Origin of the sequence: Hylemonella gracilis ATCC 19624, assembly GCF_000211835.1 — a bacterium.
Lineage (GTDB): Bacteria > Pseudomonadota > Gammaproteobacteria > Burkholderiales > Burkholderiaceae_C > Hylemonella > Hylemonella gracilis.
The window spans coordinates 1-54225 of sequence record NZ_AEGR01000056.1; the positions used below are offsets into that span (position 1 = coordinate 1).

Annotated in this window: 62 protein-coding genes, 1 tRNA gene and 1 pseudogene (1 of these 64 only partly in view); 26 read left to right on the forward strand and 38 right to left on the reverse strand. The window is 64.1% G+C overall.

Going from position 1 to position 54225, the window contains the following annotated elements; genetic code table 11:
- The 4 genes and pseudogenes from HGR_RS08330 to HGR_RS08345 all read right to left on the reverse strand — a co-directional run.
- Nucleotides 1-279, reverse strand: a pseudogene (locus tag HGR_RS08330) (hypothetical protein); the annotation flags it as partial.
- A gap of 49 nt (nt 280-328) precedes the next feature.
- Nucleotides 329-1060, reverse strand: a complete 732-nt coding sequence (gene ubiE, locus HGR_RS08335) for a bifunctional demethylmenaquinone methyltransferase/2-methoxy-6-polyprenyl-1,4-benzoquinol methylase UbiE (RefSeq protein ID WP_006297762.1) — start codon at nt 1058-1060, stop codon at nt 329-331.
- Between the two features lie 13 nt (nt 1061-1073).
- Nucleotides 1074-1505, reverse strand: a complete 432-nt coding sequence (locus HGR_RS08340; protein WP_006297763.1) for a gamma-butyrobetaine hydroxylase-like domain-containing protein — start codon at nt 1503-1505, stop codon at nt 1074-1076.
- 28 nt (nt 1506-1533) lie between these two features.
- Nucleotides 1534-5472 (reverse strand): DUF3683 domain-containing protein, encoded by a 3939-nt coding sequence (locus HGR_RS08345; RefSeq protein WP_006297764.1) that lies wholly within the window; start codon nt 5470-5472, stop codon nt 1534-1536.
- A 248-nt stretch (nt 5473-5720) separates the two neighbouring features.
- Here HGR_RS08345 and ugpB point away from each other — a divergent pair, with 248 nt between their 5' ends.
- The 6 genes from ugpB to ugpQ all read left to right on the forward strand — a co-directional run bounded on the left by ugpB (nt 5721) and on the right by ugpQ (nt 12303).
- Complete coding sequence (gene ugpB / locus HGR_RS08350) at nt 5721-7073, forward strand: sn-glycerol-3-phosphate ABC transporter substrate-binding protein UgpB (protein WP_006297765.1); 1353 nt, start codon at nt 5721-5723, stop codon at nt 7071-7073.
- A gap of 73 nt (nt 7074-7146) precedes the next feature.
- Nucleotides 7147-8652 (forward strand): deoxyribodipyrimidine photo-lyase, encoded by a 1506-nt coding sequence (phrB, locus tag HGR_RS08355; protein WP_006297766.1) that lies wholly within the window; start codon nt 7147-7149, stop codon nt 8650-8652.
- 51 nt (nt 8653-8703) lie between these two features.
- Nucleotides 8704-9585 (forward strand): sn-glycerol-3-phosphate ABC transporter permease UgpA, encoded by an 882-nt coding sequence (gene ugpA, locus HGR_RS08360; protein WP_006297767.1) that lies wholly within the window; start codon nt 8704-8706, stop codon nt 9583-9585.
- Between the two features lies 1 nt (nt 9586).
- On the forward strand, nt 9587-10438 hold the full coding sequence (gene ugpE / locus HGR_RS08365; protein WP_006297768.1) for a sn-glycerol-3-phosphate ABC transporter permease UgpE: 852 nt from the start codon (nt 9587-9589) through the stop codon (nt 10436-10438).
- Nucleotides 10439-10440: 2 nt separating this feature from the next.
- A complete protein-coding gene (locus HGR_RS08370; RefSeq protein WP_006297769.1) occupies nt 10441-11469 on the forward strand; it encodes a sn-glycerol-3-phosphate import ATP-binding protein UgpC in 1029 nt (342 codons plus the stop codon).
- Nucleotides 11470-11499: 30 nt separating this feature from the next.
- Entirely contained in the window at nt 11500-12303 is an 804-nt protein-coding gene (gene ugpQ, locus HGR_RS08375) for a glycerophosphodiester phosphodiesterase (protein ID WP_006297770.1), read from the forward strand.
- A 70-nt stretch (nt 12304-12373) separates the two neighbouring features.
- Here the strand turns inward: ugpQ and HGR_RS08380 are convergent, their stop codons facing one another.
- From HGR_RS08380 to HGR_RS08405, 6 genes are all read right to left on the reverse strand, one after another.
- Entirely contained in the window at nt 12374-13675 is a 1302-nt protein-coding gene (locus HGR_RS08380) for an RNA polymerase sigma factor (protein ID WP_006297771.1), read from the reverse strand.
- A gap of 4 nt (nt 13676-13679) precedes the next feature.
- Nucleotides 13680-14096, reverse strand: coding sequence for a VOC family protein (locus tag HGR_RS08385; protein ID WP_006297772.1), 417 nt, complete (start codon nt 14094-14096; stop codon nt 13680-13682).
- A 23-nt stretch (nt 14097-14119) separates the two neighbouring features.
- Complete coding sequence (locus HGR_RS08390) at nt 14120-14542, reverse strand: YciI family protein (RefSeq protein ID WP_006297773.1); 423 nt, start codon at nt 14540-14542, stop codon at nt 14120-14122.
- 103 nt (nt 14543-14645) lie between these two features.
- Nucleotides 14646-15200 (reverse strand): SRPBCC family protein, encoded by a 555-nt coding sequence (locus HGR_RS08395; RefSeq protein WP_006297774.1) that lies wholly within the window; start codon nt 15198-15200, stop codon nt 14646-14648.
- Nucleotides 15201-15304: 104 nt separating this feature from the next.
- The gene (locus HGR_RS08400) at nt 15305-15664 is read right to left on the reverse strand and encodes a YciI family protein (RefSeq protein WP_006297775.1); all 360 of its coding nucleotides are present in this window, start codon (nt 15662-15664) and stop codon (nt 15305-15307) included.
- 32 nt (nt 15665-15696) lie between these two features.
- Nucleotides 15697-15990 (reverse strand): hypothetical protein, encoded by a 294-nt coding sequence (locus HGR_RS08405; RefSeq protein ID WP_006297776.1) that lies wholly within the window; start codon nt 15988-15990, stop codon nt 15697-15699.
- Nucleotides 15991-16068: 78 nt separating this feature from the next.
- Between HGR_RS08405 and hemA the strand changes: the two genes are divergently transcribed.
- The 5 genes from hemA to bfr (HGR_RS08430) all read left to right on the forward strand — a co-directional run bounded on the left by hemA (nt 16069) and on the right by bfr (HGR_RS08430) (nt 20603).
- Nucleotides 16069-17355 (forward strand): glutamyl-tRNA reductase, encoded by a 1287-nt coding sequence (hemA, locus tag HGR_RS08410; RefSeq protein ID WP_006297777.1) that lies wholly within the window; start codon nt 16069-16071, stop codon nt 17353-17355.
- Between the two features lie 3 nt (nt 17356-17358).
- Nucleotides 17359-18468, forward strand: a complete 1110-nt coding sequence (prfA, locus tag HGR_RS08415; protein WP_006297778.1) for a peptide chain release factor 1 — start codon at nt 17359-17361, stop codon at nt 18466-18468.
- 100 nt (nt 18469-18568) lie between these two features.
- The gene (gene prmC, locus HGR_RS08420; protein WP_006297779.1) at nt 18569-19420 is read left to right on the forward strand and encodes a peptide chain release factor N(5)-glutamine methyltransferase; all 852 of its coding nucleotides are present in this window, start codon (nt 18569-18571) and stop codon (nt 19418-19420) included.
- Nucleotides 19421-19611: 191 nt separating this feature from the next.
- On the forward strand, nt 19612-20109 hold the full coding sequence (bfr, locus tag HGR_RS08425; protein WP_006297780.1) for a bacterioferritin: 498 nt from the start codon (nt 19612-19614) through the stop codon (nt 20107-20109).
- An 11-nt stretch (nt 20110-20120) separates the two neighbouring features.
- A complete protein-coding gene (bfr, locus tag HGR_RS08430; protein ID WP_039853015.1) occupies nt 20121-20603 on the forward strand; it encodes a bacterioferritin in 483 nt (160 codons plus the stop codon).
- A gap of 106 nt (nt 20604-20709) precedes the next feature.
- Here bfr (HGR_RS08430) and HGR_RS08435 read toward each other — a convergent pair whose 3' ends face one another.
- A complete protein-coding gene (locus HGR_RS08435) occupies nt 20710-20949 on the reverse strand; it encodes a (2Fe-2S)-binding protein (protein WP_006297782.1) in 240 nt (79 codons plus the stop codon).
- Between the two features lie 234 nt (nt 20950-21183).
- Here HGR_RS08435 and rpoH point away from each other — a divergent pair, with 234 nt between their 5' ends.
- A complete protein-coding gene (rpoH, locus tag HGR_RS08440) occupies nt 21184-22164 on the forward strand; it encodes an RNA polymerase sigma factor RpoH (protein ID WP_006297783.1) in 981 nt (326 codons plus the stop codon).
- A 231-nt stretch (nt 22165-22395) separates the two neighbouring features.
- Here rpoH and HGR_RS08445 read toward each other — a convergent pair whose 3' ends face one another.
- From HGR_RS08445 to HGR_RS08465, 5 genes are read right to left on the reverse strand one after another with little or no spacing between them, the layout of a single operon-like run.
- Nucleotides 22396-22989: an SCO family protein gene (locus tag HGR_RS08445; RefSeq protein WP_006297784.1), complete on the reverse strand. Its 594-nt coding sequence runs from the start codon at nt 22987-22989 to the stop codon at nt 22396-22398.
- A gap of 8 nt (nt 22990-22997) precedes the next feature.
- On the reverse strand, nt 22998-23897 hold the full coding sequence (gene cyoE, locus HGR_RS08450) for a heme o synthase (RefSeq protein WP_006297785.1): 900 nt from the start codon (nt 23895-23897) through the stop codon (nt 22998-23000).
- Entirely contained in the window at nt 23894-25111 is a 1218-nt protein-coding gene (locus tag HGR_RS08455; RefSeq protein WP_006297787.1) for a COX15/CtaA family protein, read from the reverse strand. Before HGR_RS08455 ends, cyoE begins: the two co-directional genes overlap by 4 nt.
- Nucleotides 25112-25124: 13 nt before the next feature.
- Nucleotides 25125-25913, reverse strand: a complete 789-nt coding sequence (locus HGR_RS08460) for a hypothetical protein (protein ID WP_081463488.1) — start codon at nt 25911-25913, stop codon at nt 25125-25127.
- A complete protein-coding gene (locus HGR_RS08465; RefSeq protein ID WP_406564769.1) occupies nt 25834-26628 on the reverse strand; it encodes an SURF1 family protein in 795 nt (264 codons plus the stop codon). The genes HGR_RS08460 and HGR_RS08465 overlap by 80 nt, the downstream gene beginning before the upstream one ends.
- A gap of 15 nt (nt 26629-26643) precedes the next feature.
- Here HGR_RS08465 and HGR_RS08470 point away from each other — a divergent pair, with 15 nt between their 5' ends.
- Nucleotides 26644-26865: a twin transmembrane helix small protein gene (locus HGR_RS08470; RefSeq protein WP_006297790.1), complete on the forward strand. Its 222-nt coding sequence runs from the start codon at nt 26644-26646 to the stop codon at nt 26863-26865.
- 75 nt (nt 26866-26940) lie between these two features.
- On the opposite strand, the gene HGR_RS08475 is transcribed toward HGR_RS08470, so the two are convergent.
- The 7 genes from HGR_RS08475 to HGR_RS08500 form a co-directional block, all read right to left on the reverse strand.
- Nucleotides 26941-27825 carry a cytochrome c oxidase subunit 3 gene (locus tag HGR_RS08475; protein WP_006297791.1) on the reverse strand — a complete coding sequence of 295 codons (885 nt, stop codon included), beginning with the start codon at nt 27823-27825 and terminating at the stop codon, nt 26941-26943.
- Between the two features lie 58 nt (nt 27826-27883).
- Entirely contained in the window at nt 27884-28108 is a 225-nt protein-coding gene (locus HGR_RS08480) for a DUF2970 domain-containing protein (RefSeq protein ID WP_050797421.1), read from the reverse strand.
- Complete coding sequence (locus tag HGR_RS08485) at nt 28105-28692, reverse strand: cytochrome c oxidase assembly protein (protein WP_006297793.1); 588 nt, start codon at nt 28690-28692, stop codon at nt 28105-28107. The genes HGR_RS08480 and HGR_RS08485 overlap by 4 nt, the downstream gene beginning before the upstream one ends.
- A gap of 20 nt (nt 28693-28712) precedes the next feature.
- Entirely contained in the window at nt 28713-28829 is a 117-nt protein-coding gene (locus HGR_RS17785) for a cytochrome oxidase small assembly protein (protein WP_006297794.1), read from the reverse strand.
- Between the two features lie 32 nt (nt 28830-28861).
- Entirely contained in the window at nt 28862-30493 is a 1632-nt protein-coding gene (gene ctaD / locus HGR_RS08490) for a cytochrome c oxidase subunit I (protein WP_039853021.1), read from the reverse strand.
- A gap of 40 nt (nt 30494-30533) precedes the next feature.
- A complete protein-coding gene (gene coxB, locus HGR_RS08495) occupies nt 30534-31718 on the reverse strand; it encodes a cytochrome c oxidase subunit II (RefSeq protein ID WP_006297796.1) in 1185 nt (394 codons plus the stop codon).
- A gap of 142 nt (nt 31719-31860) precedes the next feature.
- On the reverse strand, nt 31861-32778 hold the full coding sequence (locus HGR_RS08500; RefSeq protein ID WP_006297797.1) for a hypothetical protein: 918 nt from the start codon (nt 32776-32778) through the stop codon (nt 31861-31863).
- Between the two features lie 63 nt (nt 32779-32841).
- On the opposite strand from HGR_RS08500, the gene HGR_RS08505 reads away from it, so the two are divergent.
- Both HGR_RS08505 and HGR_RS08510 read left to right on the forward strand, forming a co-directional pair.
- Entirely contained in the window at nt 32842-33591 is a 750-nt protein-coding gene (locus HGR_RS08505; protein WP_006297798.1) for a ComF family protein, read from the forward strand.
- 34 nt (nt 33592-33625) lie between these two features.
- Entirely contained in the window at nt 33626-34090 is a 465-nt protein-coding gene (locus HGR_RS08510) for a tRNA (cytidine(34)-2'-O)-methyltransferase (protein ID WP_006297799.1), read from the forward strand.
- 61 nt (nt 34091-34151) lie between these two features.
- Here HGR_RS08510 and HGR_RS08515 read toward each other — a convergent pair whose 3' ends face one another.
- The 11 genes from HGR_RS08515 to HGR_RS08565 all read right to left on the reverse strand — a co-directional run bounded on the left by HGR_RS08515 (nt 34152) and on the right by HGR_RS08565 (nt 43371).
- Nucleotides 34152-34619, reverse strand: coding sequence for a MaoC family dehydratase (locus tag HGR_RS08515; RefSeq protein WP_006297800.1), 468 nt, complete (start codon nt 34617-34619; stop codon nt 34152-34154).
- 69 nt (nt 34620-34688) lie between these two features.
- Complete coding sequence (locus HGR_RS08520) at nt 34689-35318, reverse strand: ParA family protein (RefSeq protein ID WP_006297801.1); 630 nt, start codon at nt 35316-35318, stop codon at nt 34689-34691.
- A gap of 96 nt (nt 35319-35414) precedes the next feature.
- Entirely contained in the window at nt 35415-37331 is a 1917-nt protein-coding gene (locus HGR_RS08525; RefSeq protein ID WP_006297802.1) for a monovalent cation:proton antiporter-2 (CPA2) family protein, read from the reverse strand.
- Complete coding sequence (gene kefF, locus HGR_RS08530; RefSeq protein WP_006297803.1) at nt 37328-37876, reverse strand: glutathione-regulated potassium-efflux system oxidoreductase KefF; 549 nt, start codon at nt 37874-37876, stop codon at nt 37328-37330. Before kefF ends, HGR_RS08525 begins: the two co-directional genes overlap by 4 nt.
- Before the next feature lie 106 nt (nt 37877-37982).
- Entirely contained in the window at nt 37983-38573 is a 591-nt protein-coding gene (locus tag HGR_RS08535) for a malonic semialdehyde reductase (RefSeq protein WP_006297804.1), read from the reverse strand.
- A gap of 73 nt (nt 38574-38646) precedes the next feature.
- Nucleotides 38647-39075 carry an organic hydroperoxide resistance protein gene (locus tag HGR_RS08540; protein ID WP_006297805.1) on the reverse strand — a complete coding sequence of 143 codons (429 nt, stop codon included), beginning with the start codon at nt 39073-39075 and terminating at the stop codon, nt 38647-38649.
- Between the two features lie 37 nt (nt 39076-39112).
- On the reverse strand, nt 39113-39577 hold the full coding sequence (locus HGR_RS08545) for a MarR family winged helix-turn-helix transcriptional regulator (protein WP_006297806.1): 465 nt from the start codon (nt 39575-39577) through the stop codon (nt 39113-39115).
- Between the two features lie 144 nt (nt 39578-39721).
- Complete coding sequence (locus HGR_RS08550) at nt 39722-40729, reverse strand: Bug family tripartite tricarboxylate transporter substrate binding protein (protein ID WP_006297807.1); 1008 nt, start codon at nt 40727-40729, stop codon at nt 39722-39724.
- 23 nt (nt 40730-40752) lie between these two features.
- Nucleotides 40753-41958 (reverse strand): 3-oxoadipyl-CoA thiolase, encoded by a 1206-nt coding sequence (gene pcaF / locus HGR_RS08555; protein WP_006297808.1) that lies wholly within the window; start codon nt 41956-41958, stop codon nt 40753-40755.
- Nucleotides 41959-42008: 50 nt separating this feature from the next.
- The gene (locus HGR_RS08560; protein ID WP_006297809.1) at nt 42009-42653 is read right to left on the reverse strand and encodes a 3-oxoacid CoA-transferase subunit B; all 645 of its coding nucleotides are present in this window, start codon (nt 42651-42653) and stop codon (nt 42009-42011) included.
- A gap of 16 nt (nt 42654-42669) precedes the next feature.
- Nucleotides 42670-43371, reverse strand: coding sequence for a 3-oxoacid CoA-transferase subunit A (locus HGR_RS08565; RefSeq protein ID WP_006297811.1), 702 nt, complete (start codon nt 43369-43371; stop codon nt 42670-42672).
- A gap of 113 nt (nt 43372-43484) precedes the next feature.
- On the opposite strand from HGR_RS08565, the gene HGR_RS08570 reads away from it, so the two are divergent.
- Nucleotides 43485-44294: an IclR family transcriptional regulator domain-containing protein gene (locus HGR_RS08570; protein ID WP_039853000.1), complete on the forward strand. Its 810-nt coding sequence runs from the start codon at nt 43485-43487 to the stop codon at nt 44292-44294.
- 7 nt (nt 44295-44301) lie between these two features.
- Nucleotides 44302-44763 carry a DUF1841 family protein gene (locus HGR_RS08575; protein WP_006297813.1) on the forward strand — a complete coding sequence of 154 codons (462 nt, stop codon included), beginning with the start codon at nt 44302-44304 and terminating at the stop codon, nt 44761-44763.
- Nucleotides 44764-44871: 108 nt separating this feature from the next.
- On the opposite strand, the gene HGR_RS08580 is transcribed toward HGR_RS08575, so the two are convergent.
- A complete protein-coding gene (locus tag HGR_RS08580; protein ID WP_006297814.1) occupies nt 44872-45552 on the reverse strand; it encodes a c-type cytochrome in 681 nt (226 codons plus the stop codon).
- 142 nt (nt 45553-45694) lie between these two features.
- On the opposite strand from HGR_RS08580, the gene HGR_RS08585 reads away from it, so the two are divergent.
- From HGR_RS08585 to HGR_RS08625, 9 genes are all read left to right on the forward strand, one after another.
- Nucleotides 45695-46537, forward strand: coding sequence for an AAA family ATPase (locus tag HGR_RS08585; RefSeq protein WP_006297815.1), 843 nt, complete (start codon nt 45695-45697; stop codon nt 46535-46537).
- 99 nt (nt 46538-46636) lie between these two features.
- Complete coding sequence (locus HGR_RS08590) at nt 46637-46858, forward strand: hypothetical protein (RefSeq protein WP_006297816.1); 222 nt, start codon at nt 46637-46639, stop codon at nt 46856-46858.
- A 35-nt stretch (nt 46859-46893) separates the two neighbouring features.
- Nucleotides 46894-47523 carry a GNAT family N-acetyltransferase gene (locus HGR_RS08595; protein WP_006297817.1) on the forward strand — a complete coding sequence of 210 codons (630 nt, stop codon included), beginning with the start codon at nt 46894-46896 and terminating at the stop codon, nt 47521-47523.
- 36 nt (nt 47524-47559) lie between these two features.
- Nucleotides 47560-48762, forward strand: a complete 1203-nt coding sequence (locus tag HGR_RS08600; protein ID WP_006297818.1) for a vWA domain-containing protein — start codon at nt 47560-47562, stop codon at nt 48760-48762.
- 105 nt (nt 48763-48867) lie between these two features.
- Nucleotides 48868-48942 (forward strand) — tRNA-Arg (locus tag HGR_RS08605).
- Between the two features lie 28 nt (nt 48943-48970).
- Nucleotides 48971-49210, forward strand: a complete 240-nt coding sequence (locus HGR_RS17560; protein WP_006297819.1) for an AbrB/MazE/SpoVT family DNA-binding domain-containing protein — start codon at nt 48971-48973, stop codon at nt 49208-49210.
- A gap of 43 nt (nt 49211-49253) precedes the next feature.
- Nucleotides 49254-49682, forward strand: a complete 429-nt coding sequence (locus tag HGR_RS08615) for a type II toxin-antitoxin system VapC family toxin (protein ID WP_006297820.1) — start codon at nt 49254-49256, stop codon at nt 49680-49682.
- 321 nt (nt 49683-50003) lie between these two features.
- Complete coding sequence (locus HGR_RS08620) at nt 50004-50327, forward strand: metal-sensitive transcriptional regulator (RefSeq protein WP_006297821.1); 324 nt, start codon at nt 50004-50006, stop codon at nt 50325-50327.
- Nucleotides 50328-50422: 95 nt separating this feature from the next.
- A complete protein-coding gene (locus HGR_RS08625) occupies nt 50423-51319 on the forward strand; it encodes a 5'-nucleotidase (protein WP_006297822.1) in 897 nt (298 codons plus the stop codon).
- Nucleotides 51320-51328: 9 nt separating this feature from the next.
- On the opposite strand, the gene queC is transcribed toward HGR_RS08625, so the two are convergent.
- The 3 genes from queC to glmS all read right to left on the reverse strand — a co-directional run.
- Nucleotides 51329-52033: a 7-cyano-7-deazaguanine synthase QueC gene (gene queC / locus HGR_RS08630; protein ID WP_006297823.1), complete on the reverse strand. Its 705-nt coding sequence runs from the start codon at nt 52031-52033 to the stop codon at nt 51329-51331.
- Between the two features lie 37 nt (nt 52034-52070).
- Nucleotides 52071-52622 carry a hypothetical protein gene (locus HGR_RS16825; RefSeq protein ID WP_138922452.1) on the reverse strand — a complete coding sequence of 184 codons (552 nt, stop codon included), beginning with the start codon at nt 52620-52622 and terminating at the stop codon, nt 52071-52073.
- A gap of 342 nt (nt 52623-52964) precedes the next feature.
- Nucleotides 52965-54225, reverse strand: partial view of a glutamine--fructose-6-phosphate transaminase (isomerizing) gene (glmS, locus tag HGR_RS08640; protein WP_006297825.1) — the 3' portion only. 605 nt of this gene lie beyond the right edge of the window; 1261 of the gene's 1866 nt are visible here — the last part of the coding sequence; its start codon lies beyond the right edge, outside the window — the gene reads right to left on this strand; it ends in the stop codon at nt 52965-52967.

Sequence of the window (54225 nt, forward strand, 5' to 3'; positions counted from 1 at the left end):
CTGGGAAGCCGCGGGCGCCGCCGCATTGGCGGGCGTCGCGGGGCTGCCAGCGGCAGCCGGGGCATTCTGCGCGGACGAAGGTGAAGCAGCGGGGGTCGAAGCCGGTGGCTGGGCCGGCGCATCGCGCCGCATCACATTGCCAGACTGCTTGCCAACGGAAGACCCGCCAGCCAGACGGCGCGCCTCGGCCTCGGTCGAACCCAGCACCAGCACCAGTCCCAATGCCGCAGAGAGGACAAGGGCCCCGCCTTGCTTCAGCCCATACAACCCGCGCTTCATGCACCCACCCCCAAACAAAACGAACGTGAACTACGAATGTCGAAACGTATCAGGTCTTGATTCCAACATGCAAGGCGACCACACCACCCGTCAGGTTATGGAAGTCCACATGACCGAATCCGGCTTTGTGCATCAAGGCCTTCAGTTCCTCCTGACCCGGGTGCATGCGGATGGACTCGGCCAGATACCGGTAGCTGTCCGCGTCGCCCGCGACGAACTTGCCCAGCAGCGGCAGCACCTTGAACGAGTACCAGTCGTAGGCCCGCTCCAGGGGAGGCGCGACCTTGGAAAACTCCAGCACCAGCAAGCGGCCACCGGGCTTGAGCACCCGGCGCATCTCGGCCAGGGCGATGTCCTTGTGGGTCATGTTGCGCAGACCGAAGGCCACGCTGACGAGGTCGAAATGCCCGTCGGGGAAAGGCAACTTTTCCGCGTCACAGACCACCGTGGGCAATACCACGCCCGCGTCCAGCAGGCGGTCGCGACCCACGCGCAGCATGGCTTGGTTGATGTCGGTGTGCACCACTTGCCCGGTCTTACCCACCTCGCGCGCGAAGGCCAGCGCGAGGTCCCCGGTCCCCCCCGCGATGTCCAGCACCCGCTGGCCTTCCTTGAGGTTGGCCACCATGACGGTGTAACGCTTCCAGAGCCGGTGCAAGCCACCGGACATCAGGTCGTTCATCACGTCGTACTTGGAAGCGACGGAGTCGAACACGCCACGCACGCGCCGTGCTTTTTCGGTCTCATCGACCGTTTCGAAACCAAAGTGGGTCTGACTCATGAATGGCCCTGTCTCAATGGTGATGGCCGCAGGCATGCCCGCCATGGCCGTGGCCCGCGCTGCTGGGCATCGGCGCGTCGCGGTTCAGGCCCGCGGCCTGCAACTTGGCCTCGTACTCGGCCCACAGACGCGCCTCTTGCGAGCCCAGCAAATACAGATAGTCCCAGGTGTAGAGGCCGCTGCTGTGGCCATCGCTGAAAGCCGGCTGCACGGCGTAGTTGCCCACCGGGTCCAGCCCCACCAGTTCCACCTCGCGCTTGCCGGTCTGCAGGACTTCCTGGCCCGGACCATGCCCTTGCACCTCGGCCGAGGGGGAATAGACGCGCATCAGCTCGAAGGGGATGCGAAAAATCTTGCCGTCGGTGAATGCCACTTCGAGCACGCGCGATTTGCCGTGCACCGTCATGTTCAGCGGCTTGGGCGAGCCCGCTTTCAAACCAGCCATTTGTGGGTCTCCTCCAAATGTGCGCGCGTCAGACCAACACGCGCTCGATGCCGCCAGCATTGGCTGCGGCGACGTACTTCGGCATCCAATCCTCGCCCAGGATCTTGCGTGCCATCTCGACCACGATGTAGTCGGCTTCCAGCAGGCCGTTGTCCAGGTCGTTGCCGTAGCGGTTCAGGCCTTGCAGGCAGCTCGGGCAGCTGGTCAGAATCTTCAGGTCGTCCTTGCCGCCCACCAAGCCCGTCTCGCGCAGCGCGGCCTCGCCTTTCTTCAGCTCTTCTTCCTTGCGGAAGCGCACCTGGGTCGAAATGTCAGGCCGGGTCACGCCGAAGGTGCCGCTTTCGCCGCAGCAACGCTCGCTCTTGACCACGTTCGCGCCCACCAGCGCCTTCACGGTCTTCATGGGCTCCTGCAGCTTGAGCGGCGTGTGGCAGGGGTCGTGGTACAGATAGGCGCCATCGCCCTCGAGCTTCAGGCCTTTTTCGAGCAGGAACTCGTGGATGTCGATGATGCGGCAGCCGGGGAAGATGTCCTCGAACTTGTAGCCCTGAAGCTGGTCGTAGCAGGTGCCGCAGCTCACCACCACGGTCTTGATGTCCAGGTAGTTCAGGGTGTTGGCCACGCGGTGGAAGAGCACCCGGTTGTCCGTGATCATCTTCTCCGCCTTGTCGAACTGCCCGCTGCCGCGTTGCGGGTAGCCGCAGCAGAGGTAGCCCGGCGGCAACACGGTCTGCACACCCGCGTGCCAGAGCATGGCCTGGGTGGCCAAGCCCACCTGACTGAACAAGCGTTCCGAGCCGCAGCCCGGGAAATAGAACACGGCCTCGGTCTCCGCCGTCGTGCGCGCCGCGTCGCGGATGATGGGCACGTAGTTCTTGTCTTCGATGTCCAGCAGCGCGCGCGCGGTCTTCTTGGGCAGGCCACCCGGCAACTTCTTGTTGATGAAGTGGATCACCTGTTCCTTGACTGGCGGCGCGCCCACCGTGGCGGCGGGCTTGGCGGTTTGGGCACGGGTCAGTCGGCGCAACAGGTCGTTGGCGAGGCGCTGGGCCTTGAATCCCACGCCGACCATGGCGCCGCGCATCAGCTTGATGGTGTCCGGATTGGTCGCGTTCAGGAAGAACATGGCCGCCGCGTTGCCGGGGCGGAAACTCTTCTTGCCCATCTTGCGCAACAGGTTGCGCATGTTCATGGTCACGTCGCCGAAGTCGATCTTGACCGGACAGGGCGACTCGCACTTGTGGCAGACCGTGCAGTGGTCGGCCACGTCCTCGAACTCCTGCCAGTGCTTGATGCTGACGCCGCGGCGGGTCTGCTCCTCGTAGAGGAAGGCCTCGACCAACAACGAGGTGGCGAGGATCTTGTTGCGCGGCGAATAGAGCAGGTTGGCGCGCGGCACATGGGTCGCGCAGACCGGCTTGCACTTGCCGCAGCGCAGGCAGTCCTTGATGCTGTCGCTGATGGCGCCGATGTCGCTCTGCTGCATGATCAGCGATTCATGCCCCATCAGGCCAAAGCTGGGCGTGTAGGCCTGACTCAGATCGGCGGCGTGCATGTCCTCGTCGTCCTGCGCGACTGGCAGATGCCGCAGCAGCTTGCCTTTGTTGAAACGGCCCTGCGGATCGACCCGGGCCTTGTAGTCGGCAAAGGGCTGCAGTTCGTCGTCGGTTAGGAACTCGAGCTTGGTGATGCCGATGCCGTGCTCACCCGAGATGACGCCGTCGAGCGAACGCGCCAGCTTCATGATGCGGGCCACCGCCTCGTGGGCGGTCTGCAGCATCTCGTAGTCGTCGCTGTTGACGGGAATGTTGGTGTGCACATTGCCGTCGCCGGCGTGCATGTGCAGCGCCACCCAGACCCGGCCTTTGAGCACGCGCTTGTGGATGGCATTGCATTCATCCAGCAGGGGCTGGAAAGCCCCGCCGGTGAAGACAGCCTGCAGAGGCTGGCGGATCTGGGTCTTCCAGCTGGCGCGCAGCTCATGGTTCTGCAACTGGGGGAACAGCACGTCGACGCGCTGGAGCCAGTCCTGCCATTGCGCTCGCACCGCGCGCACCAAGGTCAAGGCCTGACTCGCGCGCTCGGGCAAGAGCTCCGCCGCCGACACCTCGCTGCCATCGTCCGCCGCCTGCTTGCCGGCCTTGAGCAAGGTCGCCAGGTCGGGGCGCTGAAAGAAGGCGTCCAACTCGTCAGCCAGCTTGAGCTTGTTGCGCAGGCTCAGCTCGATGTTGATGCGCTCGATGCCGTCGGTGTACTCGGCCATGCGCGGCAGCGGGATCACCACGTCTTCGTTGATCTTGAAGGCGTTGGTGTGCTTGCTGATCGCCGCGGTGCGCTTGCGGTCGGCCCAGAACTTCTTGCGGGCCTCGGGGCTGATGGCGGTGAAGCCCTCGCCGCTGCGGGAGTTCGCCATGCGCACGACCTCGCTGGCGGCGCGCGCCACCTGGTCCGGGTCGTCGCCCACGATGTCGCCAATCAGCACCATCTTGGGCAGGCCGCCGCGCTTGCTCTTGGTGGCGTAGCCCACGGCCTTCAGGTAGCGGTCATCCAGATGCTCCAGACCGGCGAGCAAGGTGCCGCTGCGCTTTTGCTCGGCGAACATGAAGTCCTTGATCTCCACGATGCTGGGCACCGCGTCCTTGGCGTGGCCGAAGAATTCCAGGCAGACCGTGCGGGTGTGCTCGGGCATGCGATGCACCACCCAGCGCGCGCTGGTGATCAGGCCGTCGCAGCCTTCCTTCTGCACGCCGGGCAGACCACTGAGGAACTTGTCCGTCACATCCTTGCCCAGGCCTTCCTTGCGGAAACGCGGGCCTGGGATGTCCAGCCGCTCGGTGCGGCGCAGCTTCTTGCCCGAGGCGTCGAAGTACTTCAGCTCGAAGCTGGCGACGTCGGCGTCATGGATCTTGCCAAGGTTGTGGCGGATGCGCGTCACCTCCAGCCACTCGGCGTCGGGCGTGACCATGCGCCAGCTCGCCAGGTTGTCGAGCGCCGTGCCCCAGAGCACGGCTTTCTTGCCACCCGCGTTCATGGCGATGTTGCCGCCCACGCACGAGGCCTCGGCACTGGTCGGGTCCACGGCAAAGACGAAGCCCGCGCGCTCGGCCGCGTCGGCCACGCGCTGGGTGACGACGCCGGCCTCGGTCCAGACCGTCGGGACCGGCTTGTCCAGCCCCGGCAGCAAGACCATTTCGACCTCGGTCATGGCCTCCAGCTTCTCGGTATTGATGACCGCGCTTTTCCAGGTCAGCGGGATGGCGCCCCCGGTATACCCGGTGCCGCCGCCGCGCGGCACGATGGTCAGGCCCAGCTCAATACAGCCGCGCACCAGGCCGGCCATCTCTTCCTCGCTGTCGGGGGTGAGCACAACAAAGGGATACTCCACGCGCCAGTCGGTGGCGTCGGTCACGTGCGAAACGCGCGACAGGCCGTCGAACTTGACGTTGTCGCGGGCCGTCAGGCGGCACAGCACGCGCTGGGCCTTGCGGCGCAGGCTCTCGACCTCGCGGAAATTCTGATCAAAGGCTTCCACCGCGGCGCGCGCGGCATTCAGCAGCTCGCCGACAAGAGCATCCCGTTTGGCGTCGAAGGCGGGCGCGGTTGCGTCTTGGGTGGCTGTGGCGGGCACGGGCCGGCGGCGCTTTTCCACCTCGCCCAGTCGATGGTGCAAGGCTTCGACCAACTGAGCACGCCGCTTGGCGTTGTCCAGCAAGTCATCCTGCAAATAAGGATTGCGCTGCACCACCCAGATGTCACCCAGCACCTCGTACAGCATGCGGGCGGAGCGGCCCGTGCGGCGTTCCTCACGCAACTGGTTCAACACCTCCCAGGCCCGCTCGCCGAGCAGTCGCTGGACGATCTCGCGGTCGGAGTAGGAGGTGTAGTTGTACGGAATTTCGCGGATGCGCTCGTGATCGTGCGCGCGGACGGCGTCCGCTACGGCGTTTGGCAAGGTCGGTGCGTTCATGGAAACCTGAAATTTCAGCCCGAAGTTTGCCTGGGAGCAGGTACCAACACGTAAGGCCAACACCGGCTGAAACTGGATGTTACCCCAGCGCCCCGCAGCGGGCCTGTGGCTGGGCCGAACGACCCTGGGCGCGTCCATCCTATGGAAATCCCGGAGCGCGAGGGTGCCGTCATCCGGGCTTAATCCGTTTGTCACAATTGCGTTCTACGCTGCGCGACTTACGCAACCCTTCCTAGGATTGATCCCACATGAAAACAAACTCGTTTGCCCACACCTTGGCCCGCCGCCCGCTCAGCACGCTGGCGCTGACGGTCGTCTCCGCGCTCTCGGCCCTGAGCTTCGCTCCTGCGGCCAAGGCCCAGACCGAAATCCAGTGGTGGCACTCGATGACGGCCGTGAACAACGAATGGGTCAATGACCTGGCCAAGCAGTTCAACGAAAGCCAGAAAGAGTACAAGATCACGCCGGTCTTCAAGGGCACGTATGACGAATCCATGACCGCCGCCATCGCCGCCTTCCGCGCTGGCAACGCCCCGCACATCCTGCAGGTGTTCGAAGTGGGCACCGCGACCATGATGGCCAGCAAGGGCGCCGTGGTGCCCGTGGGCAAGGTGATGGCCGACGCGGGCTTCAAGTTCGACCCCAGCGCCTACGTGCCCGCCGTCGCCGGGTACTACACGGCCCCCAATGGCCAGATGCTGAGCTTCCCCTTCAACAGCTCGACGACCATCTTTTATTACAACAAGGACGCCTTCAAGGCCGCCGGCCTGAACCCGGACAAGGCCCCGACCACCTGGCCCGAAGTCGTGGCCGCGGCCACCAAGCTCAAGGACAGCGGCCACAAGTGCGCGTTCACGCCCGCATGGCAGGGCTGGACCCAGCTCGAGAGCTTCTCGGCTTGGCACAACGTGGAATTCGCGACCGAGCAGAACGGCCTTGGCGGCCTGGACGCGCGCATGAAGATCAACTCGCCGCTGCACGTGCGGCACATCGAAACCCTGGCCAAGATGGCCAAGGACGGCAGCATGGCCTACAAGGGCCGCGGCAACAAGGCCGAAGCCAGCTTCGTGTCGGGTGAGTGCGCGATGATCACCACGTCCTCGGGCTTCTACGGCAATGTCTCCAAGAATGCCAAGTTCGCCTACGGCCTAAGCACCCTGCCCTACTACCCGGATGTCCAGGGCGCACCGCAAAACACCGTGATTGGCGGCGCCAGCCTGTGGGTGATGAGCGGCAAGAAGGCCGAGGAATACAAGGGTGTGGCCACCTTCTTCAACTTCATCTCCACGCCTGAAGTGCAGTCCGCAAGCCACAAGCGCACCGGCTACCTGCCCGTCACCACCGCCGCCTACAAGCTGACCGAGGCCTCGGGCTTCTACAAGCAAAACCCGGGCACCGACGTGGCCGTGACGCAGATGATCCGCAAGGTGACCGACAAGAGCCGTGGCATCCGTCTGGGCAACTATGTGCAAATCCGCACCATCGAGGACGAAGAACTCGAGCAGGTCTGGGCTGGCACGAAGTCCGCCAAGGATGCGCTGGACAGCATCGTGAGCCGCGGCAACGAACTGCTGGAGCGCTTCGAGAAGGCGAACAAGTAAACCTCGCCCTCCATCCACGATCACCGCCATCCCGCCTTGGGATGGCGGTTTTTCTTTACAGGTCCTCCCCACCATGACGGCTCTGGTCTGGCTGCGCAACGATCTGCGCCTGCACGACAACCCGGCCCTGCACGCCGCCGCCGAGTTGCGGCAAGGTGTGATCGCGGTCTATGTGCATTGCGACGCCTATGTCACGCGCTTCCCCATCGCGCCGTCGCGGCTGGATTTCGCGCGCCGCCACCTGCACCTGCTGACGACGGAACTGGCACGCCATCACATTGCACTGCAGGTGTTGCGCGTGGCGCAGGTGAGCGAGATCGCGCCGGCCCTGGCCCGTCTGGCGCGGGACCACGGCATCAGCCATTGCTTCTTCAACGCCGAGTACCCGCTCGATGAGCTGAACCGCGACCAGCAGGTCAACCAGTTGCTGCGCGCGCAAGGCGTGACGGTGAAGCGCTGCCACGACCGGGTGGTCATCCCCCCGGGCAAGGTGCGCAACGAGGCGGGCACCCCCTACAAGGTCTTCACGCCCTACAAACGCAAATGGCTGCAGTTGGCCAGCCTGCTGCCCCTGCGCCCCGTGGAGGCCCCCGCGCACCAGGCGGCACTACCCTGTCCATCCGCCAGCGCGCAGGACATTGACCACTTGTTCGAGGGCCAGGAACTGCGCGACCTGAGCACGCCCTGGCCGGCCGGCGAAGCCGTGGCGCGGGCACGGCTACAACGCTTCGTGGCGCAAGACCTCGACCACTACCAGACCCAACGCGACCTGCCGGCCGTGGCCGGAACCTCCGGCTTGTCGCCCTACCTGGCCATCGGCGCGCTGTCGCCACGGCAAGCCCTCGCGGCGGTGCTGTCTCGCACCGGCGGAGATTGGAACGCCAACGCGGGCGTGAGCACATGGATCAGCGAACTGATCTGGCGTGAGTTCTACCAGCACCTGGTGGTGGACTATCCCCAGGTCTGCATGCACCGCGCCATGCAGGTCCACACCGAGGCTTTCCCCTGGCGCCAGGCTCCCGAGGATTTCGCGCTCTGGCGCCAGGGCCGCACCGGCATCCCCATCATCGATGCCGCCATGCGCCAGTTGAACGCCACCGGCTGGATGCACAACCGCCTGCGCATGCTGGTGGCCATGTTCCTCACCAAAAACCTGCAGATCGACTGGCGCTGGGGCGAGCGTTATTTCATGGAGCAACTGATCGACGGGGACTTCGCGGCCAACAACGGCGGCTGGCAATGGAGCGCGTCCACGGGCACCGATGCCGCACCTTATTTCCGTATCTTCAACCCCATCACCCAGTCGCAGCGCTTTGACCCGCGCGGCCAGTTCATCCGCCTGTGGGTTCCTGAGCTGGCGGGCTTGAGCGACAAGGCGATCCATGCGCCCCACCTCGCGCCCTCCGGGCCGCCCCCCGGCTACCCGGCGCCCATGGTGGACCTGGGCGCCAGCCGCAAGGCCACCATCGCCCTGTTCGCCAGCCTGGGGCAGGCCCCGGCAGGCGGGTCGGACGCCGCGGACGACATCCCAGCGGCCCCCGGGACAGGCGCAGGGCCTGGCCCTCACCATCCCGGTTAGACTCCTGCCCCTATTCCCGCCGCCCACCGCGGCGGCTACACAGATCCACGCATGGAAAAACGCGTCCTCTTCCGCTCCCGCTGGTTGCCCTGGGCCCTGCTGCTGCCGCAGTTGCTCATCATCAGCGTGTTCTTCTTCTGGCCCGCGGCCCAGGCCTTGTTGCAATCCTTCCAGCAACAGGACACCTTCGGCATCTCCACCGAATGGGTCGGACTCGAAAACTTCGAACGCCTGTTCGGCGACCCAGGCTACCTGGCCTCGTTCAAGACCACGGCCTACTTCTCGGTGCTGGTGGCGGTGATTGGCTTGTCCCTGGCGCTGCTGATGGCCGTCTTCGCCGACCGGATCACGCGCGGCGTGATGGTCTACCGCACCTTGCTCATCATGCCTTACGCGGTCGCGCCAGCGGTGGCGGCGGTGATGTGGGTCTTCATGTTCTCGCCCTCGATCGGGCCCGTGGCCTGGGCGCTGGAGCGGATGGGCATCCCCTGGAACCACCTGCTCAAGGGCGAGCATGCCATGGCGCTGATCGTGGCCGCGGCGATCTGGAAGCAGTTTTCCTACAACTTCCTCTTCTTCGTGGCCGGGCTGCAAAGCATTCCGAAATCGCTGATCGAAGCCGCCGCCATCGACGGCGCCGGCCCCTGGCGGCGTTTCTGGACCATCCAGTTCCCGCTGCTGTCGCCGACCACCTTCTTCCTGCTGGTGATGAACGTGGTCTACGCCTTCTTCGACACCTTCGCCATCGTCGACGCCGCCACCAGCGGCGGCCCGGGCAAGGAAACCTCCATCCTGGTCTACAAGGTCTACTACGACGGCTTCAAGGCCATGGACCTGGGCAGCTCCGCCGCGCAGTCGGTGGTGCTCATGGGCATCGTGATCGCGCTCACGGTGATCCAGTTCCGTTATGTCGAGCGCAAGGTGAACTATTGATATGGTTGAACGCCGTCTCACCCTGGGCATCCTGGCGCACGTGGTGCTGTGCCTGGGCGTCATCCTGATCGTCTTCCCGGTCTACCTGGCCTTCGTGGCCTCGACTCACACCTCGCAAGAGATCGTGCAGGCGCCCATGCCCATCCTGCCCGGCGACAACATCTGGGCCAGCTACAAGGGCGCCCTGCTGGGCGAAGGCGCCGGCGGCGGCTCGCAGGCGGCGGTCGGCCGCATGATGTGGGTCAGCTTGGTCAGCGCCCTGATCATCACCATCGGCAAGATCGCGATCTCGCTGCTGTCGGCCTTCGCCATCGTGTACTTCCGCTTCCCGTTCAAGATGGCCTGCTTCTGGGCCATCTTCATCACGCTGATGTTGCCGGTGGAAGTGCGCATCGGTCCGACCTACCAGGTGGTGGCCGACCTGAACATGCTCAACGGTTACGCGGGGCTCACGGTGCCGCTCATCGCCTCGGCCACCGCCACCTTCCTGTTCCGGCAGTTTTTCCTGACCGTGCCCGATGAACTGGTGGAAGCCGCGCGCATGGACGGCGCGGGGCCCATGCGATTCTTCAAAGACGTGCTGGTGCCGCTGTCGGCCACCAGCATCGCGGCCCTGTTCGTGATCCAGTTCATCTACGGCTGGAACCAGTACCTCTGGCCGCTGCTGGTCACAACCAAGGAAGACATGTACCCAGTGGTCATCGGCATCAAGCGCATGCTCGCGGGCGGCGACGCGGCCAATGACTGGAATGTGGTCATGGCCACGGCCATCCTGGCCATGCTGCCGCCGGTGCTGGTGGTCATATTGATGCAGAAATGGTTCGTCAAGGGCCTTGTGGATACGGAGAAATGAACATGGCGGCCATCTCGCTGCGCAACCTCGTCAAACGCTACCCTTCCACCGTGAAGGGCCAGAAAGGCAATCAAGTCATCCACGGCGTCAATGCCGAGATCGCCGATGGTGAATTCATCGTGATCGTGGGTCCCTCGGGCTGCGGCAAGTCCACGCTGCTGCGCATGGTCGCGGGCCTGGAGGAAATCTCCGACGGCACGATCTCCATCGGTGATCGCGTGGTCAACAACCTGGAGCCCGCCGAACGCGACATCGCCATGGTGTTCCAGAACTACGCGCTCTACCCGCACATGAGCGTGTTCGACAACATGGCCTACGGCCTGAAGATCGCCAAGGTGCCCAAGGACGAGATCAAGGTCCGCGTGGACAAGGCCGCGGCCATCCTCGAACTGGGCCATCTGCTGGACCGCAAGCCGCGCCAGCTTTCGGGTGGCCAGCGCCAGCGCGTGGCCATGGGCCGCGCCATCGTACGCCAGCCCCAGGTCTTCCTGTTCGACGAGCCGCTGTCCAACCTGGACGCCAAGCTGCGCGCCCAGACCCGCCTGGAAATCCAGAAACTGCACCGCGAACTCGGCATCACCAGCCTCTTCGTCACGCACGATCAGGTCGAGGCCATGACGCTGGCCCAGCGCATGATCGTGATGAACGCGGGCGTGATGGAACAGTTCGGCACGCCGCAGGAGGTCTACCACCGCCCGGCCTCGACCTTCGTCGCCAGCTTCATCGGCTCGCCGCCGATGAACCTGCTGAAGCACGCACCGGGTGTGAAGCCCGGCGCCATCCTGGGCGTCCGCCCCGAGCATCTGCGCATTGCCAGCAGCGGTGAAGGTTGGTCGGCAAGGTTGGAAACCCAGGAACTGCTCGGCGCGGAACGCCTGCTCTACACCCGCGTGGGTGAGGAGCAGGTCATCGTGCGCGTCGACGAAAGCCAGGTCACCCCCACGCCGTACACCAACGGCGCCAACGTGCACCTGACTTTCGCATCGGAACACGTCCACCAGTTCGACGCGGCCAGCGGCAAGCGCCTGTAATCGACTTCGAACTCACCCTCGACAACACCCATGTCCGCCTCCTCTGGCAACACCCCAGCCTGGCCCTACCCCCGTTGGATCGCCCACCGCGGCGCCGGCAAGCTGGCGCCTGAGAACACCCTGGCCGCCTTCCGGCTGGGCGCTTCGCATGGCTACCGCATGTTCGAATGCGACGTGAAGCTCTCGGCCGATGGCGTGCCCTTCCTGATGCACGACGCGACCCTGGAGCGCACGACCGACGGACCGGTCAAGCTGCGCGCCAACGCGGACGGTCAACCCGGCGACAGCGTCAGCATGGTGGGGGGCGAACACCCCTGGAGCGCGCTGTCGCGTTTGGATGCCGGCCGCTGGCACAGTCCGGCCTACGCGGGCGAACCGCTGCCCAGCTTCGAAGCCATCGCCAGCTACTGCTTGACCAACCAGTTCTTCCTGAACATCGAGATCAAACCCACGCCGGACACCGAGGAAGAAACCGGCCGGGTCGTGGCCGAGCACGCCGCGCGCCTGTGGCAGGGCCAGCCTGTGCCGCCGTTCCTGACGTCCTTCCGCCCCGAGGCCTTGGCCGCCGCCAAGGCTGCGCGACCCGAGCTGCCGCGCGGCCTGCTGATCGACACGCTGTGGGACGGTTGGCTCGCCACCGCCCAGGCCCTGGGCTGCGTGGCCGTGGTCTGCAACCACAAGCTGGCCGACGCGGCCTACATGGCCCAGTTGCGGCAAGCCGGCCTGCGCGCCCTGTGCTACACGGTCAACGACGAAGCCAATGTGCAACGCCTGCTCGCCCTGGGTGTGGACGGCATCATCACGGACCGGGTCGATCTGTTCAAGCCGATTTGAACGTCTGCGGGCACGAACGCTAACGCACGCGGACTGAGCGGCTCGCGCCGGGCGCGCAGCAACGGCGCGATCAGGGTGCCTCGACCGGCAAGGCCGCCACCCGTTCCAGCAACAGCTCGCGTTCGCGGGCGTTAGAGGTCAGGGCCACGGCCCGCATCAGCTCGGCACGCGCCTCGGCATACCGGCCCAGCTTCATCAGCAGATCGGCGCGCACGCTGGGCAGCCACTGGTAATTGCGCAGCGCAGGCGCGTCCCGCAAGGCATCCACGATGTCCAAGCCCGCTTGCGGCCCCCAGGCCATGCCCACGGCCACCGCGCGGTTGAGCTCCACGACCGGTGAGGGTCGGATCTGGGCCAGAACGGCGTACAGCTCGGCGATGCGAGCCCAATCGGTGGCCTGCGGGGTGGCCGCGCGGGCATGACAGGCCGCGATCGCCGCTTGCAAGACGTAGGGGCCGGGCACCGCACCTTCCTCGGTCGAACCGCCGTGCAGAGTTTCGGCCCGCGCCAAGGCCGCCAGCCCACGGCGGATCAGCAAGTGATCCCAGCGCGCGCGGTCCTGGTCCTGCAAAAGGATGGGGCGTCCCTCGCGGTCGGTGCGCGCCGCCAGCCGGGATGACTGCAGTTCCAGCAGGGCCACGAGTCCCTGCGCCTCGGGTTCCCGCGGCGCCAGCTCGGCCAGCATGCGCGCCAGCCGCAAAGCCTCCTGGGTCAGCGCGGGCCGCATCCAGTCCTCGCCCGCCGTGGCGGTATAGCCCTCGTTGAACACGAGGTAAATCACCTCCAGCACCGAGGCCAGCCGGGGCGCCAACTCCGCGCCGCGAGGCACTTCATAAGGCACCTGGGCCTCCGCCAGCGTGCGCTTGGCGCGCACGATCCGCTGGGCGATGGTGGGCTCGCTCGCCAGGAAGGCCCGGGCGATTTCGTGGGTGCTCAAGCCCCCCAGCAGCCGCAGCGTGAGCGCAACCCGCGCCTCGGCCGACAGGACCGGGTGGCAGGCGGTGAAGATCAGGCGCAGCAGGTCGTCGCCGATGTCATCCTGCCGCGCTGCGTCCAGAGCGTCCACGAAATCGGGCACGACCAGCGCTTCCTGGGCCTCCAGGTCGGCACCCAGCTGCTGCAGCTTGTCGTCGCGCATCTTGCCGTGGCGCAGGTGGTCGAGTGCACGACGCTTGGCCGTCGTGGTCAGCCAGGCGCCAGGCTTGTCCGGAATGCCCTCGCGCGGCCAATGCTCCAGCGCCGCCACCAGCGCGTCCTGCGCCAGTTCCTCGGCCACCCCGAGGTCGCGCACCATACGCGCGACCACCGCGACGATGCGGGCCGACTCGATGCGCCAGACTGCGGCGATCGCCTGATGGGTGGCCGAATGCATGCGTTCAGTTGGGCGGCGTGTCCATCGCCGCCGGATCCATCCACACGGGCTCCCAAATGTGGCCGTCCGGGTCGCAGAAGGCATGTGCGTACATGAAGCCGTGATCTTCCGCGTCACGCGCGCTGCGGCCACCGTGGGCGAGGGCCTTGCGCACCAGTTCGTCCACTTCGGCCCGGCTGTCGCAGGACAAAGCCACCAGCACCTCGGTGGTCTGACGCGCGTCGGCGATGGTGGTGCCGCGCAGAAAGCTCTGGAAGAAGGGCTTGACCAGCAGCATCACGAAGATGTCCTCGGACACCACCATGCAGGCGCCCTGCTCGTTGGTGAATTGCGGGTTGAAGTCGAAACCCAGGGCACGGAAGAAGGCCTGGGAGCGGGCCATGTCCTCGATGGGCAGGTTGACAAAGATTTTGCGGGTCATGCTGGCTCTCCTCGTGGTTCCTGTCACAGGTCGATCTTGCGGAAGCGCTCGGCCGTGGACTCCGACAGCAGGCCATCAAAGTCTTCCATCTCGAAGAGCTGGCGCACCTCGACATGGCAGGGCACACCCTCGTTGATGGGGTTCGGAAAGCGGCGGGTCCATTCCAGCGCCTCCTCGCGGCTGCGCGTCTGGATCAAGGTGTAGCCTGCGATCAGTTCCTTGCTCTCGGTGAAGGGGCCGTCGACCACGGTCCGCTTGCCGTCGGCGCCATAGTGCACGCGCCAGCCCTTGCTGCTGGGCTGCAGGCCGGAACCATCGAGCAGGACACCCGCCTGGGCCAGCTCCTCGTGATAGGCCGCCATCGCGGCGAACACAGGTTCAGGATTGTCGGGAAAGCGGCCAGCCTCGGTATCGGCGGTGGCCTTGACGATGATCATGAAGCGCATGAGCAGATCCTTTCTTGGCGTTTCATTCCCACGACGAAAGACGTGGAAGGAAATCGACGGGGCGTGCAAAAAATTGCGTGCGAGCGTGCAGGCGTGCAGGGGTTCAGGTGCGCTCGGCCAGCGCCTTCAGACCGGCCAGCCCCGCCTCGAAATCGGTGCCGACCATGCGATCCATGTCGAAAAAGACATGCATGACCTTGGCCATCAAAGGCAGCGGCCCCACGCCCTCCATGGCCCAAGTGACTTCGGTGACGCCGCTGCCCCGCGGCGTCAGGGTGAAAGTGACCCGATTGTGGGCTTCGAAGGGCGACAGCATGTCCAGGGTCATCCCCACGCGTTCGGGGGCCGTGGATTCGACAATCGCGATGCTGCCCCGTCCCACGGTGCGTTCGTCACCTTCGAAATCGAACCCCGCGCCTGGACCGGCCGCCGGTCCGCGATAGCGGGTGATCATGCCTGGATCCTTCTTCATGTAAGGGTTCCAGACATTGAACTGGCGCAAGTCGTTGATCAACGGATGAATCCGCTCGGCACCCGCCTGGATGCGCACACTGCGCTGAACTTGGAAACTGTCAGGTTGGCGCGACGCGTAAAGCAACAAGGCGGCCACGGCGAGCGCGAGCACGGCGGCGATGGCCAGCAAAGATTTGATGATCATGAAGCGACTCCTGGAAACGGGCCGGACATCGGCCCTGATCCCACGACGAAGCAGCGCACCTCAGATCGACACGGGTCACCAAAAAAATGGGCTCTCGCCCACTTTCAAAGAAAACAGGGACCGAATTCGCGCACTTCGACAGTGGCCCACTCGGCCGCTGGACAAGCCCGGGCAATTTCCACCGCCTGCTCACGGGTCGCACAGTCAAGCAAGAAATAGCCGCCCACCATTTCCTTGGCTTCGGCAAAGGGCCCGTCCAGCACCTGGACCGCGCCATTGACGCTGGCACGACCAACGCGGGTGGCCGTGCGCTGTGAAGCCAGAGACTCCGCGCCGCTGAGCAGCCCGTGGGCTTGCAACTCGCGCGCATAACGTTGCATGCGTTCGTATAGCACCCGGCCTTCGGCCTCGCTTCGGGCTTCTCGTTGCCCGACGGGCTCCAGGATCAACAGCATGTAAGGCATGAGGTGCGCCAGTTCAGGTGAAGGAATAATGTTCAGGCTGTGCGCCAGCCACGCAAAAGCACCCATTGCAAGGTGCCCGCGCCCACGACCAACGCCGCATACGAGGCCATTTGACCGTCGTGCCCGAATTGCCAGAAGCACGCCGCCAGCACGGTCAGGCCCATGAGCCACTGGGCCAGCATCTGCCCCCACCAGGGCAACAAGGCCGCGCGCCGCCCCAGCAAGAGGCGCCCCAGCAGCGGCAGCAAAAGCGCCAATACAGCCGCTGGCGCGGCGAAATTGAGCCCATGCCAGAGCAGGAGAGAGGTGGAATCGGAGGGGTTCATGGTGGACGACGGTCAGGTGCTTGCGCAAATTTTATAATTCAGCCCTCTCGCGACTTGCATTTGCATAAGAACTCTTCCATGGCCGTCTGGGCTCTCGGCATCAACCACACGACCGCGCCGCTGGATCTGCGCGGTCGATTTGCTTTTGCGCCCGAGCAACTGCCCCCGACCCTGGACAATCTGCGCGAGGCCCTGCGCACCGCGCCGCAGGGTCGCCTGGCCGAGGCGGCCATCCTGTCCACCTGCAACCGGACCGAGATTTATTGCGCCAGCGAGGCGGCTGACATCGCGCCCACCTTGCAATGGCTGGCGCACAGCGGCGGCATTTCTCCCGAGGAGCTGCGCAGCCACACCTACATGCTGCAAGGGGATGAAGCAGCGCGCCACGCCTTCCGGGTGGCCAGCGGGCTGGATTCCATGGTCCTGGGCGAGGCCCAAATTCTGGGCCAGATGAAGGACGCCGTGCGTGCCGCCGAGGAGGCGGGTGCGTTGGGCCAGACCCTGAATCAGCTGTTCCAGCGCAGCTTCGCCGTGGCCAAGGAAGTGCGCAGTTCCACCGAGATTGGCGCGCACAGCATCAGCATGGCCGCCGCCGCCGTTCGGCTGGCCGGCAATCTGTTCGAGGACCTGCGCCAGATTCGCATCCTGTTCGTCGGCGCCGGCGAGATGATCGAGCTCGCCGCCACCCATTTCGCGGCCAAGAACCCCTTGTCCGTCGCCATCGCCAACCGCACCCTGGAACGCGGTGAAGCCCTGGCCACGCGCTTCGGCGGCGAGGCCATGCGCCTGGCCGACCTGCCAACGCGCCTGCATGAATTCGACGCCGTCATCTCCTGCACCGCCAGTACCCTGCCCTTGATCGGCCTGGGCGCGGTCGAGCGAGCGCTCAAGCAGCGCAAGCACCGCCCCATGTTCATGGTGGATCTGGCCGTGCCGCGTGACATCGAACCCGAAGTGGGCCAGCTGGGCGATGTCTACCTCTACACCGTGGACGATCTCGCCACCGTGGTGCAAGCGGGTCAGGCCCAACGTCAGGCCGCCGTGGCTCAGGCCGAGGCCATCATCGACACCGGTGTGCGCAACTTCATGCACTGGATGGATCAGCGCGATCCGGCCAATGGCGTGGTCTCTCTCATCCAGCAACTCAACACCCAGGCTGAACATTGGCGCGCCGCCGAACTGGCCCGCGCGCGCAAGCTCATGGCCAAGGGCGAAAGCACGGAGGCCGTGCTCGAAGCGCTGGCCCGAGGCCTGACGCAGAAGATGCTTCACGGCGCCCTGGCCGAACTGAACACGGGCGACGGCGCCGCGCGCGAGCGCGCGGCGCAAGCCATTCAGCGCATCTTCCTGCGCAAAGAGCGTTAACCATTGAAAGACTTCCTGCGTCAGCAGCTGGAGCGGTATGCCCAGCGCCTCGATGAACTGAACTTCCTGCTCAGCCGCGAGGACATCATGGGCGACATGAAGCAGTTCCTCGCCCTGTCACGCGAGCACAACGAGGTCACCGCGATCGCCGGGCGCTATGCCCAGTACCGCCAGCGTGAAACGGACCTCTCCAGCGCGCGGGAGATGCTGGCCGAGCCGGACATGACGGACATCGCCCAGGAAGAGATCACCGCGGCCATGGCCGACTTGGTCCGGCTGGAAGACGAATTGCAGCGCCTGCTGCTGCCCAAGGACCCCGACGACGCGCGCAACGCCTTCCTGGAGATCCGCGCCGGCACCGGCGGGGACGAATCGGCCCTGTTCGCGGCCGACCTGCTGCGCATGTACACGCGCTATGCCGATCAGCGCGGCTGGAAGACGGAAATCATGAGCGAGTCGCCGAGCGAGCTGGGCGGCTACAAGGAAGTCGTGCTGCGCATCGACGGCGGCAACGCCGAATCTCCCTCGGGCCTTGGCGTCTATGGTGAACTGCGTTTTGAATCCGGCGGGCACCGCGTGCAGCGCGTGCCCGCCACGGAGACACAAGGACGCATCCACACCAGTGCCTGCACGGTGGCCGTGCTGCCCGAACCCGATGAACAGGAGGCGGTGCAGATCAATCCAGCCGAACTGCGCATCGACACCTTTCGCGCCAGCGGAGCCGGCGGGCAGCACATCAACAAGACCGACTCGGCCGTGCGCATCACGCACCTTCCGACCGGCATCGTCGCCGAATGCCAGGACGATCGCAGTCAGCACCGCAACAAGGCCAAGGCCTTGCAGGTGCTTGCCGCGCGCATCCAGGAAAAAGAGCGTAGCGAGCGCGCCGCCAAGGATGCGGCGACTCGCCGTGGATTGATTGGCAGCGGCGACCGCAGCGACCGCATCCGGACCTACAACTTTCCCCAAGGCCGCCTGACCGACCACCGCATCAACCTGACGCTCTACAAGCTCAGCCAGGTGATGGAAGGCGCGCTGGACGACGTGGTGCAGGCCTTGCGGCATGCGCGCGAAGCCGAGCTACTGGCCGAACTCGAAGTCGCTCAGCACTGAATCAACACCCACGTGCCATGCCTGGGGGCGTACGAACTGGGTACAGACGATTTGCCCCACATTCACGGGTGCTTTACGTCCCAGGGTTCTAATAGGCGTCATGCAGATACAACAAGCCATCAACACCGCTTGTTCCTCCCTGGGTCTGGATCGGCGGGAAGCGCAACTGCTGCTGCTGCACGCCCTGGACAAGCCGCTCATCGACCGCGCCTGGCTGATCGCGCATGACACAGACTCCCTCGCCGGCACGGCCGAACTGCGGTACATCGAACTGGCCCGGCGACGCGCTTCCGGTACACCTCTGCCCTACTTGACGGGCAAGATCGAGTTCCACGGGATGCCGCTGCAGGTCGATGGCCGGGTACTGATCCCGCGGCCCGACACGGAAACTCTGGTCGATTGGGCCCTCGAATGCCTGACCGACATCGGCCAGGCCGAGGACCCGCCCCCCCAGATCATTGATCTGGGCACGGGCAGCGGTGCCGTGGCCTTGGCCATGGCCCGCTTCCTCGCGCAAACCGGGCGAACCGGCGAGGTGCATGCCCTGGACGTCAGCCCCGACGCGCTGGCCTTGGCGCAGGCGAATGCCGAACGCCTGGATTTGCGGGTGCAGTTCATGCTCGGCGCCTGGCTCACTGGCATCTCGGCGCGATATGACCTCATTGTGTCCAACCCCCCCTACATCGCCGAAGGTGATCCACACCTCGCCGCACTGGGACATGAGCCGCGACTGGCCCTGATCTCCGGCCCTGACGGTCTGGACGCCATCCGCATCATCGTTCGACAGGCACCCGACAACCTGCGCCCGGGAGGATGGCTCTTGCTGGAGCATGGTTGGGACCAGGCGCTGGCGGTACGCGAGCTGCTGACACGGGCCGGCTTCGCGGACGTGCAATCACGCCGTGATCTCGCGGGCATCGAGCGGTGCAGTGGCGGCCGCTGGCCAGGCTGAGATCGGACAAAGGCGACTCCAGCCCACCGCGCCCATGCTGGGGCGCACCATGCACGCCGAACTGGACGGCGTGGAGGCGCATCAATTGAGTCTGGTTTTCAATCCGAATGCGATTTCTTAAGACCTTGGTTTTGTGTTTACGCCAGACCGCATGAGAATCGCGCATCCCATTTGCGCATCGGAGGCTTGTCATGCAGGGCAAACAACAAATCATCACCACCCTCAACGAGCTGCTCGCCGGCGAGTTGACTGCGGTGGATCAATACCTTCAGCACGGCGAAATGTATGCCGACATGGGCTTGCACCATCTGGCAACGCAAGCGCTGCATGAATCCGAACACGAGCGCCAGCACGCCCGCGCGCTGATCCAGCGCATCCTCTTCCTGGAAGGCACGCCCGATCTTTCCAAGCGTCATGCGCTGAAAATCGGCTCGAATGTGCCGGAGATGCTCAAGGCCGATCTGGCCGTTGAATACAGCGTGACCGCCGATTTGAAAAAGGCGATCGCCATCGCTGAACAAGCCCAGGATTACGTCACGCGTGAAATGCTGGTTGTCCAGTTGGACGATACCGAGATGGATCACGCCTACTGGCTGGAAAAGCAGATTCGACTCATCGACATGGTCGGTCTGGCCAACTATCAGCAAAGCCAGATGGGTGACGCGAGCAGCGGCACCGCCTCGACATGAAGGAGCTCGCCATGCAAGGCAACAAGAAAATCATCGACGCTCTGAACAAGGTGCTCAAGAACGAGCTCACCGCGATCAACCAGTATTTCCTGCACGCGCGCATGTTTCGCAACTGGGGACTGGAGAAACTCAACGACTACCAATACAAGCAGTCCATTCGAGTGATGAAGGAAGCCGACGAATTGATCGAGCGCATCCTCTTCCTCGAAGGTCTGCCCAACCTGCAAGACTTGGGCAAGCTGCATATCGGCGAAAACCCCGTGGAATGCCTGCAAAGCGATCTGAAGTGTGAAACGGAGATCCAGCGCCCGCAGTTGCTGGCCGCCATCGCGTTGGCCGAACAGTGCGAAGACTACGTGAGCCGCGAGTTGCTCGAAGAATTGCTGGAGCACTGCGAGGAAGCCATCGATTGGCTGGAAACGCAGCAGCGTCTGATCAGCGACGTCACCCTGCCCAACTATCTGCAGACGCAGATGGGCGATTCATCCTCGTAGGCCGCTGATTCAGCGAAGCGCACCAGGCCAGCTTGAGGGCCCCAAAAGCCAGGGCCGCTGATGCGGCCCTTTTTACTGGCAATCTAGAAGCAGGAAGGCGTGGTCGTTAGGCAGCAGCCATCCAGGTCACGGGCTGTTGCGCACCCGGCATCTGCAGGGCTTGGCTCAAATGCGCCAGCTTGTGGCTGGGCCGGCACTGAGACCATAGCGCGCGGGCGCAGTCTTCGCATTTGCCGCATTGCGTGGCCACACCCAGTTCCAGCTGGATGTCGTCGAACTCGGCCCCTGATCGCGCTGCATGGGCAATCGTGTGGTCGGAGACGCGGTGGCAAACACAGACAATCATGGCATCCAGGTCCTAGGGATCTGCACGGGCTGTTGAGGCCCAGATCATAACGCACACAAATGATAATGGTTTGTAATACCACCACAAACCGTGCGTTAAACGGCCCGGGGCGAGCCTTTTTATGGTCTCCGCCCGCTGGCCACCCTGAGGGGACTAGGGGCGGAACTTCCGGCTTAGCACTCAATCGAAGAGAGTGCTAATATCTCCGGAACCGCTCTTGAAAGGAGTGCTGGAATGACCGCCATGACTGCTGTATCCACATCCTCGGCCCCCTCTTCCGCCGCTCTGGCTGTGGCCAACCCCTGGGCCCTCGTGCCTCCGTTGGGGAATCTTGACGCCTACATCACGGCAGTCAACCGCATGCCCATGCTCACTGCGGAGGAAGAGCAGGAGTTCGCGCGCAAATTCCGTGACAACAACGACCTGGAGGCAGCCGGTAAGCTGGTTCTGTCGCATCTGCGCTTGGTGGTTGCCACGGCACGCCAATACATGGGCTATGGCCTGCCGCACGGCGACCTGATCCAAGAAGGCAATGTGGGCCTGATGAAGGCCGTCAAGCGCTTCGATCCAGATCAGGGTGTGCGCCTGGTGAGCTACGCGCTGCACTGGATCAAGGCCGAGATTCACGAGTACATCCTGAAGAACTGGCGCATGGTCAAGGTGGCAACCACCAAGGCCCAGCGCAAGCTGTTCTTTAACCTGCGCTCGAAAAAGCAGGGCTACAAGGCAGCGAGCGCCGCCGACTCCTCCCTGCACGATGGTTTGGACGCGGCAACGCACCGCGAGACCCTCAGCGAACACGAAATCGACCAGATGGCGCGAGAGCTGAACGTCAAGCGCGAGGAAGTCATCGAGATGGAAACCCGTCTGTCCGGTGGCGACGTGATGCTGGACCCCGGTCCGGGCGAGGACGGTGAGGACAGCTTCGGCCCGATTGCCTACCTGACCGACGCAGGCCATGAGCCCACGGCGATGATCGAGGCGCGTCAGCGTGACCGCCTGGCGACCGACGGCATCGCCAAGGCGCTGGACGCCCTGGACCCGCGCAGCCGGCGCATCGTCGAGGAACGCTGGTTGAAGGTCAACGACGACGCATCCGGTGGCATGACGCTGCATGAGCTCGCTGCCGAGTACGGCGTGAGCGCCGAACGAATCCGCCAAATCGAGGTGGCGGCCATGAAGAAGATGAAGACGGCCTTGGCGGAATACGCCTGAGCGCGTGGAGCAACGCTGCGGACTGCACGCGTAGTGCTAGCAGTGCTCGCTCCCTACCCTGTTGAAAAGAAAGGCCCGGGTCTGCGCCCGGGCCTTTTTCATGCGGGTAGGTGGCCGTCGACGTCCGTCATATCGGGCGAGTCCATGGCATTGGAGCGATGCCAGAGTGGGTGTCAGGGACTCCAACCAAGCGATCACCAGCGTCCGCCGACGCCACGACTTGGGTCGTTCTTATTTCAAAAGTTGGCGGATGTCCGCGGTCAAGGATTCCACGCTGCTGCCATAGCGGGCATAGAGACGCAGGCGTCCTTGTGTGTCGTAGAGGTACAGGCCAGCCGAGTGGTCCATGGTGTAGCTGCCCGGCGCCTTGCCATCGACCTTCTTGTAGTAAACCTTGTAATCCTTGGCGAGTGCGGCCAGTTGTTCCGGGCTGCTGGCATACAGCGCGAGAAATGCGGGATCAAAGGCTGCCATGTAGTTCTTCATGATGGCGGGCGTGTCGCGCTCGGGATCCACCGTGACGAACAGCACTTGCAGCTTATCGCCATCGGCCCGGCCACCCGCGCTCAAGGCCTGCTTGACGGCGACCATTTCCGTCATCGTCGTCGGGCAGACATCCGGGCATTGCGTGTAGCCGAAGAACATGGCGACGACCTTGCCTTTGAAATCAGCGAGGGTGCGCGGCTGACCATCGTGGTCGGTCAGTGCAAAACCCTTGGCGTAGTCCGCGCCGGTGATGTCGATGGCGTTGAATTGCGCCTGCTTCCCCTCGGAACACGCCCCAAGGATCAGAACCGCGCCCAGCACACACAGCAGCTTTTTCATGGTGAACCTCACAACAGGTAATGGTCGAGCAGGAGCGCGGCGAAGAGGGCGCTCAGGTGAATGAGAGAGAAGCGGAAGGTCTTGCGCGCCAAGGCATCCGAGTAATCGCGCCAAAGTTTGAAGGCGTGAACGAAAAAGCCAAGACTGAGCACGCAAGCTGCAGCCAGGTACAACCAGGAACTCATCCCAAAGACAAAAGGCATCAGACAAGCCGCGAACAGCACCAGGGTGTAGAGGAGGATCTGCAGGCGCGTGAACTCATTGCCATGGGTCACCGGCAGCATGGGCAAGCCAGACTGGCGGTAGTCCTCCACCCGGTACAGGGCCAGCGCCCAGAAATGCGGGGGGGTCCAGAGAAAGATGATCAGGAAAAGAATCAAGGCCTCGGGTCCAACCTCCCCGGTCATCGCGGCCCAGCCCAATACGGGCGGCATGGCGCCAGAGGCGCCGCCAATCACGATGTTTTGCGGCGTCAGGGGCTTGAGGATCACGGTGTAGACCACCGCATAGCCCACGAAGGTCGCGAAAGTCAGCCACATCGTGAGTGGATTGACCCAGACATACAGCAGCACGGACCCAGCCAGGCACAACAATGCCGAAAACAGCAGAGTCTGCCAGTCGGCGAGTTCGCCCTTGGCCGTTGGTCGCCAAGCCGTGCGTTTCATCTTGGCATCGATGCCTTGTTCCACCAGGCAATTGAAGGCGGCCGCGGCCCCGGCCACCAGCCAAATGCCCATGCAAGCCAAGATCATGAGGCGCAGCTCGTCCCAACTGGGCAGCCCGGGCACGGCCAGCACCATGCCGATCAAGGCGCAAAAGACGATGAGCTGCACAACCCTGGGTTTTGTCAGCGCGTAGAACTGGCGGAAGATGGAGGGCGAAGCCGGCGTCGCCAGGGATGTGTTCATGCAGACTCCTTGGAACGGACGCGTGTGAGGGAAGGCATGGAAGCCGACGCCATGCTCCACACCAGCAGCACCAGCAGGGCTGCGGCGCCACCGGTGTGCAGCAAGGCCGCTGGGAGAGGCCAGCCCAGCACCACGTTGGACAGACCCGTCAAAAACTGCAGCAGCAACAGGCCCGCCAGGGCCTGGCCGGTGCGACGCCAGGCTGGCAAGGCCCAGAGCCGCCAAGCCAGCCAGGTCAGCAGGGCGATCACGGCGTAGGCAGCCAGTCGGTGCGTGTAGTGGATCGCCGTCAAAGCGGCGAAAGTGATGTGCTCGCCCGCCCCGGTCAATCCCAGCGCCCGCCACAGCTCGAAGCCCTGTGCGAAATCCATGTCAGGCCAGAGACCTCCCTGACACAGGGGAAACTCGGTGCATGCCAGAACCGCGTAGTTCGTGCTGACCCACCCCCCGAGCGCGATCTGAACGACCAGCGCGGCCAGCCCGAGAGCGAGCCAGATTCGCAAGTCGCGCGGCATGGCCGCGGCCTTGGCTTGCAGGGCGCCCTCGTCATGCCACTGCGCGTAACGCACTGCCTGCCAGCTCAGCAAGGCCAACAAGAACAAGGCTCCGAGCAAATGCAGGGTCACGATGGCGGGAAAAAGCTTCATCGTGACCGTCAGCGCACCGAAAGCTCCCTGCACGCACACCCAGACCAAGGTCAGGGTGGCCCATCCAGGGTGGAGAGGTCCAGATGCCGCGCCCGGCTCTCCCCCAGGCCCGTGTCCGCGCCGCCCGCGCAGGTACACACGCCATGTCGCCACGGCCAACACCAGGATCAAGACCCCCACACCGGTGGCCAGGTAGCGGTGGATCATCTCGACCCAGGCCTTGCCGTGGGTCACCGGCCCCGTCGGCATGACCTCCTGGGCCGCGCTGATTTGCGCGCGCGCGCCCAGCGGGCTGGCTTCACCGTAGCAACCCGGCCAGTCCGGACACCCCAGACCGGAATCGGACAGGCGCGTGAAGGCACCAAACAAGGTGAGGTCGAAGGTCAGGAAGAGCGTCAGCAGCGTCAGGGCTTGCAAGCGCTGCACAGTGCCGAACGTTCCCGCGCGCCGGTGCCGCCGCCAGATCCAGACCAGCGGCAAGGCGGCGATCAGCAGACCCAGTCCCATCAGTTCAAGCACCGGGGCCCAGTCGTACAAAGCCGTGTGGGCGTAAGCATCATGGTTCATCGCGTTCATGCCCTCAGCGACCCGCTGGCTCCCGGCCTTCCTTGTCCCAGGAGGACGACGCCCGCAGCAGCCGCTCCAGGTCGCGCTTGGCCTTGGGTGCGGTGTCCATCGTCATTGGGGCGGGAAATCGCATCATCCAGTTGCCCATGGGGTCCACCACGTAGATGTGGTCCTCCATGGCCTGTCCGGCCGCCGGCATCAACCATCCGGACAAGACCTCGGGCGCCACGCGCAGCACGGTCGCCTGCTTCAAGCCGGCGCTCAACACCTCGGACACGGGCTGGGCGTCGTTGATGAGCCAGACCCAATCCATGCGGTCTTTCTCACGCCCCATGCCCTCGCGCAACTGGCGCTGGAAATACAGCCTCTGCTGACAGACCTGGTCGCAGGCACCGCCGCCGACGCTCACCAGCAACCACTGCCCCTTGAGGCTGTCCAGCGGCACGGCACCTCCCGCCAAGTCCACGGCTTGCGCCAAGGGCACAGGACGCTGGGGATGAATGAGTTCACCGAAGTTGCGGCGCCCCTCCGGCCGGATCACGTAGTAAGTGAAATACGAAACCACCACCGGCGCGGCGCACACGAGCAAGACCATCAGCATCTTCCAGCGGCCCACGCGCGTGCGGCGTGCGGCCTGCTCGCTTTCGGCCAGCGCGGAACCGGGTTCAGGCAGTCCGTGGACGGTCAGGCCGAGCACCTGGTCACGGTCGGCATGGCCGTGGTCAGCGCCCATCTTCGGCGCGGCTGCTGCCACCGAATCGGAGCCGGGGGAAGAAGCGGGGGAGGATTTGGAACCAGACATAAAGAAGAACCATCAAGGCACAAAGACCGAACCACTGGAACGCATAGCCATAGTGCCGGTCCACGCCGCTGTCCGGCTGTGGCCAGTCGCGCAGCAAGCCGTCGGCTGGCACGCGGTCGGGCTCCGCATTGCTTTGCTGAAGGGACAGTCCCGCGAGCGGCAAACCAGTTTCCGCGCGGAAAGCGTCCAAGTCCAAATTCTGCCGGATTGCGCCACGCTCGGTCGCGCCGAGCTCATAAAGCCGTGCCGGCGGCGGCGACAAGATGCCACGCACCTCCACCTGGCCTGGCGGGGTCTGAAGTGCGGGCAAGCGGGTTCGGTCCTCGAAGTTGCGAGGCATCCAGCCACGCTGCACCAAAAGCACACCGCCGCCCTCCAGCCGCAAGGGCGTCAACACGAAAAAGCCTGGCCGGCCATGCATCTGGCGGTTATCCAGCCAGACGGTGTGCTCCGCAAGCCAAACACCGCGAACCAGTGCCCGACGATGCAACAAGGCCGCCGAAGGTTCGCGTGCGGTCACGGCTGCAGCTTCGGGACTCAGAGCGTCGATCAGCGGTTCACTGACCCGGGCGTCGATGGCCGCTTGCAAGGCCTCTTTTTGGGCGGCACGGGTCAGTTGCCAGCGCCCCAGTGAGGCGGTCACAGCCACGCCCAGCACTGCGGCCACCGTCACCCACCAGAAGCGAGCCCCCAGCATCGGACGGGGTTGGCTCACGCGATAATCCCCGTCATGAAATACCTCGTCGCCCTGGCCTTCTTGGCCATTCTTGCCAGCCTGGGTTCAGCCCTGTTCTTCATGCTGAGGGACGGCCGCAACGGGCAACCCAAGACGTCCCGCATGGCGCGGGCCTTGGGATTTCGCGTGGGATTCTCCATCCTGATCTTTCTGTGCATCCTGCTGGCCTGGAAGTTGGGCTACATCCATCCGACGGGCATCAACGCCGGCCAATAGAACGGTCCGCAGACTTGCTGAAAAGACAAAAGCCGCTGATCGACAGTCAGCGGCTTTTCTTGCTTAGAGCGTGGATCAGAGCCAGTACACCAGAATGTAAAGTCCCAGCCAGACCACGTCCACGAAATGCCAGTACCAGGCCGCGCCTTCAAAACCGAAGTGACGCTGCGGGGTGAAGTGACCCTTCATCAGGCGCAAGGTGATGAACAGCAGCATCAGCATGCCGACGAACACGTGCAGACCGTGGAAGCCCGTCAGCATGAAGAAGGTGGAGCCATACACGCCGGACGAGAGCTTCAGGTTCAGCTCGGTGTAAGAGTGGTAGTACTCATAGCCCTGCACGAACAGGAACACCAAGCCGAGCAGCACGGTGATCCACATGAAGCCGATCGTCTTGGAACGATTGCCGGCCTGCAGCGCGTGGTGGGCGATGGTCAGAGTCACGCCAGAAGTCAGCAGCAGCGCGGTGTTGATCGTGGGCAGCCAGAAGGGGCCCATGGTCTGGAAAGGCTCGATGATGCCGGCCGGGGAAGCCGTGGCGCCCGCAGCCAAGCTGGGCCAGACGGCCTTGAAATCAGGCCAGAGCACGGCATTGTCCAAGCTGCCCAGGGCGGGCACGGAATGGACGCGCGCCCACCAAAGTGCAGTGAAGAAGGCCCCGAAGAACATCACTTCCGAGAAGATGAACCAGGTCATGCTCCAGCGGTAGGAAATGTCGATCTTGTGGCCATACTGGCCGCCCTCGCTCTCGGTGATGGCATCGCGGAACCACTGGTACAGCACCGTCAGCCACCAGACCAAGCCGAAGGCCAGGGACCACTTGCCCCAATCGTGTCCGTTGACCCATTGACCCGCGCCCAGAATGACGAAGAACAGGCCGATGGACGCCATCACGGGATGACGGGACGGACCCGGCACAAAGTAGTACGGGGCGCTGCCGTGTGCGGTGGTTGAACTCATGTTTACTCCAATCCTTCGCTTGGGTTTTCTTTTGGAATCTGAAAGTTTGCGGTAGCGGTCAGGTCGACACGGCGAATTTCACCGCCAGCATCAGGATGCCGATGAAGATGAAGACACCGATGATGCCTGCCGCGATCAAGTGGTAAGGCTTGAGACGTCCAATATCGTCCTGAAAATCCTTGCCGCGGCGAATACCCAGAAAGGACCATGCCACGGCCTTCGCCGTCGCCCAGAAGGACGAACCACGCGCCCCACGGCCTTCCTGCGTCACTGGGTCACTCATGAAGCCCCCTGCCCTTCAGCCTTGCGAGCCGCGGTGGGCGCCGGTGGGGTCTTGCTGCCGACTTCAAAGAAGGTGTAGGACAGGGTGATCGTGGTGACGTCGCGAGACAGCTTGGGGTCGATCACGAAGACCACGGGCCATTCCTTCTTCTCACCCGGCGCGAGGGTGTATTCGTTGAAGCAGAAACATTCCAGCTTGTTGAAATGCGCGGCCGCTTGGCGTGGCGCATAACTGGGAATGGCCTGGGCGGACATGCGCCGATCCTGCACGTTCTGGAATTCGTACATCACCGTGACGAGTTCGCCCGGATGCACTTGCATGGAGCTTTGAGCGGGTTTGAACTGCCATGGCCCACGGGCGTTCGCGTCGAACTCCACCGTGATGGTGCGGCTCGTGTCGACCTGGGTGTTGCTGGCCACTTGGGGGCGGCTCAAGCCACGCTCGCCAATCGCCAGCACATTGATGCCGGTGAATTCGCAGATCGCCTGATAGAGCGGAACCAGGGCGTAGCCGAAGGCGAACATGCCCGCCACGATCACCGTGAGCTTGCCCACCATGCGCAGGTTTTCACGCCGCAGGTTCATCGTCTTGTTCCGCTGACCAATCAGTGGCCGAAGAAAACGAACTTCGCCACGAAACCGCAGAAGAACACCAAGGCGACCGAGGCCAGGATCAGGCCCAGGCGAACGTTGGCTTTCTTCTGCTCAGGTGTGGTCGGCATGGCGGTTTCGTCCTCAGGATGCGCGGGTACGCTCAACCGACAATCTTCGTCGCCGTGGCGTCGAGCTTGGGCGGCGTTTCAAAGGTGTGGAAAGGCGCGGGAGAAGGAACTTCCCACTCCAGGCCCTCGGCGGCTTCCCAAGGTTTCTGAACCGCCTTCTCGCCCTTGCCACGCATGGCGGGCAGCACGACGAACAGGAAGAAGTAGACCTGCGCCAGACCGAAGCCCAAGGCTCCCACCGAAGCAATCGCGTTGAAATCGGCGAACTGCATCGGATAGTCGGCGTAACGGCGCGGCATGCCGGCCAGCCCCAGGAAGTGCATGGGGAAGAAGGTGATGTTGAAGGCAATCATCGACCACCAGAAGTGCAGCTTGCCGCGGAACTCGCTGTACATCACCCCGGTCCACTTGGGCAGCCAGTAGTAGACGCCCGCAAACATCGCGAACAAGGAGCCCGCCACCAGCACGTAATGGAAGTGGGCCACCACGTAATAGGTGTCTTGCAGTTGGATGTCGATCGGCGCCATCGAAAGGATCAGACCCGTGAAGCCGCCCATCGTGAACACGAAGATGAAGCCCACGGCCCACAGCATGGGCGCCTCAAAGGTCATGGAGCCGCGCCACATCGTCGCCAGCCAGTTGAAGATCTTCACGCCCGTGGGCACGGAGATCAGCATGGTGGCGTACATGAAGAAGAGTTGGCCCGTCACCGGCATGCCGGTGGCGTACATGTGGTGAGCCCACACGATGAAGGACAGGATGGCGATCGAGGCGGTCGCGTACACCATCGAGGCGTAGCCGAACAGCTTCTTGCGCGCGAAAGCCGGCACGATGGCACTCACGATGCCGAAGGCCGGCAAGATCATGATGTACACCTCGGGATGGCCGAAGAACCAGAAGATGTGCTGGTACATCACCGGGTCACCACCGCCGGCGGGATTGAAGAAAGTCGTACCAAAGTGGCGGTCCGTCAGCGTCATGGTGATCGCACCGGCCAGCACGGGCATCACCGCGATCAGCAAGTAGGCAGTGATCAGCCACGTCCAGCAGAACAGCGGCATCTTCATCAGCGTCATGCCAGGAGCGCGCATGTTCAAGATGGTCACGATGATGTTGATCGAGCCCATGATGGACGAAGCACCCAAGATGTGCATGGCAAAAATGCCTGCATCCATGGAGGGGCCCATCTGCAGGGTGAGCGGCGCATACAGCGTCCAGCCCGCGGCGGGCGCACCACCGGGCATGAAGAAAGACGTCACCAGCATAATGGCCGCGGGGATCATCAGCCAGAAGCTGAAGTTGTTCATCCGGGCAAAGGCCATGTCGGAGGCCCCGATCTGCAGCGGAATCATCCAGTTCGCGAAGCCGACGAAGGCCGGCATGATCGCGCCGAACACCATGATCAGGCCGTGCATGGTGGTGAGCTGGTTGAACAGCTCAGGGTTCACGATCTGCAGGCCAGGCTGGAACAGCTCAGCACGGATCAGCAGGGCCAGCACGCCGCCGATCATCAGCATCGTGAAGGCGAACAGCAGGTACAGCGTGCCGATGTCCTTGTGATTGGTCGCGAAGACCCAGCGCCGCCAGCCCGTCGGGGCATGGTGGTGATCGTCGTGGTCATGGGCATGACCAGCGTGGTGGGAATGGTCGAGAACGGCGCTCATGATGACTTCCTTCTTCAACTCTTTGATGTTCTGGCGCGGCTCAGCGCGCGGCCTTCACGTCGGAAGGCTGAACCAGGAAACCCGTCTTATTCGACCAGGCATTCTTGGTGTAGGTCACGACGGCCGCAATCTCGGTGTCGCTCAAGGACGACTTCCAGGACGGCATCGCGCCCTTGCCGCCCAACACGATGGCAAGCTGCTTGCTCTTGTCGGCGTCCAGCACGATGGGCGAGGCGTCGAGCGGCTTGAACGGACCCGCACCCTTGCCATTGGCTTGATGGCAGACCGCGCAATTAGCGGTGTAGACCTTCTCGCCGCGAGCAACCAGATCGTTCAGCACCCAGACCTTGTTGGGATCATCAGCCTTGGCGGCCATGGCCTTTTTCTCGGCATCCACCCACTTGGTGTAGTCCTCGGCCGAGACCACCTTCACATGGATGGGCATGTAGGCGTGCTCCTTGCCGCAGAGCTCGGCACACTGACCATAGAAATCGCCCGTCTTTTCAGCGCGGAACCAGGTGTCGCGAACGAAACCAGGAATCGCGTCCTGCTTGATGCCAAAGGCAGGCACCATGAAGGAGTGAATGACGTCGTTGGCGGTGGTGATGATGCGGACCTTCTTGTCGACCGGCACGATCAGCGGCTTGTCGACTTTCAGCAGGTAGTTGTCCGTGGGCGGGGGGTTACCCGACTCAGACATCTGACGGTGGCTCACGTCGAGGGTCGACACGAAACCCAGGCCCTCGCCCTCACCCTTGAGGTAGTCGTAACCCCACTTCCACTGGTAGCCGGTGACCTTGATGGTCAGATCCGCGTTGCTGGTGTCTTTCTGAGCCACCACGGCCTTGGTCGCGGGCAAGGCCATCAAGATCACGATGATGAAAGGCACGACCGTCCAGGCGATTTCAACGCCCACGGATTCATGGAAGTCGGCAGACTTCGCGCCCTTGCTCTTGCGATGCTTGTAGATCGAATAGAACATGACGCCGAAAACGCCGAGGAAAATCACCGTGCAGATGATCAGCATCATCCAGTGCAGCCATTGCTGCTCGGCGGCGATCTTGGTCGCGGCGGGGCCCAGGTTGAGCTGATTGACGGCAGGGCCGCCAGGCAGATCATTGACGGCCGCGTGAACGGCGGCGAAACCGGCCGTCGCGGCCCAGACTCCCACGGATGCGCCAGCCGCGAGCAACAGTGAAGCCAGTTTGTCTGCAATGCTCTTCATCATGTTCACTTCTTGAAGGTCTTGAATATTCTCGGATTGCCCGGACTTTAGCGGCAACCGCGCCGGCGTGTGGGCAAAAAATGCCCACAGCCCGGACTATGGCAATCTGCAGCGGCGGATTGTAGCCGAGCCCCCTCGCGGCTCAATCACGGCGGCGCTGTAGTTGACTGCGCAGCTCGTCCACGGAAAGCCGCATTTCAGGCGTCACAGCCAGCCGGCGCTCGGGCTTGAGGGCGTGTCCATAAATGATTTCGAACGTCAGCCGCAGCCGCCCGCCATGGGCGGGGTCCGCCAGACGGGCCAAATCGGCCAAAAGGCGCTTGCGCCAGCCCTTGCCCCGCAAGCCAGGAAAACGTTCGGGGTGCAAATTGCGCCCCAGTTCGCGCAGTTCCCGCAGCAGCCGCTCGGGGGAATCGAAGGTCAGCACGATGCGCTCCATGTCCATCACCGGCTCGGCGAAACCTGTCGCGACGAGCATGTCACCCCAATCGTGCATGTCGGTGTACTCGTGCGTGGGCGGCTGCCAACCCAGGCCGGCGTATAGCTCGCGCAGTTCACGCAGGGTGTCGGGCCCGAGACAGGAGAACATCAGCACGCCATCGACGTTCAGCGCCGCATGCCAGGCGCGCATCAAGGCCAGGGGCTCATCGGCCATGTGCAGGCTCATGTTGGCCCACAGCAAATCCACGGTCTGGTCCTGCGCAGGCATCCAAACCGTCGGCGCCGCAGATCGAAACCAGGTTGCCCAACGCCGCCACCATGGTCCGCGCGCCACGCGCCGCGCCCAGGCGGCTTCTTCGGGGACGGCCGCATGCATCGAGGCGGGGACCCCAGGGTAACGCCGGACCAATTGCTCGTGCACGGACAGGCCGCCACGCACCGGCTCCCAGTGCAGCCAGCTGCGAGGCTGGCGGACGATCCAAGACAGCCGATCCTCCATGCGCCGGGCCACTTCCTCGTGCAACCAGGCCGACGCGAACCGACCATCGATGGTGTGGGGGCGCTGGCGCCAGCGCGAAGCGGCAGCCGGATCGATCGTCGGGGGGCGGGTATCGTTCATGGACAGCGCGCGAGTATAGAAAGTTCAGGCCGCAAGCGTCGCGTCGTCTGCCAAACTCCCCCCATGTTCCGTGCCCTGCTGTCCCGACTCGCCTCAGGTCCTTGGCTGCCCAGCCAATGCGCCATCTGCCGTGCCTGGCCCGCCCAACCCCTGTGCGCGGCCTGCTTGCGACGCTTCGCGTCGCCCCGGCCTCGGTGCCGCGCCTGCGCCCTGCCGGTCGCGGAAGGCATGGACGTCTGCGCGGTCTGTCTGCTGTGGCCGCGGTCCGGCGCGCAGACCGACGGCAAGGCACCGCTGGATCAGTTGGACCGTTGCCACGCCGCCGTGGACTACGACTGGCCCTGGAACGATCTGGTGGGGCGCTACAAATTCAGCCCCGAACCTGGCTGGGCTACCGTCCTGGCCGAACTCATGCGCGCCGCGCCCGGCGCCGCCGACGCGCTGGAGGCCGCTGACGCCGTGCTGCCGCTGCCACTGACCCCGGCGCGCCTGCGAGAGCGGGGCTTCAACCAAGCCCTGCATTTGGCGCGCGCGCTCTCGCCGGGCAAGACCCGCTCGGACTGGCTGCTGCGCCTGCGGCATACCCCAGACCAGCACAGCTTGCCTCGCGATGAGCGCCTGCTCAATGTGCAGGACGCCTTCGGCGTGCCCCCCGGCAAACGCCGCCGGATCGAGGGCCAGCGCCTGCTGCTCATCGACGACGTGATGACCACCGGCGCCACCTTGAACGCCGCGGCAGCGGTATTGCGCGAGGCTGGCGCGGTGGAAATCTGCGCCTTGGTGCTGGCGCGCACGCCACTGGAAGGCTGGTGAACCGTGTCTCCAGGAGCCAGCGACAATCCGCGCCATGTTCCGCATCGTCCTGGTTCATCCCGAGATTCCGCCCAACACGGGCAACGTCATCCGCTTGGCTGCCAACACCGGCTGCGCCCTGCACCTGATCGAGCCGCTGGGCTTCGCGATGGAAGACCGCCTGCTCAAGCGCGCCGGCCTGGACTACCACGAGTACGCCGAAGTGCGTCGCCACGCGGATTGGGAAGCTTTTCTGTCGGAAGAACGGCCAAACCCCGAACGGATGTTTGCACTCACCACGCGCGGCACGGGCGTCGTCCATGACTCGGCCTTCCTGCCGGGTGACTGGCTGGTGTTCGGCGCAGAGACCAGCGGTCTACCCCCCGGGGTGCGGGCTCAGTTCGCGCCCGAGCGACAACTCAAACTTCCCATGCGCGCGGGCCAGCGCAGCCTGAACCTCAGCAACGCGGTGGCGGTGACGGTGTTCGAAGCCTGGCGTCAGAACGGTTTCGCGTCTTAACCGCGCCGCGTGTCAGGCTCAGGGATCGCGGCGCAATGGATACACACGTCGTGCACGGCGATCAGGGATAGCGGCGCACGAGGGCCTCCGCCACGCAGACCGGCTTGTCCGCACCCTCGCGCTCCACGGTGACGTTCCAGGCCAGTTGCAGGCCGCCATGCTCGATGGCCTCGGCACGCAGCAGCGTCATGCGCGCGCGAAGGCGGCTGTTCACTGGCACTGGCGCGGTGAAACGGACCTTGTTGAGCCCATAGTTGACGCCCATGCCGGACTCGGCGATCTCAAAGGCCATTTCGAAAAAGCGCGGCAGCAAGGACAGTGTCAGGAAACCGTGAGCAATCGGTCCACCAAAAGGCCCCGCCTTGGCGCGCTCTTCGTCCACATGGATCCACTGGTGGTCCCCCGTGGCCTGGGCAAACAGCCGGATTTGTTCCTGTGTGACGGTGAGCCAGTCGCTGACGGCCACTTCCTGACCGACGCACGCGGCCAGTTCGGCCAGGGTGCGGAATGTTCTGACGGGTGTGCTCATGATGGGCCCGGGTCTCCTCTTGGTTCAGCCCCTCCAGGGGAGGGTCCACTGTAACGAGGGACCGCAGACTCAGGCGTCAAGCCAGCGACACAGCTCCGACCACTGAGCCAAGTCTTTCTCCACGCGCCCCGGCGTGACGTCAAAGAGCGTCAGCCCCTGGGCGGCCAGATGCACATAGTTCTGCGTCTCGCGCAGGCAAGCCAGCAGGGGTACGCCCAGGCCGTTGACGAACTCACGCAGATGCTCGGCCGCCAGCGTGCGCCCATGCACACGCATGCCCACCACGCCCATCTGCAGGTTACGGGGAGCCAGTGCCTTGATTTCGTCCAGGAAGGCCCGGGTCGCGAAGATGTCGAACACACTGGCCTGCAGCGGCACGATGAGTTTGCTGGCGTGCGTCAAAGCGTCCTTGAGGCGCGCGCCGGTGAAGCCGGCGGGTGTGTCCAGCACCACATGGGTGACACCTTTGGGCAGCTTGGCCACCTTGCCCCCGCCCTGGGTCGCGTCCACCATGTCCCAACCAACGATGGGCGGCACCGTCGCGGGCCGCAGGCTCAGCCAAAGGCGCGAGGACTGCTGGCGGTCCGCGTCACCCAGCATGACAGCATGGCCTCGGTTGGCGTAATACCCCGCCACCTGGGTGGACAGCGTGGACTTGCCCACGCCACCCTTCGGATTGGCAATCACAACAATCGGCATGCGGCGCTCCCTGCTGTTGACGGCCGCCGACGGCAGAGGCCGGGCGGTCCGCAGTGATGTTAGCGCAGCGCGCCGATCGCGCCGCCACAACGGCAGTCAGGGGCGTTCGTCGCGGGCGCGCCGCTCACTCGCCTCCCAGTCGTGACCCTCCTTGCCTCGGTGCGCGGTCTCCTCGCGCAACTGGCGTTCGAGCTCCTCGCGGCTGGTGCGCACGGCCTGGATGTAATCCTTGAATTCAGCCTTTTCGCGCATGCGGGCGAAGGCATCCACCTGCCGCTCATTGGCCAACCGGAAGCCATCGGCCATTTCCTTGGCCTCGTAGGCGCCCACGCCCAGAACCTCCAGCACATGACGCCCCAGGCGCAGTGAGCTTTCGTACACCTCGCGTTGGACCACGTGGGCTCCGATCTTGCGTAACTCGTAGTAGTGCGAAACGTCGTAGGCGCGCGCGAGCACCTGCAGATGAGGATAGGCTTGGCGAGCACGTTCGACGATGGTCATGGCGGCGTCCTTGTCGTCCACGGCCACGACCAGCACCTTAGCCTGCGCCGCGCCCGCGGCCTGCAACAAATCAAGCCGGGTCGCATCACCGTAGTACACGTGGAAGCCGAATTGCCGCATGCTTTCGATGTGCTGCGCGTCGCTGTCCATGATGGTGCTGACGACGCCATTGGCCAGCAGCAAGCGGCCGACCATTTGCCCGAAGCGGCCAAAGCCCGCGATGATCACCGGGCTGTGGTCCATCTCGGTGTCGTACTCCCGCTCGGACTCGTTGATGCGCCGCCGAGCGCATCGCGAGACCCAACGGCCATGCGCGATCAGCATCAGCGGCGAGAGCACCATGGACAGGATGATGACCGCCGTATAGACGGAGTTGACCTCGGCCTCCATCAAGCCCACCGAGGTCGCGGCGGCATACAGGACGAAGGCGAATTCCCCGCCCTGGGCCATCAGCACCATCCGCTCCAGGGCCATCTCGTGGCTGCTCTTCACCAGCCGCGCGACCGCGTAGATGGCCGCTGACTTGAGCAGCATGTAGGCGACCACGCTGGCCAGCACCAACCGCCACTGCGCCTCGATGACGGTCAGGTCCATCGACATCCCGACCGCGAGGAAGAACAGGCCCAGCAGCAGACCCTTGAACGGCTCCACATCGGCTTCAAGCTGGTGACGGAACGAGGACTCGGCCAACATCACCCCCGCGATGAACGCACCCATCGCGGTCGACAGACCGCCGAGGTCCATCCACAATGCGGCGCCGAGCACCACGAGCAAAGCAGCCGCCGTCATGACCTCGCGCGAACGCGCGGCGCTCAACAGCATGAACAATGGGTTGAGCAACCAGCGCCCCACGGCCAGCAGCACCAGGAAGGCTCCCAGGGCCAAGCCGATGTTCAACACCCTTGCCTGCCAGCCCAGCGCGACGTGCCCGCCATCGTGCCCGCCTGGAGCGATGAAGGTCACGATGGCCAGCAAGGGCACGATCAGCAAGTCTTCCAACAGCAGGATGGACACCACCTTCTGCCCCGCCGGACTGGCCAATTGCTTGCGTTCGACCAACATCTGCATGACGATGGCCGTCGACGTCAGCACGAAACCGGTACCCGCCACCCAGGCCTGCGCCCAATCCAATCCCAGCGCCACGCCCGCGGGCGTCAGCAGCACCATCGCGAGGCCCACCTGCAGCACACCCAGACCAAAAATCTGCCGGCGCATCTGCCACAGGTGCGCCGGCCGCATTTCCAGACCGACGATGAACAGGAACATCACCACGCCCAGTTCCGCCGTCTGCAGGATGGTGGCGGGGTCGTGGATCAGACCCAGCACCGAGGGGCCGATCAGCAACCCGGCCGCCAGATAACCCAGCACGACGCCCAAGCCCAAGCGCTTGAACAAAGGGACGGCGATGACAGCCGCCGCCAGCAGCGTGACCACCGGCACCAGATTGGGGCCATGCCCTCCGGTGGCCGCGGCGGCGTGCACTGCGTCCTGCGCGGCGAGCGCGGCGCTCATGCTGCTGCCTCCAGCAATTCGACCAATCGACCGCGGTAGCTTCTGGCCGCTTCGGCCAACGTCACGGTGTCCAGTTGACCGGTGCCATAAACGATGTGCGGCTCCAGCCACTCCATGCCGCAATAGAGAGCGGTCTGGCGGATCGGTGCGCCCATCTCATGCACGGTGTGCTGGTTGTAGCCATCCCGACTGTAGGCGGCCTGCGCACCCCCAGTGGTCACGGTCCAGAGCAGGCGCTTGCCTTGCAGTGCTTGCACGCGCTGCCCAGCGGGGTCGTGCCCGTAAGCCCAGCCATAGGCCAGTACCTTCTCGAACCACAGGCTCAGCAACGCGGGGGTGTGGTACCAGCGCATGGGATGCTGCAACACGATGATCTGGCTCTCGGCCAGCGCCGCCTGCTCAGCCGCCGCATCGATGTGGAAATCGGGGTAGAGGGCGTAGAGGTCGCGCATGCGAACGCCCTGCAAATCCTCCACCGCCTGCCGCAAGGCCCGGTTGACGCGTGAATGCAGGGGATAGGGATGGGCGTAGATGAGCGTGAGCATGCAGAGGCGATTCTGCATCAAGGCCCACGCTAGCCGGATCTTGGAGATGCCGGTTCGGAAGTGAACACTGCGTCGCCGCTACCGACGTCGGCGAGGTGCGCGGTGTTCAAAGAACGGTGCAGGCTTGTTCGAAGCTCAAGCGCCCGTTGCGCGCGAATTCCTTGCTGTGGTCGGCGTAACCCAGGTTCAGGATGAAGTTGACGCTGTGGCGACCATCGGGGAAGAACTCGGCGTTGACCTTGGCGGCGTCAAAACCCGCCATGGGTCCACAGTCCAGGCCCAGGGCCCGCGCAGCGAGGATGAAGTACGCACCGCCGAGCACGCCGTTGAGACCGGCCATCTTGCCGGCCATGGCCAGATTGCCCTCGAGCATCTCTTTCGCGCCCGCGCCATGCCAGATCTGGGGCATGTGTTCGTAGAACTTGCTGTCGGTCGCCACCAGCACGGTGACGGGAGCGCTGCGGGTCTTGTCCACATTGCCCGCGGCCATCAACGGCAACAAGCGGGCTTTGGCTTCGGAAGTGGTGATGAACACATAGCGCGTGGGCTGTGAATTCATGGCCGTTGGCGCCATGCGGGCCAGTTCATAGACCTGCTTCAACAGTTGCGGTGCGACCGGCTGATCGAGGAAGCCGTTGGCGGTGCGCGCGGCGAGGAACAGTTGATCGAGCGACTTGGAATCGATGGGATGTGCCATGAATCAGTACCTTGAATCAGAGTTGCAAGTGCTCGGAATTATCCCCCGCCGTGCGTTACCGCGGCGTGGGTGCTCAGACCAGGCGCAGGTCCACGACGATGTTGCCGCGCGTGGCGTTGGAGTACGGGCAAACTTGGTGGGCGGTGTTCACCAGGTCCTGGGCCACGGCGCGGTCCAGGCCGGGCAGGCTCACGGCCAGACGGGCGGCGATGCCAAAACCCTGGGGGATCGGGCCGATGTCCACCTCGGCGTCGATCGAGGCGTCGGCGGGCACGGCGATCTTCTTCATGCTGGCCACATGCTTGATGGCCCCCATGAAGCAAGCCGAGTAACCGGCGGCGAACAGTTGCTCGGGATTGGTGGCACCACCGGCACCGCCCATGGCCTTCGGCGGAGACAGCTTCACATCCAGCAGGCCATCGTCGCTGGTGGAACGACCCTCACGGCCACCCGTGGTATGGGCCTTGGCGGTGTAGACGACTTTTTCGAGAACTGTGGGCATGGTGCACTCCTGGTTGGTGGTGGTGAAAAAAAGAAACTCAGGCGCGCGCCTGGGCGGCCTGCAGGCGATCGCGTAATTGCTGCACCTGCTGAGTCAGCGATGCGATCTCGCTCAGGGAGCACTGCATGGTTTCGAACATGCAGGCGGGGATAGGTTCGGCCTGAGCCTTGAGGCGGCGCCCCGCGGCGGTCAGCTGGATCAGCACGCGCCGCTCGTCCGCAGCGTCGCGCAGGCGGCTGATGTAGCCCGCCGCCTCCAGCCGCTTGAGCAAGGGCGTGAGCGTGCCGGAATCGAGGTAGAGACGCTCACCCATTTCAGAAACGGTCAGACCATCACGCTCCCACAGCACCAACATGGCCACGTACTGGGGATAGGTCAAGCCGAGCGTGTCCAGGTGCGGCTTGTAGGCCTTGGACATGGCGTGCGAGGCGGAATACAGCGCGAAGCAGAGCTGGCGATCCAGCTGAAGCGCGGCATCCGAATTGAGCTTGGCGTTGAGCATGGGTCGAATTATTGCTCAAAATTAAATTTTGCGCAATACAAATACAGCCAGCCACGCTCCAACTAGGGGATCTCCCGCTCGGGCATGGGCAGCCCGGCACATGGCCAGGCCGTCCTTCGTCCATGGCGGGGCGCGGCGCCGGTCTCAATCCACGCTGGCGCCCGACTCCTGAACCACTTTGCGCCACTTGGTGGCTTCGGCGGCGATGAAGGCATCGAACTGCCGCGGCGTTTCATAGACGGGCTCAGCACCGAGTTCGGCGAGCTTGGCCTTCACCTCGGCCTTGGCCATGACCTTGCCCAGGGCGCTGTGCACCGTCGTGATCACGTTGGCGGGCGTCTGCACCGGTGCGAACAGGCCGAACCACGAGGTGGCTTCGTAGCCTTTGACGAACTCGCCGATGGCCGGTGTGTCGGGCAGTTCGGGCGCGCGCTTTTGCGTCGTCACCGCCAAGGGCACCAGCTTGCCGGCTTTCACGTGCGGCAGGGCGGAGGGCATGTTGTCGAACATGATGTCGATCTGACCGGCCAGCAGGTCGGCCATGGCGGGTCCGCTGCCCTTGTAGGGCACGTGGGTCATGTTCACACGGGCCAGGGACTTGAAGAGTTCACCCGACAGATGCACCGAGGTGCCGCTGCCCGAGGAGCCGAAGTTGACGCCGCCCGGATGGGCCTGGGCATAGGCGATCAGTTCGGGCACGGTCTTGTAGGGCTTGTCGGGATGAGCGACCAAGAGATTGGGCACGTTGGCCACGCGCGAGATGGCCGCCATGTCCTTGATCGGATCGAAACTCATCTTCTTGTACAGAAAGGGGTTGATGGTTTGCGTGCCCACCGCGCCCATGTACAGCGTGTAGCCATCCGGCGCCGACTTCACCAGAAAGGCGCCACCGATGTTGCCGCCGGCGCCTGGCTTGTTGTCCACGACCACGGGCTGTTTCAACTCCTCTCCCAGGTGCTGGCCCACCACACGCGCCAGGATGTCGGTCGCGCCGCCCGCCGCGAACGGCACCACGATGGTGATGGGCCGGCTCGGATACGGTTGGGCCTGGGCATTGCCGCCAAAGACGAGCAGGGCCCATGCGCTGCTTGCGGCCAAGGTCGCCGCAGCCAAGGAACGCAAGCGCTGAATTCGCGTGAGAGTACGGGTCATGGTGTTGTCTCCTTGTAGAAATATCAAACCTTTTCGAGCACGACGGCGATGCCCTGCCCCACGCCGATGCACATGGTGCACAAGGCATAACGCCCGCCACGCCGGTGCAGCTGGTTGACGGCGGTGGTCACCAGGCGCGCGCCGCTCGCGCCCAGCGGGTGGCCCAGCGCGATCGCACCGCCCCAGGCATTGACCCGTTCATCGTCGTCCTTCAAGCCCAGCAGACGCAGCACGGCCAGCCCCTGCGCGGCGAAGGCTTCGTTGAGTTCGATCACGTCCATCTGCTCCAACGTCAAGCCCGTCTGGGCGAGCACCTTTTGCGTGGCAGGTGCCGGGCCAATGCCCATGATGCGCGGTGCCACGCCGGCCGTCGCCATGCCGACCACGCGCGCACGCGGCGTCAGTCCGTGGCGGGCGGCGGTCTTGTCGTCGGCCAGCAGCAGCGCGCAGGCACCATCGTTGACACCGCTGGCGTTACCCGCCGTCACCGTGCCGTCGGGCCTCACCACACCCTTGAGTTTCGCCAGGGCCTCGAGGCTGGTTTCGCGTGGGTGCTCGTCGTGCGCCACCACGATGGGCTCGCCCTTCTTCTGCGGGATCGTCACCGGCGTGATCTCGGCCGCGAGGTGGCCCGCCTTTTGCGCGGCCACGGCCTTGAGCTGCGAGGCCAGCGCCATGCGGTCCTGCGCTTCGCGCTCGATCTTGAAATCCACGGCGACGTTTTCCGCCGTCTCAGGCATGGCGTCCACGCCATACTGCGCCTTCATCAGCGTGTTGACGAAGCGCCAGCCGATGGTCGTGTCGTAGATGGCGTTGGCGCGGCTGAAGGCCGATTCGGCCTTGGGCATCACGAAGGGCGCACGGCTCATGCTCTCCACGCCGCCAGCGATCATCAAGCTGGCTTCTCCGCTTTTGATGGCCCGCGCCGCGCTCCCCACGGCGTCCAGACCCGAGCCGCACAGGCGGTTGATCGTCGCGCCCGGCACTTCCATCGGCAGCCCCGCCAGCAGCAGGGCCATGCGCGCCACGTTGCGGTTGTCCTCGCCGGCCTGGTTGGCGCAACCATAGAGCACGTCACTCACCTCGGCCCAGTCCACCCGCGGGTTGCGCGCCATCAAGGCTTTGAGCGGCACCGCGCCCAGGTCGTCGGTACGCACGGACGACAGCGCGCCACCGTAACGGCCGAAGGGCGTGCGGATGGCGTCGCAGATGAAGGCTTGCTGGCTCATGGAATTTCCTCGTTGTGGTGTCGTGGGGGTACGTCTGCCGCTGGTGCGCTTCAGGCGGTCGCGATGGGCAGGCCCACCAGGTTTTCGAGCTCGGCGTGACTCAGACCGTCGACCTTGTCGACGAGCTTCAGGCCCTCGGGCGTGCAGGCGAAGGTCGCCAAATCGGTGTACACGCGCTTGACGCATCGCAGACCGGTCAGCGGGTACGTGCACGCGCGCACGAGCTTGCTCTCGCCCTGTTTGGTCAGCAGATCCATCATCACCCAGGTCTGCTTGGCGCCGATGGCCAGGTCCATGGCACCGCCCACGGCGGGGATGGCGCCGGGCTCGCCGGTGCTCCAGTTCGCGAGGTCACCCTCGGCGCTGACCTGGAAGGCTCCGAGCACGCAGATGTCCAGATGCCCGCCACGCATCATCGCGAAGCTGTCGGCATGGTGGAAGAAGGCACCTCCGGGCAACAAGGTCACCGGCTGCTTGCCCGCGTTGATGAGGTCGAAATCCTCTCGCCCCGGTGCTGGCGCGGGCCCCATGCCCAAGATGCCGTTCTCGCTCTGCAAGATGATTTCCAGCCCAGGGGGGATGTGGTTCGCCACCAGCGTGGGCTGGCCGATGCCCAGGTTGACCACGGCGCCGTCGGGGATGTCCTGGGCAACGCGCTTCGCCAGCTCGTCTTTGCTACGTTTTTGATAGCTCATACTTGTCTTCCTCTGATCAGGCCGCTTTCTTGAAGCCGCCGGCCTGAGTCGCCACCCGCGGGATCTTCACGATCTTGCTGACGAAGATGCCGGGCGTCACGATGGCTTCCGGGTCCAACTCGCCCAGCGCCTTGACCTCGTGCACGGTCGCGATGGTCTGCTTGGCCGCCATGGCCATCACGGGGCCGAAGTTGCGGGCCGCCATGCGGTAGGTCAAATTGCCCCAACGGTCCCCGGCCTCCGCCTTGATCAGCGCCACGTCACCGTGGATGGGGTACTCCAGCACGTAGTGCTTGCCGTCGATCTCGCGCGTCTCTTTACCTTTTGCGATGTCGGTGCCATAGCTCGTCGGGCAAAAGAAGGCCCCAATGCCCGCGCCAGCCGCGCGCATGCGCTCTGCCAGATTTCCCTGCGGCACCAGTTCCAACTCCAGCTTGCCACTGCGGTACAACTCATCAAACACCCAACTGTCCACCTGGCGCGGAAAGCTGCAAATGATCTTGCGCACGCGCCCGGTCTTGAGCAAGGCGGCCAAGCCCGTATCGCCATTGCCTGCGTTGTTGTTGACCAAGGTCAGTTCCTTGGCGCCCTGCGCGATCAGCCCCTCGATCAACTCGGCGGGGATGCCTGAGGTGCCGAAGCCACCGATCAGCACGGTGGACCCGTCCTTCACATCGGCAAGCGCTCGCGCCACCGAATCAACGATCTTGTCGATCATGAAAATGCTCCTGGCCTGTTTTTCCGTCCGAATTTCCGAAGGTTGAATTTGTTCTAATAACGAACACTTGTTCGTATAATGAATTCTAGATCACTGCTGTCCTGACTCCCCCCATGCCTCCTGTCCAGCCCGAGACACCTGCCGATACCCAACGCCCTGGGGACAGCTATGTGCAGTCCTTCGCGCGCGGGCTGGAGGTGATCCGCTCCTTCAGCGCGCAGGCGCCACAGCAGACGCTGAGCGAGGTTGCCACCCGCACGGGCCTCACCCGTGCGGGCGCGCGCCGCATCCTGCTCACGCTGCAGACCCTGGGTTACGTGGACAGCGACGGCAAGCTGTTCCGCCTGACCGCGCGCATCCTCGACCTGGGTTTCGCTTACCTATCGTCCATGCCCATCTGGAGCTTGGCGGAGCCAGTCATGGAAGCGTTGGTTGAGGAGGCCAAGGAGTCCTGCTCGGCCGCGGTTCTGGACGGGACGGACATCGTCTATGTGTGGCGCGTGCCCACGCACAAAATCATGCGCAACACCTTGGGCATCGGTTCGCGGCTACCCGCCTATTGCACGTCCCTCGGCCGCGTGCTGCTCGCTGGGCTGGACGATGAGGCGGTGCTGCGCTGCCTTGAAGCCAACCCGCCTCGGGCCCTGACACGTCACACGATCACGGACACGCAAACTCTGCTGACCAAGATCCAGCAGGCGCGCAAACAAGGCTGGAGCCTGGTGAACCAGGAACTGGAGGAGGGGCTGCTGTCGCTGGCGGCGCCCATCCGTGACCGCGCCGGACGCACCATCGCCGCCCTCAATCTCAGTGGGCAGGTGAACCGCACCAGCGCCAAGGTCGCGCAGGAGCAATTGCTGCCGCCCCTGCTGCGCGCCGCGCAGACCCTCAGCGAACGGCTGCGCCTGGGTCAAACGGGATAATCTGCCCATGTTCCAGCCCTCCCATGCCGACGTGCGGCGCTTCTTCTGCGCCGTCTACGCCAAGTCCCGCGCGGGTCAGCCGATGGAAGCCATCGAGCAGCTCGCGAGCCAGTGGATCAACGAACACCCCGAATACCACACGGACCTGAGCGACGCGGACACCGCGGTTGCAAAGGTGTACGAAGGCGGTTACGCGGCCCAACCCGACGGCACGCACGGGGTGTCCATGAACCCCTTCCTGCATCTGTCCATGCACCTGTCCATCAGCGAGCAGAGCAGCATTGACCAGCCGCGTGGCATCCGACAGGCGGTGGAGTTGCTGGCGGCGCGGCGCGGCGACCTGCACGCTGCCCACCACGACACCATGGACTGCCTCGGCAGCATGCTGTGGGAAAGCCAGCGCGCGGGGCGACCGCCCGATGGCGAGGCTTACATCGCCTGCGTGCAGCGCAAGGCGACGCGGGACTGAAAATCGGGAACTGGGCGCGAACACGCCGCAGCCCGCGCGAATCAGAAAGCAGAAGGTGCATGAAAAAAGCCGCTCACTGAGCGGCTTTTTGCGGACCCGAGGGAAAGCTCAGCGGAAGCGGCTTTGCGGCACCGTCTTCAGGTCACTCGGCAAGCTGCTGATGTAGTTGGCCAGCTCCTTCAGCTCGGCATTGCTGAATTGCTTGGCGATGCCACCCATCACGCCATTGGCGCGGCCCCAGGTTGCGTGCGGTTCGGATTTGTACGACTTGAGCGCCACGAACAAGTAGTCCGCCGGCTGGCCTGCCACCTTGGGGTAGCCTCCGTCGATCGGCTTGGCGAAACCTTCGCCATGGCAGGAAATGCAGGCACCCTTGGTCAGCAACTCGGTGACCTTGGCCGAGGGAGCAGGCGCGGCATTGGCCACCACCGGCAAGTCTTGACCGTGCGTGGCGTAATAAGCAGCCAAGTCGGCGATGTCTTGCTCCGTGAGGCTCTGGGCGATGCCACGCATGGAAGGATGGCGGCGATCACCCTTTTGGTAGGCATTCAGCGCGGCCGCGATGTAGGCTGCGTTCTGACCAGAGATCTTCGGCACTTGGTACACCTCGGGGAACGTGGCCTTGTAGCCCGGGATGCCGTGGCAGCCAATGCACATGGCGTTCTTCTGCTCGCCTGCCTTGGCATCCCCCTTGACCCCCTGCGCGGAGGCGGAGGCAGCGGAAAATGCCGTCACGCCCGCGACAAGCAGGGAAGAAAGCGCCAGCGCCAAATTCTTGAGGTTCTTCATTTTGCGAGGACAATCAGCCTGTGGTTGAATCGTTCGGCCGCGATTATATCTGCGGGCTCCGCGCCTGCGTACCCATCGCGACCCCAACAGCTTGAGCGCTGTCACGATTTGCCGACTTGCCCCTTGCACCCATGATCCGCCCATGAAATTCCAAGGCTCCAAGAACTACGTCGCCACGCCGGACTTGATGCTCGCCGTCAACGCCGCCATCACCCTGAAGCGTCCCCTGTTGGTCAAGGGCGAACCTGGCACCGGCAAGACCCTGCTGGCCGAGGAAGCCGCCAAAGCGCTGGACCTGCCCCTGCTGGAATGGCACATCAAGAGCACGACCAAGGCGCAGCAGGGCTTGTACGAATACGACGCGGTCAGCCGCCTGCGTGACAGCCAGCTCGGGGACGAGAAAGTCAAGGACATCCATAACTACATCGTCAAGGGTGTGCTCTGGCAGGCATTCACGGCCGAGCAGCCCGTGGCCCTGCTCATCGACGAGATCGACAAGGCCGACATCGAGTTCCCCAACGACCTGCTGCGCGAACTCGACCGCATGGAGTTCTACTGCTACGAGACACGCGAGCTGGTCAAGGCCAAGCACCGTCCGCTGGTCTTCATCACCAGCAACAACGAGAAGGAACTGCCCGACGCCTTCCTGCGCCGTTGCTTCTTCCACTACATCAAGTTCCCCGACGCGGACACGATGAAACAGATCGTGGCGGTGCATTTCCCGAATCTCAAGCACGACCTGCTCAACGCCGCGCTCAAAACCTTCTTCGACTTGCGCAACCTGCCCGGCTTGAAGAAAAAGCCCTCCACCTCCGAGCTGCTGGACTGGCTCAAGCTGCTGCTGGCCGAGGACATTCCCGTCGACGCCTTGCACAGCCAGGACGACAAGGTGATTGTTCCGCCGCTGGCCGGCGCGCTGCTCAAGAACGAACAGGACGTCAACCTGTTCGAAAAACTCGTCTTCATGCAGCGCCACAACCGCTGAAGCAGCCCTGTCCGACCACCCTAAGCGGGGTCGGACAGCCCAGGGCGCAAACATGCCCGGACGGGCCTCACCCCACCACGAACCCACCAAGGAAGACCCATGAGCCCCCAATTTCGCCAAGCATTCAAGGAAGGCGTGGCTGATGCCGCCGGATTCGTCATGGGCGCGCTCGCGGGTTGGGGCCTGGGCGTGCTGCTCGGACTGGACTTTTTCGCCACGCCCAACGCTTGGGGTTGGCGTGAAATCGGCGGCCTGGTCCTGATCGCCCTGGGCTGCGGCCTGGGCAAAACGGTTGCACGCCGCGCCATCGCCAAGCATTGAGCACCCCGCTTACTTTTTCAGGAGCAGCAAGCACCATGGCGTTTGTCGAACCCGTCACCTTCCGCGGCCTGCACGTGCGTCTGGAGCCTCTGGCCCAGCGCCATCATGACGACCTGGTGGAGGCCGTTCAGGATGGTGAACTCTGGAAACTTTGGTACACCAGCGTGCCCACGCCCGAAGGCATGAAGGCGGAGATCGACCGCCGCCTCGGCCTGCAAACCCAGGGCAGCATGATGCCCTTCGCCGTCGTGCTGCCCGACGCGGCCTGGGCGGGTGAGCTGGCCAATCGCGCCGTCGGCATGACCAGCTACATGCACATCGACGCGAACAACCGGCGCGTCGAGATTGGCAGCACCTGGTACCGCCGCGCCGTGCAGCGCAGCCCCATCAACACCGAATGCAAGCGCCTGCTGCTGGCCCATGCCTTCGAGGCCTTGAACTGCATCGCCGTGGAGTTCCGCACCCACTGGTTCAACCAGGCCAGTCGCGCCGCCATCGAACGCCTGGGCGCCAAGCTCGATGGCGTGCTGCGCAGCCACCAGATCAACCCGCACCCCGACGCCAAAGGCACATTGCGTGACACCTGCGTTTACAGCATCATTGCCAGCGAATGGCCATCGGTGAAGGCGCATCTGGACTACCAGTTGAGCAAGCCGAGAGGCTGAGGTCCCCCTCGACCACCTACACCGGGAGCAAGGCCCATGCTCATCGACTTCTTCTACAGCCTGCGCGCAGCCAAGCTGCCGGTGTCGGTCAAAGAGTACCTGACGCTGCTGGAGGCGCTGAAGGAAGGCGTGGTCGGCCCAGCGTCGGGGGACGGCGAGACGGGCGGCTACAAGGTCGATGACTTCTATTACCTCAGCCGCGCCACGCTGGTGAAGGACGAGAAGCACTACGACAAGTTCGACCGCGCCTTCTCCGCCTACTTCAAGGGCGTGGAGTTGCGGGCCGACTTCACGCAAGACATCCCCTTGGAGTGGCTGCGCAAGAACCTGGAACTCCACCTCAGCCCCGAAGAAAAAGCCGCGATCGAGAAGCTGGGCTGGGACGAGTTGATGGAGACGCTCAAGAAGCGCTTCGAGGAACAGAAGGAACGGCACGAAGGCGGCAACAAGTGGATCGGCACGGGCGGCACCTCGCCCTTTGGCGCGAACGGCTACAACCCGCAGGGCATCCGCATCGGGCAAGAGAAGGGCCGCAACAAGAGCGCGGTCAAGGTCTGGGACCAGCGGGCCTACCAGGACTACGACGACAGCCAGGAACTGGGCACGCGCAACATCAAGGTGGCATTGCGGCGCTTGCGCCGTTTCGCGCGCGAGGGCAACGAACTGGAACTGGCGCTGGACGACACCATCCGCGCCACGGCGGCCAACGCGGGCTACCTCGATATCAAGCTGGTGCCCGAACGCCACAACAATGTGAAGGTGCTGCTGCTGATGGACGTGGGCGGCACCATGGACGAACACATCCAGCGCGTGGAAGAACTGTTCAGCGCGGCCAAGGCCGAGTTCAAGCACCTTGAGTTCTATTACTTCCACAACTGCGTCTATGACTTCATGTGGAAGAACAACCGCCGCCGCTTCAGCGAGAAGTTCCCGACCTGGGACATCATCCGCAAGTACAACAAGGACTACAAGCTCATCTTCGTCGGCGACGCGACCATGAGCCCGTATGAAATCGTCCAGCCCGGCGGTAGCGTCGAATACCACAACGAAGAAGCCGGCGCGGAATGGCTGCAGCGCCTGACCAACGCCTTTCCCAAATTCGCCTGGATCAACCCCGAACCGCAAGGCGCCTGGCAGTACCGCCAGAGCATCTCCCTCATCCAGCAGTTGATGAACCAGCGCATGTACCCATTGACCCTGCGCGGCCTGGAAGAAGCAATGCGCCTGCTGACGAAATGATGGAACGCCCCCTGCCCTTCCCCCTTGAGGGGGAAGGGTTGGGACGGGGGTGAACTGAGGCGGCCGTCGACGGGGGAGGCAAAGGCCATAAAATGGCCTGCCTCCGCCGCCGTAGTTCAATGGATAGAACGAGCGCCTCCTAAGCGCTAGATACAGGTTCGATTCCTGTCGGGGGCGCCACACCGTCCCTTCGCCACGCCGAAAGCCCATGAACCTTCAAGCTTCGAAATCGGACCACGGCCTGGTCCTGCGCCTGCCCGAAGAATTCGTGCGCCGCCACGGCTTGCAAGATGGCGCCAAGCTCCAAGCCGAGATCAGCAAGGATGGCGCGCTCACGCTCAAGCCTGCGGGCTGGGATCGCGCCGCTTTCGCGGCGGAGCTCGATGCCTCGCGCACGGCCTTGCCGGCCAGCCGGGCCGCTCTCGAATCCCTGCGCAGCGGCGTTTGAGCCCCGCTGCACGGACCCTCGCTCACGTCATTTCCCCGGACCGATGATCTACGTCGACACCACCGTGATTGCCGCCCTCCTGATGCAGGAGCCCAACAGCGCGGCCGCCGCCAGTTGGTACACCGCCAGCGAGGACGAGTTGGTCTCCAGTGTCTGGACCATGACCGAGTTCAGCCAAGTGCTGGGCTGGAAGCAACGCAGCCAGCAATTGAATGCCGATCAGGCACGAAGCGTTTGGGACTGTTTCCAACGATTGATCGGCAATGACTTGCGCCTGTTGCCCTTGGACGCGCTGGATTACCACCGCGCCTCGCAGACGGCCCAAGATCCCGCCAGCCAGCTCAGCGCATCGGAAGCCCTGCACTTGGCCTGCGCCGAACGTGCCCATGCCCAGGGCGTTGCGACGCTCAACGAAGCCTTGGCTCGACAGGCGCAGAAGCTCAAAATCAAGCCGGTACCCCTCACGGCATAAGGGCCGAATCACTCGCCCTAACGACGGCGAACAGCGCCCACGCAGTCTCGCGCATCAAACGCTTTTGTATCCACCCGTATCGACCTCTCACATTGTCGACACGAAGGCGGGAAAGCCGACTGCCCCTGCGATACAAAGCTACAAACCCATACAAATCGCCTGGCGCCAGCCGTGGTGCCTCGCGCTCACATCCGGCACACTGCCGCGGTTGCCGCCCATCAGCCGGCGCCACGCCAGTCTTTGGCGACTTGGCCCCACGGCGCGGCCCCATGAACCAGCGCGGCTCGGCGTCCTTGGACGCAGCCGGTTTCATTCGCCACCATGCCCAGAACCGTCAATCCCACCAAGAAGACCAGCGCCGCGCGCAACAGCTCGGCGCAAACGCATGCAGAGCACCAGAAAGACGTGATCAATCGGCTGCGCCGCATCGAAGGTCAGGTGCGTGGCGTGATCGAGATGATCCAGACCGAGCGCAGCAACGAGGAGTTGGCGCTGCAGATGTCCGCCGTGCGTAAGGCCATGGACAAGGCCTTCTACCGCCTGATTGCCTGCCATGTCCAGGAGGCCATGGGCGCCAAGCAGAGCGACCCGCGAGTGAAGAAGGACATCGAGCGGGTCACCCGACTTCTCGAAAAATTCGGCTGATCCGCGGGGCGGCAAAAACATTCCCTGCAAGTCTGCCCAGCAAGTAGACCTGCCATCCCGGCAGCGGCGCGTTCGCCGCTGCATAGAATGCCTGCATGGCCAATACCCTGAACGGCAAACTCGTCGTGGCGATTTCGTCGCGCGCCCTCTTTGACTTCGAAGAAGAGAACACCCTCTTCGAGCAGAGCGACGACCGGGCCTACATGAAATTGCAGCTCGAGAAACTTGACGTCCCGGCCAAGCCAGGCGTCGCGTTCTCCATGGTGCGCAAGCTGCTGGCCTTCAATGATGCGCAAGCGCAACGGGTCGAAGTCGCCATCCTGTCTCGCAATGACCCGGTCTCGGGCATGCGGGTCTTTCGCTCCGCGCAACATTACGGCCTACCCATCGTGCGGGGCAGCTTCACGCGCGGTCAATCGCCTTGGCGCTACCTCAAACCGCTGCGGGCCAACCTGTTTCTGTCAGCCAATCCGCAGGATGTGCGCGCCGCCTTGAGCGAAGGCTTCGCGGCAGCCACCGTCGCGACCCACTCCGCGCGGGCGGCGGACCGGCACCCAACCGAAGTGCGCATCGCCTTCGACGGCGACGCCGTGCTGTTCGACGACGAGGCGGAGCGGGTGTACCAGTCCTCGGGGCTGACGGCCTTCCAGCAGCATGAACAGGACAAGGCGCTCACGCCGCTTTCCGCTGGCCCCTTCAAACCCCTGCTTGCCGCCCTGCACCGCCTGCAGCAAGAGGGCACGCCCAGCATGCGCATCCGCACCGCGCTGGTCACGGCGCGCAGCGCGCCCGCGCACGAGCGAGCGATCCGCACGCTGATGAACTGGAACATCGAGGTGGACGAAGCCATGTTCCTGGGCGGATTGGAGAAAGGCGAATTTCTGCGCGAGTTCGAACCCGATTTCTTCTTCGACGATCAGGTCGGCCACGTCAATTCCGCCGCGGCGCATGTGCCCGCCGGTCACGTGGACAGCGGCATCTCCAACGCCTAGGCTGAAGACCTAGGTCGAGACAGGCGCCTGGTAACGCTCCCAGCCCCGCGCCCGCAGTTCGCAAGCCGGGCAGTGGCCGCAACCGTAGCCCCAGGCATGGCGATGGTCGCGCTCGCCCAGGTAGCAGGTGTGGGTGTGCTCGACGATCAGTTCCACCAACCGCTTGCCGCCCAGTGTTTCAGCCAGGCGCCAAGTCTCGGCCTTGTCGATCCACATCAGTGGCGTCTCGATCAGCAGACGCTTGTCCATGCCCAGCGACAGCGCCAGCTGCATGGCCTTCATGGTGTCGTCACGGCAATCGGGGTAGCCGGAAAAATCGGTCTCACAGACACCGGTCACCAGGACCTGCAGATCACGCCGGTAGGCCACCGCCGCCGCCAGCGTCAGGAACAGCAGATTGCGTCCCGGCACGAAGGTGTTGGGCAGGCCATTGGCCTGCATCTGAAACTCCGTCTCGCGCGTCAGCGAGGTCTCGCTGACCGCGCCGAGCACGGCCACGTCCAGCAGATGGTCCTGCCCCAGTCGGCTGGCCCAATGCGGGTAGGCGCGGCGCAGCTCATCCAGCACGCGCAACCGGGCATCCAGCTCCACGACATGGCGCTGGCGATAGTCGAAGGCGATGGTTTCAACGCGCTCGTAGCGGCTGAGCGCGTGGGCCAGGCAGGTGGTGGAATCCTGGCCGCCGGAAAACAGAACAAGTGCTGACGTGTGCATGCATGGATATTAGGTCATGCATGCGACCGCATCGGACTCACTCAGCCTTTCCGGGCTCCTTGATCTGGGTGGGTGAGTACGTCAGAACTTCCTTGGCGATATCGCCAGGGGCATTCAGAGGATCCACCTGACGGTTGGTCGCCTGCACTGGGGTCTGTGCCTGCTGCTGGACCGTCGGGTTCTGGTTCGGCTGGTTCTGCAAGAAGATTTCCACGACGCGGGCACTCGCACTCCAGACCGAGGCGATGTGACGCGTCAGCATTTCGGACAGTGGCTCCTTGGGCGGTTCTTCTTTTTCAGGCAGCTTGGAGGCTTCTTCCTTGCTCAAAGTCCAGTCGCGCGCGGAGTTGTCCGCGCCGCTGCCTTGCGAGGGGTCAGACTGCGCCTGGGCGCCGGCGCTGGCTTGGGCCTGCAGCGCCGGGTTGATGGCGTTGATCACGCCCGGGCTCGACGCCGCAGCGTCAGGCGCAGGCTGATTAACGGGCGCGACCGGTGCGACCTTGGCTTGCGGCGCGACCATGACTTCGACGCCCGCAGGCCACAAAGGCGGTCGTTCCAATACCGTTCGATCAATGCTAGGCAGTTCCATGACTCATTCCCCCACCCCCGACCCGCCACCCGAGAGTAATAGATTTTCCTTTGGCGTATTTCGGTTAACGGCAGCAAACACAAAAGCTTGAGCCCTCAATTTGTAACTTTTCTCGGTTTTTCGAAGCCTTTCCGCAAGCATGAACCTATATGGCTGAAAACGGAAGCAAAAAACAGACCTTTTGATGCCATCAGCACGAGCCAGCGGTCAGATTCTGCATTCATTTGCGGGTTTACCCTGATTTTCCAAGCAAGGTATGCGACCACCAGCCCAGACTCCGGGAACATTCCGGCTGAGCGGCCAACGGGCAATTGAATGCAAGCGCCCCCCAACACAAATCTCTCATTCGACCGTGACACTCTTGGCCAGATTTCGAGGCTTGTCGACATCGGTCCCACGCGCCAGCGCGGTGTGGTACGCCAGAAGTTGCAGCGGCACGACGTGCAGCAGTGGCGACAGCGCGCCGTAGTGCTCGGGCATGCGGATGACGTGCAGGCCTTCCCCGCTTTCAATCCGTGTGTCGGCATCGGCGAGCACATAGAGCACGCCCCCGCGGGCACGAACCTCCTGCATATTGCTCTTGAGTTTTTCCAGCAAGGCGTCGTGGGGGGCCACGGTGACGACCGGCATGTCCGAGGTCACGAGGGCCAGGGGACCGTGCTTGAGTTCACCGGCCGGGTAGGCCTCGGCATGGATGTAGCTGATTTCCTTGAGCTTGAGCGCGCCTTCCAGCGCGATGGGGTAATGCAGACCACGCCCCAGGAAGAGCGCGTTCTGCATGCGCGCGAAGTCTTCCGCCCAGCTCATCACCTGAGGCTCAAGCGCCAGCACCGCTTGCAAGGCCACGGGCAAGTGGCGCATGGCCTTGAGGTGCTGCGCCTCCTCCCCCTCGCTCAAATTGCCACGCATCTGCGCCAGCACCAAGGTCAACAGAAAGAGCGCGGCCAGCTGGGTGGTGAAGGCCTTGGTGCTGGCCACGCCGATTTCCACGCCCGCGCGGGTCACGTAGGACAGCTTGCACTCGCGCACCATGGCGCTGGTCGCCACATTGCAGATGGTCAGGGTCTGGGTCATGCCCAGGCTCTGTGCGTGACGCAGGGCCGCCAAGGTATCGGCCGTCTCGCCGCTCTGACTGATGGTCACGACCAGGGTCCGCGGATCAGGCACCGAATCGCGGTAGCGGTATTCGCTGGCCACCTCGACCTGGGTCGGGATCTTGGCGATGCTTTCCAGCCAGTACTTGGCCGCGCAGCCGCTGTAATAGCTGGTGCCGCACGCCAGGATCAGCACCTTGTCGATCTCCTTGAAGACCTTGTAGGCGCCGTCGCCGAAGAGCTCGGGCACGATGCCTTCCACGCCCTCCAGGGTGTCGGCGATGGCGCGCGGCTGCTCGAAGATTTCCTTCTGCATGTAGTGGCGGTAGGGGCCCAGCTCGGCTGCGCCGCTGTGGGCCTGCACCGTGCGCACGGGGCGTTGCGCCGGCTTGTGGTCCTTGCCCACGATCCAGTGCTTGCCCAGTTGAATGTCCACCACATCGCCTTCTTCAAGGTAGACGATCTGGTCGGTCACACCAGCCAGGGCCATGGCGTCGCTGGCCAGGTAG

Coding starts and splice junctions, on each gene's coding strand:
- HGR_RS08470 (WP_006297790.1), top strand. CDS start 26,644: ATGAAATACCTCGTCGCCCTGGCCTTCTTGGCCATTCTTGCCAGCCTG.
- HGR_RS08500 (WP_006297797.1), bottom strand. CDS start 32,778: ATGAACGATACCCGCCCCCCGACGATCGATCCGGCTGCCGCTTCGCGC.
- HGR_RS08340 (WP_006297763.1), bottom strand. CDS start 1,505: ATGGCTGGTTTGAAAGCGGGCTCGCCCAAGCCGCTGAACATGACGGTG.
- HGR_RS08585 (WP_006297815.1), top strand. CDS start 45,695: ATGAAATTCCAAGGCTCCAAGAACTACGTCGCCACGCCGGACTTGATG.
- HGR_RS08575 (WP_006297813.1), top strand. CDS start 44,302: ATGTTCCAGCCCTCCCATGCCGACGTGCGGCGCTTCTTCTGCGCCGTC.
- HGR_RS08525 (WP_006297802.1), bottom strand. CDS start 37,331: ATGAGCGCCGCGCTCGCCGCGCAGGACGCAGTGCACGCCGCCGCGGCC.
- HGR_RS08540 (WP_006297805.1), bottom strand. CDS start 39,075: ATGCCCACAGTTCTCGAAAAAGTCGTCTACACCGCCAAGGCCCATACC.
- cyoE (WP_006297785.1), bottom strand. CDS start 23,897: ATGAACACATCCCTGGCGACGCCGGCTTCGCCCTCCATCTTCCGCCAG.
- HGR_RS08565 (WP_006297811.1), bottom strand. CDS start 43,371: ATGATCGACAAGATCGTTGATTCGGTGGCGCGAGCGCTTGCCGATGTG.
- HGR_RS08455 (WP_006297787.1), bottom strand. CDS start 25,111: ATGAACCATGATGCTTACGCCCACACGGCTTTGTACGACTGGGCCCCG.
- HGR_RS08615 (WP_006297820.1), top strand. CDS start 49,254: ATGATCTACGTCGACACCACCGTGATTGCCGCCCTCCTGATGCAGGAG.
- HGR_RS08385 (WP_006297772.1), bottom strand. CDS start 14,096: ATGACCCGCAAAATCTTTGTCAACCTGCCCATCGAGGACATGGCCCGC.
- HGR_RS08560 (WP_006297809.1), bottom strand. CDS start 42,653: ATGAGCTATCAAAAACGTAGCAAAGACGAGCTGGCGAAGCGCGTTGCC.
- ugpQ (WP_006297770.1), top strand. CDS start 11,500: ATGTCCGCCTCCTCTGGCAACACCCCAGCCTGGCCCTACCCCCGTTGG.
- HGR_RS08625 (WP_006297822.1), top strand. CDS start 50,423: ATGGCCAATACCCTGAACGGCAAACTCGTCGTGGCGATTTCGTCGCGC.
- coxB (WP_006297796.1), bottom strand. CDS start 31,718: ATGAAGAGCATTGCAGACAAACTGGCTTCACTGTTGCTCGCGGCTGGC.
- HGR_RS08570 (WP_039853000.1), top strand. CDS start 43,485: ATGCCTCCTGTCCAGCCCGAGACACCTGCCGATACCCAACGCCCTGGG.
- HGR_RS08485 (WP_006297793.1), bottom strand. CDS start 28,692: ATGAACCTGCGGCGTGAAAACCTGCGCATGGTGGGCAAGCTCACGGTG.
- ugpB (WP_006297765.1), top strand. CDS start 5,721: ATGAAAACAAACTCGTTTGCCCACACCTTGGCCCGCCGCCCGCTCAGC.
- HGR_RS16825 (WP_138922452.1), bottom strand. CDS start 52,622: ATGGAACTGCCTAGCATTGATCGAACGGTATTGGAACGACCGCCTTTG.
- HGR_RS08580 (WP_006297814.1), bottom strand. CDS start 45,552: ATGAAGAACCTCAAGAATTTGGCGCTGGCGCTTTCTTCCCTGCTTGTC.
- HGR_RS08600 (WP_006297818.1), top strand. CDS start 47,560: ATGCTCATCGACTTCTTCTACAGCCTGCGCGCAGCCAAGCTGCCGGTG.
- HGR_RS08550 (WP_006297807.1), bottom strand. CDS start 40,729: ATGACCCGTACTCTCACGCGAATTCAGCGCTTGCGTTCCTTGGCTGCG.
- ctaD (WP_039853021.1), bottom strand. CDS start 30,493: ATGAGCGCCGTTCTCGACCATTCCCACCACGCTGGTCATGCCCATGAC.
- HGR_RS08435 (WP_006297782.1), bottom strand. CDS start 20,949: ATGATTGTCTGTGTTTGCCACCGCGTCTCCGACCACACGATTGCCCAT.
- HGR_RS08405 (WP_006297776.1), bottom strand. CDS start 15,990: ATGAACCCCTCCGATTCCACCTCTCTCCTGCTCTGGCATGGGCTCAAT.
- hemA (WP_006297777.1), top strand. CDS start 16,069: ATGGCCGTCTGGGCTCTCGGCATCAACCACACGACCGCGCCGCTGGAT.
- queC (WP_006297823.1), bottom strand. CDS start 52,033: ATGCACACGTCAGCACTTGTTCTGTTTTCCGGCGGCCAGGATTCCACC.
- ubiE (WP_006297762.1), bottom strand. CDS start 1,060: ATGAGTCAGACCCACTTTGGTTTCGAAACGGTCGATGAGACCGAAAAA.
- HGR_RS08370 (WP_006297769.1), top strand. CDS start 10,441: ATGGCGGCCATCTCGCTGCGCAACCTCGTCAAACGCTACCCTTCCACC.
- bfr (WP_006297780.1), top strand. CDS start 19,612: ATGCAGGGCAAACAACAAATCATCACCACCCTCAACGAGCTGCTCGCC.
- kefF (WP_006297803.1), bottom strand. CDS start 37,876: ATGCTCACGCTCATCTACGCCCATCCCTATCCCCTGCATTCACGCGTC.
- phrB (WP_006297766.1), top strand. CDS start 7,147: ATGACGGCTCTGGTCTGGCTGCGCAACGATCTGCGCCTGCACGACAAC.
- ugpE (WP_006297768.1), top strand. CDS start 9,587: ATGGTTGAACGCCGTCTCACCCTGGGCATCCTGGCGCACGTGGTGCTG.
- HGR_RS08505 (WP_006297798.1), top strand. CDS start 32,842: ATGTTCCGTGCCCTGCTGTCCCGACTCGCCTCAGGTCCTTGGCTGCCC.
- HGR_RS08515 (WP_006297800.1), bottom strand. CDS start 34,619: ATGAGCACACCCGTCAGAACATTCCGCACCCTGGCCGAACTGGCCGCG.
- HGR_RS17785 (WP_006297794.1), bottom strand. CDS start 28,829: ATGCCGACCACACCTGAGCAGAAGAAAGCCAACGTTCGCCTGGGCCTG.
- HGR_RS08510 (WP_006297799.1), top strand. CDS start 33,626: ATGTTCCGCATCGTCCTGGTTCATCCCGAGATTCCGCCCAACACGGGC.
- HGR_RS08445 (WP_006297784.1), bottom strand. CDS start 22,989: ATGAAAAAGCTGCTGTGTGTGCTGGGCGCGGTTCTGATCCTTGGGGCG.
- HGR_RS08535 (WP_006297804.1), bottom strand. CDS start 38,573: ATGGCACATCCCATCGATTCCAAGTCGCTCGATCAACTGTTCCTCGCC.
- HGR_RS17560 (WP_006297819.1), top strand. CDS start 48,971: ATGAACCTTCAAGCTTCGAAATCGGACCACGGCCTGGTCCTGCGCCTG.
- HGR_RS08475 (WP_006297791.1), bottom strand. CDS start 27,825: ATGAGTTCAACCACCGCACACGGCAGCGCCCCGTACTACTTTGTGCCG.
- HGR_RS08395 (WP_006297774.1), bottom strand. CDS start 15,200: ATGATCATCAAATCTTTGCTGGCCATCGCCGCCGTGCTCGCGCTCGCC.
- HGR_RS08390 (WP_006297773.1), bottom strand. CDS start 14,542: ATGCGCTTCATGATCATCGTCAAGGCCACCGCCGATACCGAGGCTGGC.
- HGR_RS08520 (WP_006297801.1), bottom strand. CDS start 35,318: ATGCCGATTGTTGTGATTGCCAATCCGAAGGGTGGCGTGGGCAAGTCC.
- HGR_RS08380 (WP_006297771.1), bottom strand. CDS start 13,675: ATGCATTCGGCCACCCATCAGGCGATCGCCGCAGTCTGGCGCATCGAG.
- HGR_RS08595 (WP_006297817.1), top strand. CDS start 46,894: ATGGCGTTTGTCGAACCCGTCACCTTCCGCGGCCTGCACGTGCGTCTG.
- HGR_RS08460 (WP_081463488.1), bottom strand. CDS start 25,913: ATGTCTGGTTCCAAATCCTCCCCCGCTTCTTCCCCCGGCTCCGATTCG.
- HGR_RS08480 (WP_050797421.1), bottom strand. CDS start 28,108: ATGAGTGACCCAGTGACGCAGGAAGGCCGTGGGGCGCGTGGTTCGTCC.
- ugpA (WP_006297767.1), top strand. CDS start 8,704: ATGGAAAAACGCGTCCTCTTCCGCTCCCGCTGGTTGCCCTGGGCCCTG.
- rpoH (WP_006297783.1), top strand. CDS start 21,184: ATGACCGCCATGACTGCTGTATCCACATCCTCGGCCCCCTCTTCCGCC.
- HGR_RS08590 (WP_006297816.1), top strand. CDS start 46,637: ATGAGCCCCCAATTTCGCCAAGCATTCAAGGAAGGCGTGGCTGATGCC.
- HGR_RS08620 (WP_006297821.1), top strand. CDS start 50,004: ATGCCCAGAACCGTCAATCCCACCAAGAAGACCAGCGCCGCGCGCAAC.
- HGR_RS08400 (WP_006297775.1), bottom strand. CDS start 15,664: ATGCCTTACATGCTGTTGATCCTGGAGCCCGTCGGGCAACGAGAAGCC.
- pcaF (WP_006297808.1), bottom strand. CDS start 41,958: ATGAGCCAGCAAGCCTTCATCTGCGACGCCATCCGCACGCCCTTCGGC.
- HGR_RS08545 (WP_006297806.1), bottom strand. CDS start 39,577: ATGCTCAACGCCAAGCTCAATTCGGATGCCGCGCTTCAGCTGGATCGC.
- HGR_RS08345 (WP_006297764.1), bottom strand. CDS start 5,472: ATGAACGCACCGACCTTGCCAAACGCCGTAGCGGACGCCGTCCGCGCG.
- prmC (WP_006297779.1), top strand. CDS start 18,569: ATGCAGATACAACAAGCCATCAACACCGCTTGTTCCTCCCTGGGTCTG.
- bfr (WP_039853015.1), top strand. CDS start 20,121: ATGCAAGGCAACAAGAAAATCATCGACGCTCTGAACAAGGTGCTCAAG.